A 57,671-nucleotide genomic window follows, 5' to 3' on the forward strand; every position below is an offset into this window, starting at 1 on the left:
ATAACCACAAATCTCCCTGAAAATTTAGTACTTCTACTATTATAGAAGAAAACAGAATAAAATGCTGTAAAAATTTGCAAAATAAAAGACCACTGAATGACAGTGGCCTATCTTATGCAGATAATACTTTTCTACCTCTTTGACGACGACGTGCTAATACTCGACGGCCATTGCTTGTGCTCATACGTTTGCGGAAACCGTGAACGCGTTGACGATGGCGTTTCTTTGGTTGGTATGTTCGTTTCATTGTGGTTCCACCTCCTGGAATCAACTTACCTTAGTTGAAAGTTGTTTCACTAATTATCATTAATCAGTTTTAGTTGTTAAAAACAATTACTCGACTATATTATCATATTTACCCAAAAATTAAAATAAGAAATTCAAAAACGGTTCTAATAAGTTATCCACTTTTTTTAAAGAAATTTTCCAATAACTTGTGGATAACTTCCTAATATTCTTCCAACCATTCACAGAGTTACTCACAATTTTTTTAGAATAAACAGGGTGTTTACAAAGTTATCCACAAGTTCGATTTTTCTGTGTATAACTTCTGAGAATGCTGTCATATCAGTGTCCATTATCAACAACTACATGTGGATAACTAGTGAAGTGGCTTACTTAAATTCACAGTATTTTTAACCTGTGGATAACTTTTTCACACCCTGTTAAAACCTCTCTGTTAGTTTTCCACAACCCTGTGGAAAACTTTTGATTTTCATGCTAAACTTTATTAGCTAATTAAACTTTGGGGGAATGAAAAAAGTGCCAGATTATAATCAACTTTGGGAACAGATTCGATCGGCTTTCGAAAACGATTCAAGCATGTCAAAAGCCAGTTACAATGCTTGGGTTGCCGTGGCTAGTCCTGTCTCTCTAAAAAATAAGATACTTACTATTAAGGTTCCATCCAGTTTACATAAGGATTATTGGGAGAAACATCTCGCTGAAAAGTTTATTGAGTATGCTTATCAATTTGCCGACACAGATATTACTCCCGCTTTTGTAATCAAAGATCCTAATGCGCCAGATCCAGATAAGGCGCAACAGGCTGCCGAAAAAAAAGAAGAGGATGACACTCAATTAAATAGTCGTTATACATTTGATACTTTCGTCACTGGTAGTGGCAATCAAATGGCCCATGCCGCTGCTCTAGCTGTTTCAGAAGATCCCGGAACTTTGTATAATCCCCTTTTCTTTTATGGTGGTGTTGGACTTGGAAAAACTCATTTAATGCACGCGATTGGTCACCAGATTCTCAAAAATAATCCTGATACACGTGTTAAATATGTTACTAGCGAAACTTTTACTAACGATTTTATTAATTCACTTCAAAAAAATCGTCAAGATGAATTTCACTCCAAGTACCGCAATGTTGACCTTTTATTAGTGGATGATGTACAATTTTTTGCTGATAAAGAGGCTACGCAAGAGGAATTTTTCCATACTTTCGAAGCTCTTTATAACGCTGAGAAACAGATCGTCCTAACTTCGGATCGCATTCCCAATGAAATTCCGAAGTTACAAGAACGCCTAGTTTCACGTTTTAAATGGGGGCTATCCGTTGATATCACGCCTCCAAATCTCGAAACAAGAATTGCTATTCTGCGTGAAAAAGCCATCGCGGACAATGTTGACATTCCAGATGAGACTCTCACATTTATTGCAGATCAAGTTGATTCCAATATTCGTGAACTAGAAGGAGCTATGGCGCGGATTCAAGCCTATGCAACTTTGCAAAACGCTACTATAACAACCGAGCTTGCTGGCGAAGCACTACGCAGCCTGAGTTTTGGCTCAAATTTGGCACACGTTTCTATTGCCCTCATTCAGAGTAAGGTTGCTGACTATTTCCATGTTACTGTCTCTGACTTAAAAGGTAAAAAACGAGTAAAATCAATCGTAACACCACGTCAAATCGCGATGTACCTTGCACGCGATCTAACCGATAACTCACTTCCGCAAATTGGAACTGAATTCGGCGGCAAAGATCATACAACGGTAATTCATGCTTACGAAAAAGTAAAAGATGACCTTGAAAATGACGAAGATTTGCAACGTCAAATTGGGGATTTGAAAAGTGAGTTAAAAGCTTAATTTGTGGATAAATGTTAATAACTACTAAAAGTTATCCACAAGTTATCCACAAGGATTTTCCATTAGTATCAAGGGTTCAATAGAGTTTTCCACAGAATCCACAGCCCTTATTACTACTATTATCTTTATATATATAATTAATATAAATAAAAAGCACCTAACACAAAGGAGTTTTCAATAATGAAATTTACAATCTCACGAAATGCATTCATTAAAAAATTAAATGCCGTTCAAAGAGCAATATCATCTAAAACGACAATTCCAATTTTGACTGGATTAAAATTAGTTGCTGAAAATGATCGATTAATTTTGACTGGAAGTAACACAGATATTTCAATCGAAACAACTATACAAACTACAGACGTTGACGCCCATTTGGAAATTGTTGAAACTGGGTCAATTGTGCTAACTGCCCGTTTCTTTGGGGAAATTGTTAAAAAATTACCAAACGATACTTTGATGTTAGAGGTTTCTGATGGATTCCAAACAATTATTACTTCTGGTGCTGCTGAATTTACAATTAATGGATTAGATGCAAATAGTTTCCCTCGACTACCAGAAGTGGATAGCGATACGACCGTTGAATTAGACGCGAAAGTCTTTAGCGAACTAGTAAGTGAAACTGTAATTGCTGTTTCTAACCAGGAAAGTCGCCCAGTGTTAACTGGAATTCATTTCACATTGTCTGGAAATAAACTCTCTGCAGTAGCAACAGACAGCCATCGGTTAAGTCAACGAATCATAACGTTGCCTACTGAAATCAGCTCAAATTATGACATTATTATTCCCGGCAAAAGTTTGGTTGAATTAACTCGTATGTTGGACGATGATATCGCAACAATTTCAATGCAAATTTCAGAAAATCAGGCCTTATTTACATTCGATGAAACTTTGTTCTATTCACGTTTGTTGGAAGGAAACTATCCAGATACATCTCGTTTAATTCCGACTGAATCTTCAACTACATTGGAATTTGAAGCACCTGAGTTACTAGCATCAATCGAACGGGCATCATTGTTATCACATGAAGGACGGAACAACGTAGTTAAATTAACCATTGATGATAACGCGCAAACAGTTGTTATTTCTGGGGATTCGCCAGAGGTTGGTAATGTTGAAGAAGAAGTTCTTACCAAATCAATTGCTGGTGAAAGTTTAGAAATTTCGTTTAATCCTGATTATCTAAAAGACGCTTTACGGTCGTTCGGGCAAACGACAATTAAAGTTGAATTCACGTCAGCGTTACGTCCATTTACATTGGTGCCCACGGAAGATCAAGAAAACTTTGTTCAGTTGATCACTCCGGTTAGAACCTTTTAAAGGTTATTAATTAAATTTATAACTATACTAAAAACCTATAACTAATATTTATTTGCTGATTAATGTTTTAGAAAATATACGTTTATAGCCGAAAACCAGGTAGTTAACACTGCGTGGTTTTTTTGTTTGCATAAATTATTAAAAGTTGTAAATATTAACGCTAAAATTTGTGAAATTTAATATATGCCAGTTTAAGAAAAAATAGCCTTAAATAAATAAAAAACACTCAGAGGGGGTATAAGGGCTAAAAACGCCTTTAAATTGCGTAGAAATTGTATTTTTACTTATAAAAAGGTATAATATTAAGTATTGTGAGGGTGAATTTATGGAAAAAATAATCAAAATTAATACACCGTTCATTACATTAGGACAAATGTTGAAAGAAGAAGCCATAATTGGGTCTGGTGGACAGGCTAAATGGTTCTTGAGAGAAAACATTGTACTGGTAAATAGTGAACATGATGATCGCCGAGGTCGTAAACTATATCCAGATGATGTGATTGAGGTCCCAGGTGAAGGTGTATTTAAGATTGCAGCGAAGAATAGTTAAGTAATGTACTTAGAAACGTTAGAGCTGCATAATTTTAGGAATTATGATGATTTGAACGTTGAATTCGGTTCAGGTGTGAACGTTTTACTGGGTGAAAATGCACAGGGTAAGACGAACTTGCTTGAATCGATTTACTTTCTGGCTTTCTCTAGAAGTCATCGAACTAACAATGATCATGATTTGGTCAATTGGGAGGGACATGACGCCCGCGTATTAGGAACTATTCGCAAGAAACATACTTCGGTTCCGTTAGAAATTGATATAACGGCAAAAGGAAAGAAAGCTAAGGTGAATCATCTTGAGCAGGGCAAGCTTTCACAATACATTGGACAGTTGAATGTAATTTTATTTGCACCGGAAGATCTATCAATTGTTAAGGGTGCGCCATCTGTTAGGCGACGCTTTATTGACATGGAATTTGGGCAAATGAGTCCAAAGTATTTATACAATTCATCACAGTATCGGAGTGTCTTAAAACAACGTAATCAATATCTACGACAATTACAGTTTAAAGAGCACCCGGATTTGGTGTACTTGGATGTTTTGACTGAGCAACTTGCTGCTTTTGGAGCCGAGATTGTTTTTCAGCGGATCGCCTTTTTAAAAAAGTTGGAAAAATGGTCGCAGGTTATTCATAACGAGATTTCCCAAGGACAAGAGATATTACGATTTCAGTATGTAATGCCCTTAAAAGAGAATCAAGCATCTTCAGTGGAGTCAATTTATGATGGGTTGCAGAACTTGTTTAAGCGACAACGTGATAAAGAAGTTCAACAGGGTAAAACAATGATTGGGCCACATTTGGACGATGTTCGTTTTATTGTGAATGATAAGAATGTTTCAACTTTTGGTTCTCAAGGACAACAACGGACGACAGCATTGAGTGTTAAATTAGCTGAGATTGATCTAATGCAAGAGGAAACGGGTGAATATCCAGTGTTGTTACTGGATGACGTTCTTTCAGAGCTGGATGATAGTCGTCAAACACATCTGTTGACGGCAATTCAAAATAAGGTTCAGACCTTCATTACGACAACCAGTTTAAGTGGTGTAGCTCAACAATTAATCAATGAACCACATGTCTTTAATATTAATCATGGGGATTTAAAAGAAACTAAGGAGGAATAGCGCGTGGCAGACGAACAAGAAACCAAAGCAGAATTAGCAAAGGAATATGATGCCAGCCAAATCCAAGTGTTAGAGGGTTTGGAGGCCGTTCGTAAACGACCAGGTATGTACATCGGGTCAACCAGTTCACAAGGATTGCATCATTTGGTCTGGGAGATAATTGATAATGGTATTGATGAAGCCCTAGCTGGATTTGCTGATCGAATTGATGTGATTGTCGAAAAAGATAACAGTATCACAGTTACTGATAACGGTCGTGGAATTCCGGTTGATATTCAAAAGAAAACTGGGAAACCTGCGTTGGAAACTGTTTTTACCGTTTTACATGCTGGTGGTAAATTTGGCGGAGGCGGTTATAAAGTTTCCGGCGGATTGCATGGTGTAGGTGCCTCGGTTGTAAACGCGTTATCAACTGAATTAGATGCTCGTGTTTTACGTAATGGTAAGATTTACTATATTGATTTTGCGTTGGGGAAAGTTAAAACACCAATGCGAATCGAGGGTGATACGGATCCAGAAGCACGTGGAACGATTGTTCATTTTGTACCAGATCCAGATATTTTTCAAGAAACAACAACATTTGATATTAAGGTATTAAGAACTCGAATTAGGGAACTTGCTTTCTTGAATAAGGGATTACGAATCACTTTGAAGGATATGCGTCCCGAAACACCGACGGAAGATAATTTTCACTACGAAGGTGGAATTAAGCACTATGTTGAGTTTTTAAACGAAGGCAAAGATGTTATTTTCCCTGAACCAATCTATGTTGAAGGTGTAACAAAGGGAATTACAGTTGAAGTCGCTTTACAGTATACGGACGGATTCCAAAGTAAATTACTAACTTTTACTAATAATATTCACACATACGAAGGTGGTACTCACGAAGAAGGATTTAAGCGAGCACTTACGAGAGTAATTAATGACTACGCCAAGTCGAGTGGCATCTTGAAAGATAGTGATGACAATTTATCTGGGGATGATGTACGTGAAGGATTGACGGCAGTTGTGAGTGTTAAGCATCCTGATCCTCAATTTGAGGGACAGACTAAAACGAAGCTTGGTAACTCGGACGCTAGAACGGCGGTTAATGAGGTGTTTGCTGAGACATTCAATAAATTTTTGTTGGAAAATCCATCAGTGGCGCATCAAATTGTCGATAAGGGAATTTTAGCTTCAAAAGCACGAATTGCAGCAAAGCGCGCTCGTGAAGTAACTCGTAAGAAGAGTGGATTAGAGCTAAATAATTTACCTGGTAAGCTGGCTGATAACACTTCTAAAGATCCTAAAATCAGTGAATTGTTTATCGTTGAGGGTGATTCTGCTGGTGGTAGCGCTAAGTCAGGGCGTTCGCGTTTAACGCAAGCAATTTTACCAATTCGTGGAAAAATTTTAAATGTTGAAAAAGCTACTTTGGATCGGGTTTTAGCTAATGAAGAGATTCGTTCGTTATTTACAGCGCTAGGTACAGGATTTGGTGAAGAGTTTGATGTATCAAAGGCCAAGTATCATAAACTAATTATTATGACGGATGCTGATGTTGATGGTGCTCATATTAGAACGCTTTTGCTAACCCTCTTTTATCGCTACATGCGCCCAATGATTGATGCCGGTTTCGTGTATATTGCACAACCACCTCTGTATCAAGTACGTCAGGGTAAAATGTCGCGTTATATTGACTCAGATGAAGAGCTTGATGAGGTAATAGGACAATTACCACCATCACCAAAACCAGTTATTCAACGATACAAAGGACTTGGTGAAATGGATGCTGAACAGTTATGGGAAACAACCATGGATCCTGAAAATCGGCGCTTGCTAAGAGTTTCTGCTGAAGATGCAGATTCCGCTAGCGCAGACTTTGAAATGTTGATGGGTGACAAAGTAGAGCCACGTCGTAAATTTATTGAAGATAACGCTGTGTATGTTCAAAATCTGGATATTTAATCAGTTAATTAAAAGTGACCCAAACCGAAGGAGGTAGAACGATTTGCCAGAAGAATTGCCAAGTCGAATTACGGATGTCAATTTAAGTAATCAAATGCGCACATCATTTTTGGATTATGCCATGAGTGTTATTGTTGCGCGAGCCTTACCGGATGTTCGTGATGGGTTAAAACCAGTTCATCGTCGTATTTTATACGGAATGAACGAATTAGGTGTTACACCTGAAAAGCCGTACAAAAAATCAGCTAGAATTGTTGGGGATGTAATGGGTAAGTATCATCCTCATGGTGACTCTGCAATTTATGAGTCAATGGTACGAATGGCACAGGACTTTAGTTATCGCTATATGCTTGTTGATGGTCATGGAAACTTTGGATCAGTTGATGGTGATGGCGCTGCTGCTATGCGTTATACGGAAGCTCGTATGAGTAAGATTACAATGGAAATGTTGCGTGATATTAATAAGAACACGGTTGATTTCCAAGAAAACTATGATGGCTCAGAACGTGAACCAGTTGTTCTACCATCACGATTTCCTAATTTGCTCGTTAATGGGGCAACCGGTATTGCCGTCGGTATGACGACCAATATTCCTCCTCATAATTTGAGTGAAGTAATTAGTGCAATTCACGTTCTAATGAACAATTCTGAAGCGACTGTAGCAGATTTAATGGAAGCCTTACCCGGACCAGATTTTCCAACTGGTGGTATTGTGATGGGTAAGTCTGGGATTCGAAAAGCTTATGAAACTGGGCATGGAACCATTATTTTGCGTGCAAAAGTTGATATTGATACTGAAAAAAGTGGCCGAGAACGAATCATTGTGACTGAACTTCCTTACATGGTTAACAAGGCAAAGTTAATTGAGCGTATTGCAGAATTAGCTAGAGATAAGCGTATCGAAGGAATTACGGATGTGAATGATGAATCCGATCGTGAAGGTTTGCGAGTAGTAGTTGACGTTCGACGTGATACAAGTGCTTCAGTTGTTTTAAATAATTTATATAAAATGACGTTAATGCAGACTACTTTCGGATTTAATATGCTGGCAATCGTAAACGGCGCGCCAAAGATTTTAAGTTTAAAAGAGATTTTGGCTTACTATTTGGAACACCAAGAAGAAGTGGTCCGCCGACGTACCGAGTTTGATCTAAAAAAAGCAGAAGCACGTGCCCACATTCTTGAGGGATTACGAATTGCACTGGACCATATTGATGAAATCATCTCTATTATTCGGAGTTCACAAACAGCTGAAGTTGCTAAAGACCAATTAATGAATAATTATTCATTATCTGATAAACAGGCTCAAGCTATCCTTGATATGCGTCTGGTTCGGTTAACTGGACTAGAACGTGCAAAAGTTGAAGACGAATATAATAAGTTGATGGTGGCAATTGAAGACTATCGCGATATTTTGGCTCATAGAGAGCGAATCAACGAAATTATTTATAACGAGTTACTTGAAATTCAATCTAAGTTTGGTGATGATCGTCGCACTGAACTTATGATTGGTGAGGTATTGAGTCTTGAAGATGAAGACTTGATTGAAGAAGAAGATGTCATGGTTACGTTAACCCATAACGGATATATTAAACGAATGGCAACTTCAGAATTCAAATCGCAAAAACGTGGTGGACGAGGAGTCCAAGGTATGGGGGTTCACGATGATGATTTTATCGAACACCTAGTATCTACTTCAACTCACGATGTTCTTCTATTCTTTACCAATGCTGGAAAAGTTTATCGAATGAAAGGCTATGAGGTTCCAGAATATAGTCGAACAGCTAAGGGAATTCCAGTAATTAATTTACTCGGTATTAGTAGTGATGAAACGGTTCAAGCTGTGATTAACGTTGGACGGGATAATGGGGATGAGGATAACAGTAAACGTTGCCTCTTCTTTACAACCTTGAAAGGTGTCGTTAAGCGAACAGCTGTCAGTGAGTTTTTAAACATTAGAAGTAATGGTCTAAAGGCTATTAACCTTAAGGATAAGGATGAATTGATCAACGTTGCCATTACTACTGGTAGTGAAAATATGATTATTGGAACTCATAAGGGTTACGCTGTCAGTTTCAAAGAAGAAGCAGTACGAACAATGGGACGTTCTGCAACTGGTGTTCGTGGTATCCGTTTGCGTGATGAAGATTACGTGGTTGGTGTTGATGTTTTAAGACCAGATAGCAATGTTTTAGTTATCACTGAAAAAGGTTATGGAAAGCAAACACCTGCTTCTGAATATCCAATAAAGGGTCGTGGTGGTAAAGGAATTAAGACCGCTAATATCACTGAGAAAAATGGACCAATCGCTGGGCTAGCTACGGTTAAGGGTGATGAAGATATCATGCTAATCACTGATCGTGGTGTGATGATTCGTTTTAATATTAATACAGTTTCTCAAACTGGCCGTGCAACATTAGGTGTTCACGTTATCCGTATTGATGATGGTTCAAAGGTTGCCACAATGGCAAAAGTTGCTCCTGAAGTTGATGAAGAAGATTCTGAAAGTGAAGAAATAATTTCAAATCCTGAAAATTAAAAAGCTAAACCTGATTAACGACGTATTTAATTATGTATCGTTAATCAGGTTTTTGTTTATTGCGTCGAGTGGGTCTAAGTGATATAATTTTAATTCGTGAGTGGTCAGTATTGATCAACTCTCCTTGTTCCCTACGTTGTGATAGGGGGCCAATAGACCGTGAGGAGGTGTAGAACACATGGAACCTAAGAACTATGAAATCACATACATCATTGCTCCAAATCTTGATGAAGAAGCAAAAAACGCTCTTGTAGAACGTTTTGACAAGATTTTGACTGATAATGGTGCAGAAGTTGTTGATTCAAAGGACTGGTCAAAGCGCCGTTTTGCATACGAGATTGGTGGATTCAACGAAGGAATCTATCATATCGTCAATGTTAAAGCTAGCGATGACGCAGCACTTAACGAATTTGACCGTATTTCAAAGATTACTGATGGAATTCTCCGTCACATGATCGTTGTACGTTAATAATTAACAATAAAACCAGAATACAATTTTAGGAAGGAGCGGATTTAATATGATTAACCGAACAGTACTCGTTGGACGCTTAACACGAGATCCTGAGTTACGATACACAGGCAGTGGCGCAGCTGTTGTTTCTTTCACACTTGCTGTTAACCGGCAATTCACTAACCAACAAGGTGAACGTGAAGCCGATTTTATTAACTGCGTAATGTGGAGAAAGTCAGCTGAAAACTTTGCTAATTTTACTCGCAAAGGTTCATTAGTGGGAATTGACGGCCGTATTCAAACGCGTAACTACGAAAACCAACAAGGTCAACGTGTTTATGTTACTGAAGTAGTTGCCGATAATTTCTCACTTCTTGAATCTCGTTCACAATCTGAACAACGTCAGAGTAACGAAGGCGGATTTAGTCAGCCTGCCCCTTCTAACAACAATCAATCGTCAGGTAATAACAATCCATTTGACGCGGGTCAGAACAGTAATGGTGCACAACAACCTAGTTCTAATCCGAATGATCCATTTGCGGATGGTGGTCAATCGATTGATATTTCTGATGATGATTTACCATTCTAATTAGAGGAGGTCAATCATTATGGCATTTCAAAAACGTGGTGGCCGTCGTCGTCGTAAAGTCGACTACATTGCTGCAAACCATATCGAATACATCGATTATAAAGACACAGAGTTGTTAAAACGATTCATTTCAGAACGAGGCAAGATTTTACCTCGTCGTGTCAGTGGTACAAGTGCTAAGAACCAACGTCGTTTGACAATTGCAATCAAACGTTCACGTATCATGGGCTTGTTACCATTCGTTGCAGAAGATTAATATTAATATGAAGAAGCTGTTTGAATTTTATATTCAAGTGGCTTTTTTATTTTTAAATATTAATTTTGGAGAGATGTGTAGAACGCGGTTATGATGGTGATTTTGATAATATATTGACGAGCTACCAATCATCATCAAGCTGGAATCTATGGTAAAATGACAGTATCTGTTAGTAATTTTTGAGGAGTAACGTATGAACTTAAGAGATCGAATTCCTAGTTTTATGCAAAATGCCCGATTTAGAATTCTTGCAATTGTAATCGTGGGATTATCGTTACTGGGATTAGGACTAGCATTTTACATTAATCTTATTATTGGATGCATAATGTTTGTGTTGGTACTGATTGCTGGGCTCTTTAGTATGCGCACATTACGTTATTTAGGCGAAGAAACAAGTCGCTACATTAGTGACCTCTCATTTCGGGTTGATCGTGCTGAGCAAGATGCCACGATTGATATGCCACTTGGAATATTGATATATAGTGAGCAAAATCGAATAGAGTGGGTAAACCCATTTTTGCAACAATTTTTAGGTGATAAGCAGGTTTTAGGACGATCGATTGAAGATGTAGACGAAGAACTCGCTACGTTGATTAATGATCATCAAGATGATCAAAAATCGTCTCGCGTTAAATGGGGTAATAACGAATTTGACCTAACAATTTCTAAAGAACAGCGTTCAGTTTACTTGATGGACGTAACTCGCTATGCGGAGATTGAGCATAACTATGCGGAGCATCAGATCGTAATTGGTCAAATTTCACTGGATAACTTCGATGAGATAACCCAGTCAATGAGTGATTCCGAGGTTTCAAATCTTAATAATTTTGTTACCAATCAAATTGCAGATTGGGCACAAGAATTTGGTATTTATTTAAGGCGAATAGATGCAGATCATTTTTTTATTATTATGTATAATGAATCACTCGGACGAATTGAGAAGGATAATTTTAAGTTATTAGACACGATTCGAGAAGCAACCTCCAAACAAAATTCTCCTGTGACACTTAGTGTAGGAATTGCGTATGGGGATAGTGACCTAAATAAGTTGGCCAATGTTTCACAAAGTAATTTGGACTTAGCACTAGGACGTGGTGGAGACCAAGTTGTAGTTCGAGCAGAGGATAAACAAGCTCGTTTCTATGGTGGTAAAACTAATCCAATGGAAAAACGTACTCGAGTTCGAGCGCGAATGATTAGCCATGCCGTTCAAGATTTAATGGGACAAGCTGATCAAGTCTTTGTAATGGGGCACGCCCATATTGACTTAGACTCACTTGGGGCAAGCCTTGGAATTAGGCGAATTGCACAAATGAACAATAAGCAATGTTGGATTGTGTTGGATCAGGGCGGTATGCATTCTGATGTACAACGATTGGTTGAAGCTCTGAATAAAAATGACGAGATTAAAGATTCTATCATTACATCGGAAGAAGCCTTGGAAAAGGTTACGGAGCAAAGTTTGTTGGTAATGGTGGATCATTCTAAAAAATCAATCACGATGGCCCCAGACTTATTTGACAGGCTCAGTGAGCGAGTCATTATTATTGATCATCATCGTCGCGGAACTGAATTCCCAGAAAATCCGGTGTTAGTTTATAATGAATCGTATGCTTCTTCAACATGTGAACTTATTACAGAAATGTTTGAATATCAATCACATGATGGAGAACCAATTCAGCCAATTGAAGCAACCGGAATGTTGGCTGGAATTGAAGTTGATACTAAGTCCTTTACTGAACGTACTGGAACTAGAACATTTGACGCAGCTAGTTATTTACGATCGGTTGGAGCGGATGAAGATCAGATTCGTGCCATGTTGAAAGAAAGTGTTGATAGCTATCTTCAGCGAAATCATTTGATCGAATCAGTTGAATTTATTGATAATAAATATGCTATTTGTGTTGGCGAAGAGGAGCGTGAGTACGATCCAGTAATTGCAGCTCAAGCCGCTGACTCGTTATTACAAATTTCAAATGTTGAAGCTTCATTTGCTATTACCCGTCGATCAGAAGATTCGGTTGGAATTTCCGCCCGTAGTGCTGGAAAAGAGAGCGTTCAGATTCTGATGGAAGAGATGGGTGGTGGTGGCCACTTAGCGATGGCCGCAACACAAATAAAGGATGTTTCAGTTGGACAAGCAAAAGAACAGCTAGTTCAATTATTAACAAAACCAGAAGAACAGGAAGAGGAGTGATTTTCGATGAAGGTAATTTTTCTAGAAGACGTAAAGGGTAAGGGAAAACGAGGGGATATTAAGAACGTTTCCGACGGATATGCTCAGAACTTTCTAATTAAAAATGGAAAAGCTAAAGAGGCAACTAATGCTGCCCTTAGTCAGTTGAAGGGACAACAAAAAGCCGAAGAAAAGCACGAAGAAGCTGTTCTAGAAGAATCACAACAATTAAAGAAACGCCTTGAGGATGAAAAAACGGTCGTTGAAATTAAAGCAAAGGCAGGACAAGATGGTCGCCTATTTGGTTCAATACCAAGTAAACAAATTGCAACGGCACTTGAACAACAATTTAAGATTAAAATTGATAAGAGAAAGATAGAATTAAAGGAGCCAATTCGCACAATGGGATATACTAACGTTCCAGTAAAGTTGCACCAAGAAGTTACTGCTACGATTAGAGTCCATGTTGATGAGCAATAATTGGTTTCGGCTAGGTGATTTAAATGGATAATGGGATTTTAGAAAATCAGGCTCCACCACAAAATATTGAGGCGGAAAAAGCAGTTCTGGGTGCTATCTTTTTAAGTAACGATGCATTGGCGGATGCTATGGAATTTGTAACACCAGATGATTTTTACAAACACGCACATCAAAGCATTTTTAGAATAATGGTCGATTTAAATGACGCTGATGAAGCAATTGATGTTTTGACGGTTAATAATGCTTTAACGTCACATAACTTGATCGAAGACGTTGGTGGGGTTAGTTATATTGCTGAGTTAGCGGGATCGGTTCCTACTGCTGCTAACGTTGTATACTATGCCAAAATTGTTCAAGAAAAGGCAACTTTGCGCCGGTTGATTGATACTGCAACCTCAATTGTTCAAAAGGGTTACGGACAAGATGAAGATATTTCAACTCTGTTAGATGACGCAGAACGCGAAATTATGGAAGTTTCTGAGAATCGTGATAAGGCAGGATTTAAACCAATTGCTGATGTTTTGACAACCTCGATGGAAGAAATAGACCGTTTGTACCAGAGTAATGATGAGATTACAGGATTACCAACGGGTTTTCGAGAACTTGATAAGATTACGACTGGTTTGCATGAAGGAGAATTAATTATCCTTGCGGCTCGACCAGCCGTTGGTAAAACTGCATTTGCGCTGAATATTGCACAAAATGTTGGAACTAAAACTGACAAAACTGTAGCAATCTTTAGTTTGGAAATGGGTGCAGAACAGTTGGTTAATCGTATGTTGTGTTCAGAGGGAAGCATTGATGCTAACCATTTGAGAACGGGTCAACTTAGTGAAGAAGAGTGGCAAAGTTTAGTAATTGCGATGGGCTCACTTGCTAAGGCCAATGTCTTTATTGACGATACACCGGGAAATAAGATGGCTGAAATCAGGGCTAAATGTCGACGATTGGCAAAAGAACAAGGAAATTTAGGTTTAATTGTTGTGGATTATTTGCAGTTGATTGAAGGTTCCGGGCAGGAAAACCGACAACAAGAAGTTTCTGCTATTTCACGTCAATTAAAAAAACTTGCCAATGAGCTTAACGTTCCTGTAATTGCATTATCACAGCTTTCTCGTGGTGTGGAACAACGACAAGATAAGCGACCAGTCATGTCGGATATTCGTGAATCTGGTTCAATTGAACAAGATGCGGATATTGTTGCCTTTCTTTATCGTGACGATTACTATGATCGTGATGATGGTAATGATGATCAGGATCAAGATCAGGATCCGCGTGATGAGGAAGACGCTAACGTGGGTCCAGTAGAAGTTATTATTGAAAAAAATCGTAGTGGTGCACGAGGAACGGTTAATTTATTATTTATTAAGTCGTATAATAAATTTTCATCGCTGGCATACATGCCAGAGGCTTCAAGATAGGCTTTGAATTTAAAATGAGGTTGGAAGTTAAAAACTTCCGCCTCTTTATTTTATAAGTGAGGAGGGAAAATATATGCGCGAATTAAGGTTAAAATGGCTATTGTTAGGTGCGTTAATTGACAGCACTGCTATGAGTTCTGTTTGGCCACTAACAACTATTTATATGAATCAAGAGCTAGGTCATTCTCTTGTTGCGGCTGGTGTGGTTCTATTTTTAAATTCAGTTGCCAGTATTATTGGTTCCTACGTTGCTGGTCGTTTATATGATAAATATGATAGTTATTATCTAATGCTAGGTGCAATCGTATTTACTTGGTTATCAATGTTAATTTTAATCTTTTGGAACGGCTGGCCAATTTATCCAATTATGTTGGTTTTAATCGGATTTGGAACAGGGTGGATTGCTACTATTAGTAACTCGTTGGGTACAACAATTCGCAACCATGATGGTCGTTACGTGTTTAATATGTTGTACTTTGTTCAAAATCTAGGTGTAATGCTGGGAACAGCATTAGTAGGTGTTATTTTTAAACATAGCGTTGCTCCGTTGTTTATGATTGCGGTTGGAATATTTACGATATTCTTTTTTGTTGCTTTATTTACTTATCGTGTTTCAGATGAAGTCCAACATCATCGTGTAGAAAATAAAGATGTTCAACAGGATGGATTTGCAACAAAACAAGGTGTTACAGCAATCCCCAAAGCTAATGTCGTAATTATCATGTCGTTACTCTTTTCATTACTGATAATGTGGGTGTTTTACCAGCAGTGGAACAGTACAATTCCAATTTATATGTTAAAATTACATATTCCACTACGGGAGTATAGTTTCCTATGGACAGTAAATGGTTTCTTCATTTTGGTTGTTCAAGGATTATTGAGTTCTGTTGGAGGACGTATTTTTAAGGATCCTTATCATCAAGTATACTTTGGAATATTTTTCATACTGGCATCCTTTGGAATTTTGGCCGTTGCCAGCGCATATATTCATTTCGTATTGGCAATGATTGTGCTAACGATTGGAGAGGCAATTGCGTTCCCATCAATTCCAGCGATTGTAAATATTTTATCTCCATATGATCAAAAGGGAAAATATCAGGGATTAACTTCATCTTTTCCATCGGCGGGTCGTTCGATTGGTCCGTTGATTGGTAGTGCACTAGTTGAGGCCACATCATTTGTGGCATTGTATGCAGTTGGAATGGTAGCGATTTTAGTTGTCTTAGTTGCAATTATTTTCATTATTGATATGAACAAGCGGCGAACCACCAAATTTGAATAAATATTCAAAAATTAATCGGTTTTTATTCAATTTAAATTCTAACATTTTTCTTATTACTATTATAAGTATTTCCTTGTAATGATATAGTTATCTCGCTGTAAATTTGCTTCAATTTGTCTGTAATTTTTAATTGTTAATATGTATATAATAACTAAAGAAGGAGCGTACAATACTATCAATTTAAAAAAGACAATCATTACAGCAGTTAGTTTACTAGGAATGACATTAGGTTCAGCAAGTGTTGCATCAGCTAATGCAGCTCAAGGCGCTGACTACAACAGTCAACAGCAAGATACAACTGTTCAACCGATGGCATACACTGGTACATCGAATAATACTCAGTCATCATCCGATAATGCCGTAGTTCAGGAAGCCTTACAATTGGCAGGAATGAATATTCCTTATGTTTGGGGTGGAGAATCCCTAAGTGGAATGGATTGCTCAGGATTGACAGAGTACGTATATCAAAAAGTTACTGGGAAAGTTTTGGGACATAATACCGTAGTTCAAGAAGGTAAGGTCACTAAAGAAGCTGTGGCTGATGCACAACCAGGAGACTTATTGTTCTGGGGGGCACAAGGATCAAGTCATCATGTGGCTATATATATTGGTGACGGAAAGTTTGTTGCAGCACCTCAGCCTGGTCAGAACGTAGAAGTAGAGTCTCTAAGTTCAGGGTTTGCACCAAGTTTTGCAGGACACGTAAACTAGGCTAAAAGTAATTAATATTTAAAATGATATCTAAAAGGCGTTGTTCAATTTGAACAACGCCTTTAGTGTAGTTCTCAAAGAAAGAAAATTCCAAGTAAAAACGCAATGATGGCTGGTCCACCCTGAAACAATAGAATCCGCTTATAAACGGTCATTGCACCAAAAATGGCCGCAAATATAACAAATCCAAGAAAACATAGGACGAGAGTCTTCATGATTGTTCCAGTTGGGATGAATAGAGCGAGCATTAGGGCGAGAGCAACAAAACCGTTATAAATGCCTTGGTTGGACAAAGCGGCTCTCATTTCGGGTTTTGATACGACCTCAAGGGGCATATTAAATGATTTTGATATAAATTGATTAGAACCGAGCATTTCTATTCCCATGATACCAATGTGTTCGATGGCTACAAATAATACTAGAATAATTGCTAATATATGCATGTCTATTGCTGTCTCCTAAGGGTTAAGTTATAGTTCGAGTATATCACAGCTAGGGAAGCGTAGTTATACAACGCGAGTATCCTATTTTATTTAATAATTTTTTTAAGTGAATATTTTTATAGTAGATGTAACCAATTATTAATTGGGTTAGTAATTTAGATATATCCTAAACGTTAATTGGTATATCTGCTAGAACTATAAAAATGTTCTTAAGGGTGTACCGATCATAAACATGAATATTTTGGCGCATTGGATTTATAACATATAATGTTTTTAAAATATCGAAGGGAGGGGAAATGATGGCAAGCATTTTAACTAAAAAATTAATTGCACAAATGAGGGAAATAAGCGAATCAAGTACAAAGCTTGAGGGATTAGTGGCAGGGGATGGTTCGCAAAATCCTAAGTTTATTCTAGTGTCAGAGGCGCCTGGGAAAAATGAAGCTAGGGAAGGAATCGGATTTATTGGACCTGCTGGACAGGAATTACAGAATTGGTTGAACTATCTGGGATTAACACGAGATCAGATATATATGACTGGTACGGTGCGTGCTCGTCCATTTAATGAGCGGAATGGCGTCAAGCGAGATCGACCACCAACTAAGCTTGAAATAAAGGAGTTTGCTAAATTCTTAGACTATGAATTACAGCATCTGAATAGTGATCTCATTGTGCCAATGGGCAATACGGGATTACAGCGATTACTTGGAAATGATGCAAGGATTACGCAATTACACGGTCAAATTTTGCATCGTAGAATCCAAGAATATGATGCAGAAAAAGATGCTTTTGTACTTAGTGAAAAAGAATGGACATTAATTCCAACCTTTCACCCGTCATACATTCGAAGATTTCCAAATAAAAATAGAACCTTAGTGATGAATGACTTAAAAACTATCAAGAATTACCTGAATTAAGTTAGGGCTATAGAACAATAAGGTGATTTAATCAATTACTTTAACAGTGTTAACAGAATGTTACAGATGCATTAAACCATTGTTAATGGGCATTAAAGCCCTTGCAAGAAAAAAATTAAGTTGGTATTATGGTGTTAATTTGGTTGAGAGGGGTGTTGATGGGGTTGAAGACTGCTGATTAGTTTTGAAATTATGAGATGACGATTTCATGTTTCAGAGGTAGTCTGTGGTTTTTGGTCACATTAATATACTCTCATCAAAATTGATGTTTTGTAATTTTTGCGTATATTTTTGTACTTTACACTGGGCTGCACTCCCAGTGTTTTTTTATTGTTCAGATTACTTCTGGCATTAGCTAGTGTTAGGAGAATACGCAAATGGGTATAATACAAATAAAAAATTTAACATTCAATTATATAAATCAAAAAGAGCTACTTTTTAATAACGTTAATTTAGACATTGATACGAATTGGAAGTTGGGATTGATCGGCCGCAACGGAAGAGGAAAAACGACGCTTTTGCGCTTGCTACAAAAAAAATTAACTGCGCAAGGAGAGATCCGCGCTAATGTGGATTTTAGCTATTTTCCGATTAGTATAAGTGATCCACAACTGATCACTAGAAATATGATTATGAAAGTCACTAATCGGGATTATTCAAATTTTTGGGAAATAGAACGTGAACTGGACCTGTTAGAGTTAGATGAAGATATTTTAGATAAGGCATTTGATCATTTGAGTCCAGGCCAGCAAACTAAGTTAAGGTTGGCTATCACATTTGCAAACCAAGATAAGTTTCAGTTATTGGATGAACCAACTAATCATTTGGACCAGTTGGGTAGGAAGCAAGTTGCGAATTATTTAAGGAAGAAAAATGGATTTATCGTGGTTAGTCATGATAAACAATTTTTAAATGAAGTTATAGACCATGTTATTTCTATTAATAAAAGCGATATAAGCGTTTTTCAGGGTAACTATGATACTTGGTGGATAGATCACCAGATAACTCAAAAACGCGAGTTACGTGAAAAGGAACGGCTAAAAAAGGGTATTCAGAAATTAGAACAGGCATCTTATCAGAAACAAGAATGGGCGCGCGCAACGGAACGAAAGAAGGTAGGTGCACCTGACAAAGGATTTGTGGGACACAAGGCGGCTAAGTCGATGAAAAGGGCCCTTGATGTAAAGAAACGTGCTAATCAGAAGGTTGATGAGCAGAAAAAACTCTTGAAAAACATTGAAATCGACGAAGAATTAGATATGAAGTATGTTCCCTTGGCAAAGTCAACCAACTTAATTGAAGTTAAAGATCTGATGTTGCAAAGGGGTGGAAAATCAATTAGTGAGCCGATAAACTTTAAGATAGAGACTGGGCAAAGGTTGTTGGTATCAGGTAATAACGGATCTGGCAAGTCAACTATGATACAAGCGCTTATCGATAATCAGAAATTGATTAAAAACGGAGAAATCAAAATAAAGCCAGATTTAAAAGTCAGCTACTTAAATCAAAGATTTGAGGAAATGAAAGGAACAATTCAGCAACTTGCTAATAAACATCAAATTGATCTCCAAAATATATACAGTACCCTTCGCAAATTAGGATTTGAACGGGAATTATTTCAAACTGATATTGATGAGATGAGTTTGGGCCAGAAGAGAAAAATTGCTCTCGCGCATTCACTCTGTGAAGAAGCTAATATTTATGTTTGGGATGAGCCACTGAATTATTTAGATGTAATTTCAAGGGAACAAGTTGAGCAGGTAATTTTAAAATTTCAGCCAACAATGATTGTTATTGATCATGATTTACACTTTACTAATATGATAAAAAGTAATGAAATAAAAATGCGCCCATTACATCGCTGATTAAGGGCATCAAAAGTATATAATGACAAGTTAAAGTTTGGTAGACTAGAGTAGTTATAGAAAAAAACGATAAGGGGAGTGCAATTAATGCTGTATCGTTATTTTATTCAGCCACAAATTAATAAATATACCAATTCAATTATTGGTTATGAGTTACTTATAAAAGGGTATGAAAATGAGGGATGGAGACCACCACGTTATTTTGCAGATATTCCTGCTGAAGTTATTGCGAGTGTTTTAACGAAAACAACGGAGAAACTTGCTTTAAAAATAGGGGCTGTTTCAGTTAATTTAAATAGAACTCAAATGATGAATAGGGACATCGATGAAGCATTGATGCATGCGCAGGATAAGCTAAGACCAGTGCGAATGGTTGTTGAATTGACTGAAGAACCCAATGATGAAGGAACAACGATTGCAGATTTGGTTCCTATTTTAAAAAGTTTTTCTAAACGAGGGATTGAGATTAGTATTGATGATGTTGGAACAGGAGAAAATCAGGTTGATCGGATTTCAGGAATAGTTCCATATGCATCTGAGATTAAATTTGCTTTGCAGAATTTTGATCAGCCATTTTCTGATTCTGAACTTCAAGATAAAGTTAAATTTTGGTACAATTTTGCTGAAAAGAATAAGCTTAGGTTTATTTTAGAAGGGATTGAGGACCAGCAAGATGATTAAATAGCAAATCAATTGGAGATTGCATATCGTCAGGGGTACTTTTATGGGCGACCACATCTATTAAAAGTGAATACGTCGGATCCGAACTAAAAGGGGAATTTATTTATGAAGGTTGTTGTAGTTGGGTGTACACATACGGGGGTCGCTGCAGTAACGCAAATTTTGCAGGAACATCCAGGAACAGAAGTAACGGTTTACGAGCGTCACGATAATGTTTCATTTTTATCATGTGGGATACCACTTTATTTAAATGGTGAAGTAAAACGATTAGAAGATATGTTCTATTCAAATCCAAAAGAATTAGAAAGTTTAGGGGCTAATGTTAAGATTAAGCATGATGTAATCAAAATAGATGCCGAAAAAAAAGAAGTAGTAGTTGAAGATCTCGAAACAACGGAGGTATTTACTGATACTTACGATAAATTAATTATGGCAACAGGTTCCTCTGTTGTTGTTCCACCACTATTTGGGATTGACAACTCACGAGTATTATTATGTAAAGATTATGATCAGGCTCGTGAAATTTATGAAACTGCTAAGCACTACCACCACGTTGCAATTGTAGGTGGTGGGTATGTAGGTGTTGAGCTGGCTGAAAGTTATGCTAATACGGATCATCAGGTCACTTTAATTCAAGGGAACCAACAGCTTTTAAATAACTACGTTGATGAAGAACTCTCTAACCGCGTTGTTAAGCTTTTAGAGGATCATCAGGTTGAAGTTCATTTAAACAAACGAGTGCAGGCCTTTTCAGTTGATAATGAAGAGCAAATAATTATTGAAACCAACGAAAATGATTATAAGGCAGATTTAGTTATCGTTGCTACGGGATTTGTTGCGAATACAGAGTTGTTACGTGGTCAAGTTGATATGACAAAAATTGGGGCCATCAAGATTAATGAATACATGCAATCGTCTGATCCTAATATTTACGCTGGTGGTGATGCTGCAGTTGTTCGTTATAATCCTACGGGACGTGATTTGTATATTCCATTAGCAACGAACGCAATTAGGCAGGGGTTATTAGCTGGGCGAAATATTTTTAGGGATGTACAAAAGAACCTCGGTACGCAAGCCACTTCGGCTTTACAAATTTTTGGAAACACAATAGCATCTTCGGGGATCACCTTAAGGAATGCTTTACATGCTGGAATAAATGCGGATTCAGTATTATTTGAGGACGACTATCGGCCGAATTACATGCCATCAACTGAAAAAATTATCATCATTCTTGTATATGACAGGGATACTAGAAGAGTTTTAGGTGCGCAGTTACTTAGTAAACATGAAGTTGCGCAATCAGCCAATACTGTGTCTGTTTTAATACAGAATAATAATACGATCGATGATATGGCATATATTGACATGCTTTTTCAACCACATTTTGATTTCCCGTATAACTATTTGAATTTGGTAGCCCAGTTAGCAGTTGCAAAAGAATTAAAATTAAAATCTAAAAAATAAGGAAGTGGGAGTGTGATTCTTTCACAATGGTTATTACCACCACTCTTTACCGGTATTTTTTTTGCGCTTGGAATTGTTTTAGGTTTTCAAATGCTTATTAATGCATTTGGCCCGTCTGATTCCGGCTCTGAATGGCGCTTTGAAAGATTAACGGGCGCGCGTTATGCAGTAAGTGTGTTATATTTTGGTGCTTTTTCGTTTATCTTTGAATATGCATCATATCAAACAAATAATGATTTTGCGTTTTTGAACTTCAAATTACTGCTTTTATCATATGTTTTAGTTTTTTTAGGGAAACGAACAGCTGCTATTATAGTTGCAATTTGTGGTGCTTCGTTCATTGTTTTAAGAGGTTTTTCGTGGGAAGCCCTCCAGTATATTGGGTTAATTTTAGTTGTATACTTGCTTGCTAGCATATTAATTACTTTTTTACAGAAAAAAAGGTGGTTATTACTAACTTGGAGTATCTCAATTGATGTATTGACGACTCTGTTTTGGTTTTTTTCTAAGATGATTGGGTTTGGAACCTTTGTCGAAATTTCCGATAAACAGGTTTGGGAATATGTTTTGGGATTTATTGTGACGAATGCTTGTTTATCAATAGGATTGCATCAAATTGTGAAGCAGAATGATCACATGATGATGATTACACAGCAAGCAACAATTGATACAACAACTGGTTTACCCAACCACGAGGTTTTTTTGCAAGAATATCATCAAATTATGAAACAGAAAGTCCAAAACCCACCAATGACGTTGATTGCTTTAGACATTGATCAATTTAAGCATATTAATGATGTTTATGGACATTTAGTTGGTAATAAGGCTTTAGATGCAGTTGGGAAAACAATGATTAATTTAGTAGATACGAATACGAGTGTCAGGGGATATCGAGTTGGTGGTGAAGAATTTGAGTTTATTGTAAAAAAAATGGATGATGCAAAAGTACGAAAACTTGCAAGTGTACTAAAACAACGGATTGCGGATACCGTGGTTATTGATGGTGATAACAATTTAAATATAACTATCTCAATTGGGATTGCGACGCGAACAATAGATGACTCAGAAACTGACTTGTATGAACGGGCAGACCGCATGCTGTACATTTCTAAAGGACGCGGACGTAACCAAATTACAACGGATCGTGATGAGTGAACAGTAGCTTTAGGATAATAAAACCCTACATTCTAAATGATAGTAATAAGTTTGAGATTAAAGATAAGGACTGAAACAAATGTGATTTTGTAACAGTCCTTTTTATTATGAAAACAAATTTATTCGATTTTTGACAAGCTAGACTGAACAATTTTCGTAATTAAACTATAAAGGAGCGGTCTGATGAAAATTGTGCGGCACCTTTTGAAGGTTTTTAATTATAATTTGAATTGGGTTGTGGGTGAGGTGGTTTATAGCGTATCCCTATAACCTTCAATTATGGCTATTTGTCAGTTTTTATCCATAATTTTTGAAATTTGTTTCTGAAGTTCAGGAACAACGGCTTGCTCAAACCAAGGATTCCGCGACAACCAGATGTTATTGCGCGGGGATGGATGTACAATTGGAAAATAGTTGGGCAAGAATTTTTGGTAATTTTTAACAATATCAGTGATTTTTGCTGAAGCCGGCAAGTTTAAATAGAGCTTCTGTGAATATGCACCAATTAAAATAGTTAGTTGGATATTAGGCATAGTAGCAAGTAATTTTGGATGCCACTTTTCTGCAATACCTTTACGAGGTGGAACATCCCCACTTGAAGCTTTTCCAGGATAGTAAAAGTCCATGGGGATCACAGCAATTTCACCAGAGTCATAAAAGATTTCTCGTGAAATTCCCATCCAGTTTCTTAGACGATCCCCACTTTTGTCATTCCACATTATTTCGGTTTCTTGCACTCGTTTTCCGGGTGCTTGACCGATAATTAAAATGCGAGCTTGAGGGTTAATAGAGTATATAGGATGCCAGTTTTGAGCGGTATAGATTTTATTTGCCGGGTCGTCCATTATATCCTTGAAATAAGCACTATTAGGGTTCATTCTAATACCTCCAGTTTTTATCGATGAACAAAAAATAATTAACTGTGACGTGATATACTCATAATAATATTATGACGGGAGGAAGTACAATGTTAGAGGTTAAGGGTCTGAACAAAACTTTTGGTTCCATGGTTGCAGTTCATGACGAAAATTTTAAGTTAAGTGAAGGTGAAATTCTCGGTTTGATTGGACAAAATGGGGCCGGGAAAACAACAACTTTTCGAATGATTTTGGATCTGTTAAAACCAGATTCTGGTGAGGTTTTGTGGGATGGGAAACCATTTACACAAAATAAACATGATATAGTCGGATTTTTGCCGGAAGAACGTGGATTATATTTGAAAATGACAATTGAGCAGCAAGTTGTTTATTTTGCTGAATTGAGGGGACAAAAGCCAGCAGTTACTAAGCAAAAATTGGATAGCTGGATGGAAAAGTTTGACGTTAAAGGTAAGAAAAATGACAAAATAAAAGATCTATCAAAAGGTAATCAGCAAAAGGTTCAACTGATTGCGACATTAATTCATGATCCTAAATTTGTGATTTTGGATGAGCCTTTTAGTGGCCTAGATCCAGTAAATGCTAGCTTATTGGAGCAAGGAATTGAAGATATGCGATCTAACGGCTCAGTTATTATTTATTCGTCTCATGACATGGGTAATGTTGAAAAAATAAGTGATCGACTACTAATGTTGAGGAACGGTGAAACAGTTTTAAATGGACCAACAGAGAGTATTCGGGATAGTTTTGGAGACACACGAATTATTTTGCAGTCTCCGCTAACCAAGGAAGAGCTACTTTTGATTGACGGTGTTGAAAGCGTAGAGGTACATGGTCCACGCCTTGAAATATCTTTACGAGATGGTGAAGTAGGAAAAGAAGTATTTGCTCGTGCAACCAAGAATGGATACATAAAGCAATTTGACCAGCAACCACCAACATTAGACGAAATATTTAGAATGAAAGTGGGAGAAAATAATGAATAAATTTTGGGTAATTGTTAGACAAGTTGTAGTAAAAAATTTTAAAACTCCTACATACATATTATTATTGTTAACTCCAATTATTGCAGTTTTGGGAATAGCATTGTTTACTTTTATTGCTAATCAAACCAGTCAGACCCCCAAGATTGCGATTATATCAAATAATGATTCGTTTAGATCAGCAGTAGTAAATGTGAATACACATGGTAATTATAAAGTTAATTCAAATGTTAAAACGAAAGATGTAGCAGAAAAACAATTAGCAAATGAAAAAATCGATGGGTATTTAACAATTGATGTGGCTGGCGAGTCAGTTAATGCCGTTTATAAAACTCGTACCAATAGTAATGATCTAAATAAAATTGATTTAAGGAATTCCATTAATAGTATAAAAACAGGTGTGGTTGCGAAAACCCTTGGCTTAAGTGACAAACAGATTAAATTACTATTTACACCAGCTAATTTCACCACAAAATCGGTAACATATACTGATGGAAAACAGCGTTCTCAAAAGAATGATCAGCAGTCAACTAATCTTGCACTAGCAAGTGCAGTTACAGTATTAATTTATGTTTTTATGTTGAGCTATGCTGGAATGATTGCACAGGAGATTGCTACTGAAAAAGGTTCTAAAATCATGGAGATTTTGGTAAGTAGTGTCAAGCCACGAGTCCAATTTTTTGCTAAGGTTACAGCGATGTTTTTCTTAATAATAGTTCAAGTTATTGTGACAGGTATCACGGCACTTGTTGGTATTAATTATTTTGGACAATCGATTCAACTACTGAGCAACTTTAATCTGAAGGGACTACAGCCCTCTATTATCTTGATTTTGGCGTTGTTTTTTATACTGGGTGTCTTATTATATACAACAGTCGCTGCCGGACTGGGAGCACTCGTGGCACGTTCTGATCAGGTTGGGCAGGCAATTGCGCCACTTTCAATGCTAGCGCTAGCATCTTATGGTGCATCCTTTGTTGCGATGAATAGTAACTCGTTTTTAATTAAGGTAGGATCATTTGTCCCCTTCGTTTCGCAAAGTATTATGCCAGTTCGTTATGCGATTGGGAATGCAACCATGATGGAAGCTTATATTAGTATCTTATTGCTAGCGATCGCCGTTGGTCTGGCACTATGGGGTGCGGTTAATTTGTATGAACGTCATGTATTAGATTATTCAGATAGAAAGCTATGGCGAATATGCTTTATCAAACGTAAGCGAATCTAATTAATTATTTTACTAATAGTGTAATCAGTGATAGTCTATGCCTAAATAAATAGTACTCTGAAAGAGGGATAATACTATGACTGTTTTTGAAGCATATAGTAAGGAAGATGTGATTGAAGAACTGAAGCATAGTGCAGTAAATGCATATATTTCAACTGAAGCAAATATTTTAGCAGAACATAAGAATGATCCTAATGGTGTTGGTGATGCTGATGGGGATTTATTAGCTTATGTGGAAGTTACTAACAAGGATGATATTAAGGGAGTATTGAAGGTTGCTCGAAAATATCATATTCCGGTTATACCCCAAACCACGGCAACAAGCACAGTTTCAGGATCTGATGCGGAAGCTGGCGGTATTATGTTGTCTATGGTAAGGATGAATCATATTTTAGAAATTGATCAAGAAGACTTGTTAGCTGTTGTTGAACCTGGTGTTATTAACAACGACTTAAATGAAGCCGCTAAAAAAGTTGGCATGTTCTATGCTCCAGATCCAGGGTCTCGTCCGATTTCTGCGATTGGCGGTAACGCTTCAACTAATGCTGGTGGGATGAGTACCGTAAAATACGGTGCAACGCGTGATTCTGTGTTAGGACTAACCGTTATTTTGGCTGATGGACGTGAGTTAAAATTAGGAGGACGAACTTATAAACAGGCTTTTGGATACGATCTTACGCATTTATTTGTTGGTTCAGAAGGAACGCTTGGTATTATTACCGAAATAACGGTTAAGTTGTTCCCAGTTCCGTTAGGACAAGCAGTGATGGGATTAGCATTTTTTGATAGTATGACAGTGCTTTCGAATGCAGTAACAGAAATAAGGGCATCAGGTGTATATCCAGCAATGTTAGAGGCATTAGATGCTCGAACAGTGAATGCGCTTGATCGATATGAGGGAACGCACTATGCCGAGAATAACGAAGCAATGTTGATTTTTAAACTTGATGTTGGCAGTGAAGATGCATTAAAAGTAGTTGAAAAAATACTAGTAAAATTCAATGGTAATAATATAACAGTTACTAGTAATGAAGAAAAAATGGCAGAAATCACGAAACTACGACAGGATATGTTGCCAGCCGTATTTAAGGGACAGAACCATGTTATGGAAGACATGGCAGTGCCGCTTTCCAAGTTAGCACCAATGATGGATTATATTCAAGAAGTCGCTACTAAACTAGATGTTCCAGTATTTACAGCAGGCCATGCTGGTGATGGTAATGTGCATCCTACGCTAACATGGTCGTTGGAAGAAAAAGAAGTACCCGAAAAAATTGTTCAAGCTTTGGAATTGATGTTCAAGAAGACACTTGAACTTGGGGGTACAATTTCTGGAGAACATGCAGTTGGGATGTTAAAGAATCAATGGGTTAATACTGAATTAGGCGATGAGGTTGATATGTTACAGCATCAAATCAAATCACTATTGGACCCAATGAATATTTTGAACCCCAAACGCAAAATCAATTAAATTTTTAACACAAGAAGTGATCTTTGAGATACCCTTAGGAGTCCATGAACTTCGGGAGAGTAGTAAAAAAGAAGACGAATTTATCATAAATAGAAGATAAATGTAATGATTTGTCACGTTGGAATTCTAATGACAAAAGAGAAGTTTAAAATAAAAGATGGTAAATAGTCTGGTCAATTTGATCTAGACATGTCTGCCATCCTTTTTATTCTAAGTGCCTTGCAAATTTAGTTATGGCTTTCCTAGTAAACCTATTAGTTAGCACATTAAATTTTTCAAGCCAAATCAGAAAAATTAATCATAGTTTGTCGTTTCTTAAATGTTACTATTGCAAGATTAATTACAAAAAGTGCCAAAATGAGAAGGCCGAGTTGTGCCCATAAATTTTCAGTTCCAACTCCACCATACATAATGTTGAATCCAGCAGTTACGGTATAGTACATTGGTGCAACGTAATGGACTGCATGGAAAAATGGATTCATGATTGTTGCAGGTATCATGCCACCTCCAGCAACAACTTGGAACATGGTGAAGAAGATATTCAAAGAGGTTCCAATCTGACCTAGAAGTAGGAGAAGGACAGCATTTAAGTTGTATGCGGCAAACATTTCTAAACTCTGGTTGATCCAAAGTTGATTGAATTGTGAACCGTTAAGATGCATCATACCTATTACGCTGCTTGTAACCACACCAGAACCAATAATAGCAACTAGCAACATGGCTATTTCAAGCATGGCAAAGGAAGAAAAACGACCACTGATCTTAGCAAATTTGGCAAAAGTTCCATATAATAGTAAAGTTCCCATCAATGCTCCAATATAGAGTGATAAATTTAGAATAAATGGTGCTAGTGAGTAATTCAAACCAGATCGAACTTTGTTAAAGGGATGTATTTTTACCTCAACAGAGTTAGATACTGGCGTATAGATCTTGCTAACACTTTTTTTAATTTCCCTTTCTTTAGAAGTTACTGTGTCTTTTAGTTTAGCAGTGGCTACATCAGATTTTTGTTGTAATTGGTTTTCCAGTGCAGGGCGCATTTGAGCAGGTGCCTCTGCAATTTTTTCTTTTTGGCTGTCGACTGTTTGTGTCAGTTCATTTTGTTTTGCTTTAACGTCGTTTTGAAGAATAGTAAGCTGGCTTTCGGTAAGCATTGTCTGTCCCTTTTTTATGATAACTTGTTTGCTAATTTTATCTCCGACTTGTTGGGCTACGGTCTTCATACCTGCCGTGACTGAGGATTGGGCAGATTCATTAATATAAAAATTCAATTTTGTTGGTTCGTTATCTTTAATACTTTTATTAAAATTTTTTGGAATATTGATAATCATGTACGTATTTCGCTTGTTTAAATCAGATTTTGCTTTTGAAAGATTCCCAGTTTTCTTTATATGTTTGAAGGGAAGGTCGTCATTTAATTGATTAGCAAGATGCTTACTAGCAGAGTCCTGATTAACAATTGCTATGGGAAGTTCATTCATTTTAGAAGGCATAGCATGATAGCCTGTGAAATAAATAACAAAGACTAAAAACCCATAAAATAGGGATAATACAAGCGCAGATATAACGCCACGGCTGACCAGAAAATTTTTTAACTGCTTCATAAGAAAGCCTCCTGAAAAAATATGATGAACGAAGTGTAACATCATTTTTTATTGCGTGCAAGTACATGCATGCAATAAGCCGTTTTAAAAATCATGAAAGCTAAACTAAAATGCGTGAACCACGCTAGCATGAAGAAAATTAGTTGAAAAAGGCGAAGTTACTTTGCTTAATTCTTGAATTGGACAAATACATTCCAATTGCAGGAAAGCAAAGTAACTTCGCCTTGATGGATGACCATGTTAATGGAGATTTATCAGATAAAGTTAGTAAGAAAGATGCTACGGTACTATGAAGAAAGTTTATTCTAGAGAATTGGGCCCTTGCTTCTACTGTGGTTTCGAATTTGGATCGAAACTAGCATTATTTTTTCTTTCCAAGACGATAACTATTATCAAGTAGTAAAAGAATATTTTCAATTGGCTCATCGTTATTAAGGTAGACTGAAATCCAATGTTTTTTATTCATGTGATAGCCAGGAAAGTAAGTCCGGTTATCAACGACCGATTCAACTTTTTGTGGTTCGACATGCAAGTTGAGGACGGTGATTTCAATGTCACCTATTAGACCAATTTTATTTTGTGGTATTGTTAGCAGGGCTGCGTACCACTTGTTAGTATCCGGTCGTCTCACGATTGCATTTTTAGGAGTTTTTTTCCACAGAAATTCGAGCTGATCACCATATGTTTGCTGAATATATTTTATGATATCTTGGGTTTTAGACTCGGCAAAAACCGCTGATGTAAAAGCATTTTTCTGTATTTTGAGAAGAGCCTCATGATACTCCACCTGAACTTTCCTAGAATAAGCACCTTGTGGATTATGATGAAGAACATATTCTGTACCTGTAATGTTATCGGTTAACTTGGTTTGAACAGGGCTGCCCTCAGTAGTTTGGACTAACAAGGTAAACTGATCTTGCATAATAGGTATTAAATATACAAAGTTACCAATAGAATCAGTTGTAAATCCAAATTCAAGTGCCTTTTGTGGATTGATTTTGGATTCTTTAAATATAGGATCTTCGTACATAACTGTTCCTTTCTAATTGGACAGGTCCAAATATAAATCATATTTTACCGGAGTGCGAAGTTTCAAGTTAACTTTGACGACCGGTTTCTCTTTTCCGTTAACAATTCTGCTCTGTTGTTCAACCGTATTGAAATCAAAGTCGACTTGACCCATGAAGTAAAAATCAGAGCCTTCATCATCACTTTTTTTGACGAATAATAAAAGTTTAATAGTATCATTGTAATTCCCCTCAAATAGTCTAACAACTTCCCCGGAGTCTAACTTGCGGGGGATTTTAGTAAACCAACTTAATGTGGACGAATTGAAGAATACATTATTATGACTTTTTCCAGCGGGGAGATTTTTATCCTTGTGATAAGTTACAAAGATAGGGCAGATACCATCTTTTTCTCGATAACCATAAATTGCTGAAGACTGATCAGTTGGCCAACCGATTAGTCGATTGACATGACGACGGGTGTATTTTTGGTAGAGAGTGAGTGGCACTTGCAAATCAAAATTATGATTTTTTAAGAATCCGATATTAAGTGCATCATCAATTAAATTTTTAAAGTATTCGTGGGTATTATAGAGGTTAACTACCTTCATGTTAAGTTCATAGTTAACTTCATTTAACTTCAAAAACGATGAGTTACCGTATCTTTTGCGATCATTGGGTAAGAAATAAGATAGGTTTAAATGGTTCTGCATCGAAGCAATTGTTTTGGGGTCACTATAAGTTTTTTGATTGTGAAGATCTTTTAAAAACTGATTTTTAGAATAGGTCCCCTCATTGGCAAGCAGTTTTTTAAGTAATAATAATTCGTGAATTCGCATTCCGTTGGAAAATTCACGTGAGATTAAAGTTAGGAATCCATTTTCGGTGGTGGATAGGGATTCAGCATCCTTCATTTTTAATAAGAATTGATGGTAATTATCATATTTATTGATGAAAACATCAGCATCAACGGATCCCAATTTTTGGAAATCTAGTAAATATGGAACTCGTCCGATCTGATTTTTTAACGATGTATAGGAATCCCGCAACATAGTTAATAAAGTTAAATTGCTGTTATTAATAGCATTGAATATCCTTTCACGAGCAATCTCACTAAAATTGATTGAAGAAAGACCAATTGTTTGATTAAAGGCTACTTTGCTGCGTAAATTATTCTTGTTTCGCGTATTATCGCCAGTTAGGGCTATTGGAATGAGGTAGTTGTTTTTGTAATTCCCGATAAAGTCGATAATAGTAACGAAATTCTTATTGGGGGCTTTCCGAAGTCCACGTCCTAACTGCTGAATGAAAATAATACTGGAAGTTGTATTACGAAGCATCACAACTTGGTTAATTTTAGGAATATCAATTCCTTCATTAAAAATGTCTACAGTGACAATGTAGTTGAAAATTCCCTTTTCAAATTGATCAACGACTTGTTCACGTTTTGAAATCGAATCATCACTAGTTAAGGCAACTGTAGGATTTCCCTTTTTGGTCATGATTGATGCAATTTCCTGTGCCTCGTCTTTACGACTACAGAATATTAATCCGTGAATTTTATCCCCGTCATAGCCATAGTAATTTAATTGTTGTTCAACATAGTTCATGCGTTCTTCTGAAATTAAATTTCTTAACGGAGTGTTGTCTTCGATGCTTTGCCCGTTATATTCGTAATCAGTAATACCAATGTAGTGGAATTGACTTAATAAATCAGATTCAATTGCTTCTTGCAGACGGATCTCGTAAGCCACATTATGGTCAAACAGTTCGTAAATATTGAAATCATCGGTTCGCTCGGGTGTTGCTGTCATTCCCAGTAGGAAGTCAGGGTGAAAGTAGTTGATTACGCGTTGATAACTGTTAGCGCCAGTTTTATGTGCTTCATCAATTAGAATATAGTCGAATTCATTTTTTGCAAAATTGCGTAAGTTTTCGTCTCTAGAAATAGACTGAATTGTTGCAAATAAATAACGACTGGTTGTGTTTTTTGAGTTTCCAGAAAGAATGCCAAAATCAGATTCAGCTCCACCGATTACCCGACGAAAACTAGCTAGGGCATTTTTTAAAATTTGTTCGCGATGAACAATGAATAAAAACTTTTTGGGTGCAAAATTACGAACATCGAAGGCACCGAGGTAAGTTTTGCCCGTTCCAGTTGCGGAGATGATTAAACCTCGTTTGCCATGATTTGCGCGCAAACTTTGTAACTCTTTTAAAGCATGTTTCTGCATTTTATTTGGAAGTATTTCAGATTGAGAACGTTGTTGAAATGGAGTTAATGAGTTTGATTTTTGAGTAAGTTCATTTTCAACATAGTACTTACGATATTTTTCTATCCACTCGGAAGTTAAGGATTGGGCATGCTTAAATTGAAGTTCAATTTGGAATTGAATCTGTTGGGTTAATGCACCCTTATCTTTCGAGGAGAGTTGAAGATTCCACTCGTAGTTCTTAATAAGCGCGTTACTAGTAAGATTAGAGCTTCCAATAATAATGCTTGTATGATCGCTTTGTTCAAAAATATAGCCTTTAGCATGAAAATTTGTTGCTTGGTCTAAAATACGTACTTCGACATTTGGAATCTTTAGTAATTCTTCAAACACTTTGGGTTGGTTAAATACGAGGTATGTTGAAGTTAGAATTTTACCAGAGACGTTCCGACTAGCTAGATCGGCAAACTGTACTTTTAGATCCGTCAAAACAGCATTAGAAATAAAAGCAACTGCGAAAGTAAAGCTAGTGCAAGTTCGCAGTTCCTGATCAATATGACTTTTAACGGTTTCTTCTTCCGAGTTAGTTAGTAGTTGTGGTGAATATTCGTCTAGTGACGGAAATGCTGCCTGATTAACGAAACCGGATAAAATTGAATCTGAAAAACTATCATTTGGATTCATAATGTTTAATTGACTTTCTCCCTAATTATTTTGGTGTTCTATTGAAATTCATTGAACGTCAAAGTATTCTCCAGAATTCAAAATTTGAACAGTTCCCTCAGGTAATAATGTAGCAAATTTTTTAGGGTCTTGCTGAATCTCGGGATAAGTATTGTAGTGGATTGGAATGACTTTTGAGGCTTGTAGGCGCCGAGCACAGATTGCAGCTTCAGAAGGGCCCATTGTGTAGCGACCACCAATTGGTAGTAGTGCAACGTCAATGTTGAAGGCCTTGCCAAACAATTCCATATCTCCAAAGTTGGAGGTATCGCCCGCAAAATAAATGGTTTTGTTATCAGCTTTGACTAGAAAACCACAAGCATCGCCAGCATATTGTGGTTGACCATTAATTTCAATACTCGAAGAATGCTGAGCGTGCATAACTTTGACGAAACCGAATGGAAGAGTAGAACTGCCACCAAGGTTCATTGGATGTGTTGTAGCACCTTGAACTTCAGCAAAATGAGCCAATTCTTCAATTGCGATAATTGGAGCATTAAATTTTTTTGAAAGTGCAACCATGTCCCCAACATGATGAGCATGACCATGTGATACGAAAATATAGTCAACGTGATGGTTTAAATCAATATCGGTTTGGGGATTACCAGTAATGAATGGATCGAATATTAATACCATTTTATTATCTAAAGTAACCTCAACGCATGAATGGCCATGATAAATAATTTTCATAGAAAGTACTTCCTGTCTTTTATTTGTATATCTGTATTATATGATGATTGGAAATTTTTTGTTTGGAGAAGTATTGAAGAAACAGAAATATCCCCTAATGAAGTGGATTCTTATTTAGAAAACCGCTAAAAGATAATTGACAAACTGGTACCAACCAGTTAAGATTAAGAAGAGCTGGTAGGTACCAGTTTAAAATGCTTTTTGGAGGTTGATTTGCGATGAAATTATTGTTGATGAGTCATGGAAATATGGCTATTGAAACTCTAGCAAGTGCTCGAATGATTGTTGGAGATATAGCTAATACAGCGGCTATTGGATTACAACCGAATCAAGGACCTGAAGATTTGCAGAAGGCAGCAGAGGATTTTATTAATGATAATCCCAATGATGAAAAGATCATCGTGGCTGTTGATTTGTTAGGAGGAACACCATCAAATGTTGTGGTGAAACTGATTGCTGAATACCCTGAGTTGGAGGTAGTTAGTGGTCTAAATTTACCAATGGTACTTAGCTACGCAAACCAAGTTATGATGGGGATGGAAGTAGAAAAACAGACTTTAATAAGTGAAGCACAAAATGGAATTATTGATGTTAATAAGCGTTTAAACGAATAGTGAGATTAGCCCATGATGAGTAAAAATTATCAATATTCACTCAGATTTGCTCTAGATCCTATTAATTGGGACGCACTGAAGGAAGAAAAGCTTTTAAAATTTTGTGAAGATGCTCACATTGATAACGTTGTATTTTTTATAAATTCTGAGGAAATAAATCAGGGACATCAGACTATTCCTCAGATTCATGAGTGGTTATCCGTTATTAAATCTGTTTCTGAGCACTTAAAAGAAAGATCCATTTGTACCAGTTTGAATCCATGGACAACTTTAATGCATAGCGATAGGGGGCACAAAGTTAACCCGGTGCTTGGATTTGGGACAATGGTTGATTATCAGGGAATAAAAGCTGATTCAATTGCATGTCCAGCTGATCCTCGTTGGAAAAAATATATTGTTGATGCATACCGGGAATTTGCAGAATTGAAGCCAAAGGAACTTTGGTTGGAGGATGATTTTAGGCATTACAAACATACACCGCTTAAGTTAGGTTGCTTCTGCGAACGGCATATGAAGATATATCAAGAACAACTGGGTAAGAAAGAAACCCGTACGGAGTTTGTTGAGGCAATGTTGCAAACTGGTGAACCAACAGTTGAACGAAAAGTTTATTTGAAAGTTGCCCGTCAAGAGATGAAGGAGGTAGCCAAGGAAATTGAGAAGGCTGTTCAGTTTGTTTCTCCTGAAACCCGTTTGGGATTAATGAGTTCTTTTCCAAGGTGGCATTCGGTTGAAGGTAGGGACTGGCAAGGACTTTTCGATAATTTATCAGGACCACATAAACGAGTTAGTCGACCACATTTGCCAGCATACAATGAAGTTTCACCCTTAAAATATGCACGTGATTTTGAAGCGATTACACGGGTAACTGCTCAATTTGTAGGACCAAAGGCTGATGTATTTCCTGAATTAGAAAATTATATGTATTCACCATTTGTAAAATCAAAGCGGTTTACACAATTCCAGCTTGAGAGTACAGCGTTGGTCGGAGCAAACGGAATTTTATTAAATCTATTTGACATGATGGGAAATGGGATTGACGAGACATATGATTATCAAAAAATTCTAAGTGAATCTAAGCAATTTATGGATTTTAGCGCGAAGAATCGTTTAGTTATTGATGATTTGCAAGGTATTAAGGTTTTAATTGATCAAGATTCCAGCAATACAATTCATACAAGTGACGGAAGTGATCCAAGCGAGCTGCTACCAAAGGAAGATAGTTGGTTATCGCTTTTGGGATCACTTGGAATAGCTTGTTATCCTGAGATTCATGTAAAAGGCAGTCGATATATAGATCAAGTAATCGCAATTAGCGGACAATTTTTAAGAAATTTGGATAACGACAGTATTAAGCAATTATTGATAAAGAATACCGTCTTAATGGATGGTGAAAGTGCAGATATACTTTTTGAACGTGGGTTACAGGAACTTATATCGGCTAAAACTGGAAAATGGATGAAAGCAAGAACGGATTATCAATCGTATGAACAAATTGATGGAAAAACGATTGATGGCATTGAGAACCCAAGGATGACGATGTTACAACACATGGGTGATTATTATCAAATCGAATACAACTCTAGAGAAGTAAAAGAAGTATCTAGTGCGCGCAATGAATATGGTAAAAAACTGGGATCGATGTTAACTGAAGTTAAAAATCACATTCTAGTTCTTCCAATTAGTAGTGATTCAAAGTACGGTTGGGAGTCTCAATACTACTCAATCAGAGAAAAGATTTTGAAGGATGAATTAAGAAGAGTTGCAGATCCCTTATATATAGTAGGAATGCCTGGCACTAAAATTGTAAGCGATTCCAAAAAGATGGTAATAAGTAATTTCACAATTGATGATTATGAGGCAATTCAAATTCGTATGCCAAAGGACATGTTGAAAAAGAATTGGACGGCGTACTATCGCGAAGGAAGTAGTGTTTTAAAATACCAAATTACAAAAAATGATATTTTGGGAGAACGAATTCTTCGGATTCCAATAAAATTAGCAGGTTTAGAAACTTTAATAATTAATTCAGAGGAGTGAGTGTTATGGCGATAACAGCAGTTCGTATTGATGGAAGATTAATCCATGGACAAGTTGCTAACTTGTGGAGTACTAAGTTAGGAATTACAAGAATAATGGTAATTGATGACAAGGTAGCCGCGAGTGACATTGAAAAGTCGGGGTTAAAGTTAGCTCGACCGACAGGCGTGGATCTAAGTGTTTTGCCGGAAAAAACGGCCGCAGAACACATTAAACGTGGGGGATATGATTCGCAAAAAGTATTCATAGTTGTAAGAAGACCAGAGATTTTAGTTGATTTAGTTAATGATGGAGTTGAATTAGATACGATTAATGTTGGAAATATGTCACAAAATGAACAAACTACCCAGTTAACTAATTCAATTAATGTTGTTCAAGAAGATGTTGATGCCTTTAATGCGCTACATGATAAAGGAATTAAGATAACTGCACAAATGGTCCCAGGAGATGATGCTAAGGACTTTATGGATATTTTGAAAAAATTCCGTGTAAAAAACTAGAGGAGGTAAGAAATTATGGGTACAGGAATTGCGATTTGGCAGGTTATTATTTTAACAATTTACTCAATGTATCAGATTATGGATGAATTAACCCTTCAAACCAGTTTAAGTCAACCGGTTTGGGCCGGGCTTATTGCAGGTTTGGTCATGGGAGATATCAAGACTGGGCTGATTATTGGTGGTAGTTTGCAACTTACTGTTCTTGGAGTTGGAACCTTTGGTGGAGCATCTAAAATTGATGCAAACTCAGGAACGGTTATGGCAACTGCATTCGCGATTGGGACGGGAATGAGGCCAGAAGTTGCGGTTGCAGCACTTGGTGTTCCCGTTGCCAGCCTAATGATTCAAACGGATATTTTAGCAAGATTTGCTAATACTTTCTTCCAGCATCGAGTAGATAAAATGATCGATAAAGAAGATTACAAGGGAATTGAGCGTAATTATTTATACGGAGTGCTCCCATGGACTTTATCACGTGGTATTCCAGTATTCTTAGCACTTGCATTTGGTGGACCATTTGTTCGTTCAGCAGTTACTTACATGAATGCCAACTTAGATTGGTTAAGTAATGGATTAGCAACCGCAGGAGCATTGCTTCCGGCCGTCGGTTTTGCTATCTTACTTCGTTATTTGCCAGTTAAAAAGCATTGGCCATATTTGATTTTAGGATTTGTAATTACAGCTCTTATGTCAACTGTATACGGTAATATTTCATTGATTGGAACAACGTTGGCAGGAATGAATAAGACATTTACAACAGCATTTGCAAGTTTACCAATGTTAGGAATTGCTTTGATTGGATTTGCCTTAGCAGCTATTGAATATAACAGAGCAAGTAGAGAAATGGCAAAGGCAGAAAACGCGCCAACTAAGACCACAACCACAGATAACAATATTGAAGAACAGGATGGTGAAATTCATGGAGACGAAATCTAAAAAGAACTTTGAAATGACCAAAAAGGATTTTAATCAAATTAATCGACGTAGCTTGTTCTTTAATCAGTGGGGATGGAACTACGAAAGAATGCAAGGATCAGGGTATTTATATATTTTAATGCCACAACTACGTAAGTTGTATGGGGATCATACCCCTGAACTTAAAAGTGCAATGAAGATGCAAAATCAATTTTTCAATACTAGTAACTTCTTTAACACAATCATCCAAGGAATTGATATTGCGATTGAAGAAAAAGAAGGTGCAAGTTCAATTGAAACAGTTGCCGGAATTAAATCTGGTTTGATGGGACCTTTTGCCGCAATTGGTGATTCAATTTTTGCCGCATTAGTACCAGCAATAATGGGTGCAATTGCTGCTAACATGGCAGTCCAAGGTAACGCGGTGGGTGCATTCTTATGGATGGCAGTTAACTTTGTAATTATGTGGTTCCGCTGGATTCAGCTTAGATTTGCATATAATCAAGGAGTTAATTTGGTAACGGCTTTGCAGGGACAGTTAAATGCTTTAACGGATGCTGCGACACTTTTAGGTGTTTATGTCGTTGGAGCACTGGCTGCTACCATGGTTAATACAAAAATTATTTACGTAGCGCATTTAGGGAAAATGGCAGTTAACTTCCAAGACAAAATCGATATGATCATGCCTAAGTTAATACCAGCATTAATTGTGGGTGCTATTTACTGGATGCTTGGACGTAAGCGAATGACTTCGACCCGTGCAATCTTTATTGTAATAATCGTTGCCGTTATTCTTTCAGCACTTGGAGTTTTGGGAAAAGCTGTTTAAAAAAGTGTAATATATACAGGTATATTAGTAACTTATGCATAGTATTTAGCATAAATGATTTTGGAGAAATGATATGACATTTGATTACAATCAAAAACAACCTGTATATGAACAGTTAGTAGATGAACTTCGCAAGTCTATAAAAGAGAATTATCAACCAAATGATAAGTTGTTGTCGGAACGAGAAATAATGAAAAAGTATAGTGTGAGTCGTAATACAGTTCGACAAGCACTGAACGAATTAGAAATAATCGGTTATATATATACAGACAACATGGAAAAGGAACATTTGTGGCCAACTGGGCTACAAATAATTCTAAAATTGGTGATGAATACAGTTTTACTGAACAGATGAAGGCGCTTGGAAAAAAACCAGAAACCAAGATTCTTGAGTATAGCATTTTAAATGCTAATGAGTATTTTGCCAAGCGCTTAAACCTTAGTCCTGGCACGAAGATAATCAAGCTTAAACGTTTGCGAAAGGCAGATGGTCTTCCAATGATGATTGATCGAACGTACATTCCATATGCTAAGTTTTCAACACTGTCAGTTGAAGATTTAGAAGTTAATCAACGCGCACTTTACTCGATTTTTCTTGAAGATTTTAGTGAAAAGGTAAAATTAGCAGACGAAGATATTTATGCTGGAATATGTAGTGAAAAGGATGCTGGAACACTTGGTATTTTAGTAGGATCGCCATGTCTCATGTTACGACGTACAACATATAACCCTAAAAACGAAATTATTGAATATACTATCAGTTGTGCTAGGGGAGACCAATTTGTATATAACATTAAATATCAACACTAGCCTCTGACCAAGTTGGAAGGGGAATTTAAAATGTACAACAAAACAGATGAAGAATTAACTAAATTAGGTGCAGTTATTACTACTAATGAAATTAAACAGGAACCAGAACTATGGCAAGAGGCTTTCGAAAACTATATAGCGAAAAAAAATGAAATTGATAACTTTATTGAGAAGATTACTAATGAAGTAACTGGTCGAATTAGAGTTATTTTTACCGGTGCAGGTTCCTCTGCTTATGTTGGTGATACGGCAGCTCCGTATCTAAGTGAAAATGGAGATAGGAAACATTTTGTCTTTGAAGCAATTGATACAACTAAGATTGTTTCTACTCCGAAGCAGTATTTGGAAGCCAATCAGCCAACCATTCTAGTTTCATTTGCACGAAGTGGAAATAGTCCCGAAAGTGTTGCAACAGTTGATATAGCTGAAAAAATGGTGAAAAAACTTTGGCAGCTAACAATTACATGTGCACCTGAAGGAAAGTTAGCACAACATGCAGAAAGTGATGACCATAATTTAGTTTTGCTTCAACCGGCATTATCAAATGACAAGGGCTTTGCAATGACGGGAAGTTTTAGTTGTATGCTGTTAACCACGTTGCTTGTTTTTGATACTAAACATACGGATGAAGAAAAATCACAGTATGTTAAACAAATCAGTTCCATGGGTCGAGAAGTGATTAAGCGAGAAAATGAAATTCAAAAATTGGTTGATCTAGATTTTGATCGTTTAGTGTACTTGGGATCTGGAGCGCTTGGCGGTTTAACTAGGGAAGCTCAACTCAAAGTTTTGGAATTGACGGCTGGTCAAAAGGCAACAGTCTTTGATACTTCAATGGGATTTAGACACGGTCCTAAGTCATTTATTAATGAAAAGACATTGTTATTCGATTTTATTAGCAATGATGCATATTCACGACAGTATGATATCGATATTTTAGATGAAGTGGCAGGAGACAAAATTGCGCTCTCTACAATGGGAGTTGGAGTGAAATCTAAGCAAAATTTTGAAAATGATAATTTTGTGTTTGAGGAAGGAACTGACAGTATTCCAGATGGATACATGGCATTTCCAGATATAATGTTTGCACAAACCCTAGCATTATTAACTTCAATCAAGGTTAAAAACACACCAGATACACCATCGGCAACAGGAACCGTTAATCGTGTTGTTAAAGGTGTAACAATTCATGACTTTGAATAGGAGGGCGTATTTTGGAATATTTTATCCATGCTAATAAGTTTTTTCTAAGTAGTAATGTTGAAATTGGTGGATATCTACAAGTAGTTAATGGAAAATTTGGAAGATATCAGAAAGATAAACCCGATGGAAAGATTGTGGATTATCAAGATAAATGGATTGCTCCCGGCTTAGTTGATACTCATATTCACGGGTTACTTAACCATGATGTGATGGATAATGATGCTGATGGAATAAATGAAATGGCCAAGGGGTTATTAAAATGTGGAGTAACTTCGTGGTTGCCCACAACCTTAACTGCAAGCTCAGACCAACTTAAAGCAGTGGTTACAACAATTAGCGATAATATAACAAAGTTTGATGGAGCAAAAATTAAGGGAATTCATTTTGAGGGGCCTTATTATACTGAGAAACATAAAGGCGCACAGAATCCAAAATATTTTGAAAATCCTAGTATTGAAGAGTTTCACAAATGGCAAAATGCGGCACATGGGTTGATTAATAAAATCTCTATTGCGCCAGAACGAAAAGGCGCAGTGGAATTTACAAATGTAATTAGTGCTGAAGGAGTGACAGTTGCACTAGGTCATAGTGATGCCACGTTTGAACAAGCAAAGAACTGCGTTGAAGCTGGAGCAACGATGTTTACGCATACTTTTAATGGTATGAGTGGTTTAGATCATAGGAAACCAGGGATGGTTGGGGCTGCGATGAGTCTCAACGATGTTACCGATGAGTTGATATGTGATGGCCATCACGTTAATCCTTACGTGGTAAAAACGTTAATTAATGCAAAGACACCTGAACACATCGCGTTGGTGACTGATTGTATGAAAGCAGGCATGATGCCAGATGGTAATTACATTTTAGGTGAATTTCCTGTTGAAGTAGCCAATGGCACGGCGCGTCTTAAAAGTAACGGTAGTTTAGCGGGAAGTATATTACTGTTAAAAGATGCTGTTAAAAACGTTGTTGACTGGAATGTGGTGACGGCAGAAAAGGCAATTCAGATGGCGTCTGCTAATGCAGCTGATAGTGTAAATGTTGGTAATCAATGTGGAAGAATCTTACCGGGAAGAGATGCTGATTTCATTGTGTTAAATAATGAAATGCAATTAGAAGCTACTTACCTGGATGGAAATCAAGTTTATAGTAAATAATGATACAAGAGGCGGATTTTTAATAAATCGGCTTCTTTTGCATGTAATCAATTTGGAGGTAATTAATTATCAAAGCTTATATATTTGATGTTGACGGAGTACTTATAAACAGTGAAAAGTATTACCACCAGCTTAGAATGGATTTTTTTGATTCAGTAGGAGAAGTTCCGAAGGCTAGTGGGTTAGATGATTTAGTGGGACGTTCATTGGACGATGGCTGGAAAATGATGGTACCTGATAGGAATAAACGAGAAAAATTAATGCCAGAATTTATAAAATATTGGAAGGCAAATAATATCGATTTTCCAAAGTATGTTAATCCGTATGTCTTAGAGGTATTAACAAGGTTGAAAGCTGATGGAAATGTTTTAGCAATAGCTTCTGCAGGAGTAATTGAAGAAATAGATCGCATGGTTTTAGAGTGCGGTTTCAGTGGCTTATTTGATCAGATAATTAGTGGTGAGAGTGTTAAACATAATAAGCCTGCTCCTGATATCTATATTGAAAGTGTAAAGAGATTGAGAATAAACGCTACTAGATGCATTGCTATTGAAGATAGTCAGCACGGAATTGCAGCCGCAAAAGGCGCAGGATTAACTACATGGGCTGTTCATTATCCAGAGTATCATATTGATCAAACCGCAGCCGATATAGTATTTAATGGATTTGAAGATATTAACCGCTATATCACTAAATAGCAAAGAAACCGGATTATAGTAAACATTTAGGTGGTTTTAGATAAAGCAAAGAAGGTCTCTTGACAAAACTGGTACCAACCAGTTAAAATACATTTAGTATCTGATTGGTACCAGTTTTAAAAAGGAGATAATATAATGGAAAGCGGAAAATTAAAGGGTATCAGAGCGTTAGCAACAAAAGATGGTGTAATTAGTGCGTTAGCAATTGATCAGCGTGGTTCGTTGAAAAAAATGATTGGGGCTGCTAGTGGTCATGAAGCAACAAAAAAAGAAATTGAAGATTTTAAAGTTGCTATATCTTCTGAGTTAACCCCTTATGCTAGTGGGATATTATTGGATCCTGAGTTTGGTATTCCTGCAGCAAAAGCAAGGGATAAAGATGCTGGTTTATTGATGGCATACGAGAAAACTGGTTATGATGCAACGGAGCCTGGACGCTTTCCTGATATTTTAGAAGATTGGTCAGTTAGCAGATTGAAGGAACTAGGCGCCGATGCTATTAAATTTTTGCTGTATTATGATGTTGATGAAAGCAGTGAGATTAACGAAAAGAAACACGCCTTCATTGAAAGACTTGGGGATGAGTGCAAGGCAGAAGATATGCCACTCTTCCTTGAACTTGTTTCATACGATGCAAACATTCCTGATGCAAATGGAAAAGAATATGCAAAGGTAAAGCCTCACAAAGTTATTGAAATGGTACGGGAGTTTTCAAAGTCACAGTATGGAGTAGATGTATTAAAGGTTGAAGTGCCAGTAAATCAAAAATATGTCGAAGGATTTGCGGAAAACAGTGATAACGTTGTTTATAGTCGTACCGATGCACTAGAATTCTATAAAGAAGAAAGTGATGCTACTAAGTTACCATTTATTTTCTTGAGTGCTGGAGTTTCAGCAGAACTGTTCCAAGAAGAACTACTCTTTGCTAAAGAAGCAGGATCAACATTTAACGGTGTGCTTTGTGGACGGGCAACCTGGCGCCATTCGGTTGAACCATTTGCAGGTGAAAGTGAAGAAGCCGGAAGAAAGTGGATGCAGACTGAAGGACGCAAGAATATTGAAGATTTGAATAAAGTTCTTGCTGAAACAGCTTCGTCAGTGTTTGATAAAATTGAAGAAGCAAAGATTAATTTATAATTGAAGACGATTTAAGAGATGCTTACTGTAAAGGTGAGCATTTTTTGTAAGGGCAGATTAATGTAAAATTAAAAAAGGGTATCAAATGAATGCTTAATGAGGCATTTATTTAATAACCTTTTCCTATCAATGGATCTGAACGGACTTGAACCGTCGACCCCCTGCATGCGAAGCAGATGCTCTCCCAACTGAGCTACAGACCCAAACCTATATTCATAATATTACCACTTTTTTTCTGAAAACATCTAACATTTGGGGTAAAATTAACGTAATAATTTTTATAAACAAAAGAGGAAGAAAATAATGCGCAGAGAAATGAAATTTATTACTAAGCTGGCTGGTGCAGTTGCTGCTGGCTTAGCAGTGGGAATTAGCCTTGGTGGGTATGCCAGTTTTCTGATTGGAATGAAAAATAGTCCTAAATCTAAACAAAAAGCCATTATTAAATCAGAGGAAACTGATAATAATGAATTTGATTTAGAATGGTTTAACGATAAAAATCCCGAAAAAATTAGTATGATAAGTGAGGATGGACTAGCCTTAGAAGCGTCATTTATCCGTCAACCAGGAGATCAAGATGCTGGTCAAACAGTTATTTTAGCGCATGGATATCATCATGCAAGACGCCAGATGATCCCTTACGCAAAAGTATTTTATAATTTGGGGTACAATGTTTTAATGCCCGATGCTCGTAGTCATGGAGATAGCGAAGGAAATCTGATTGGATTTGGCTGGTTGGATCGGCGCGATTATATTCGCTGGATACAGCGTGCAGTATTATTAACCCAGCCAAACGAAAAAATTATTCTTCTCGGCATTAGTATGGGAGCGGCCACCGTTTTGGCCACAGCTAGTGAACCTGATTTACCACGTAATGTTAAAGCTGTAATTGAAGATAGTAGTTTCAGTCATTTAGACGAACAATTTAAACATCGCATCGCAAATTACTATCATCTACCATCACGTGAGTTGGAACCAATTGTAAGCTTCTTTACCAAACTGCAGGGCGGCTATTCCTTTAAAGAAGTTAATATTGAAAAAAGAGTAGCAAAAATTAAAGTACCAATTATGTTTATTCATGGAACTGACGATAATTACGTTCCAATTGAAATGTTGGATGATTTGGTAGAGGCAGCACGAGTACCTAGTGAAGTATATATTGTTGAAGGGGCTGATCATGTACAGTCTCTACAGACAGATCCACATAGGTATCAAACGGAAGTTGCTAATTTTTTAAATAAATATGTAGGAAAAGTATAGGTTTGTAATGAAATATTTTTTTATTGTAAATAGACATGCTGGTGCAGATCGTTCGGCTAATGTTTGGGACGAGGTGCATCAGCTTTTAGTTCAAAAGAAAATTAACTTTGATGCTGTGGAAACTGAATATCCGCAACATGCAATTCAGTTAGCCAGAGACTTTGCGGACCAAGAAGAACCAGATAGTGTGGTAGTAGCGGTTGGTGGAGACGGGACCCTTTTAGAAGTTTTGAATGGGGTTCGTAATTCAAAAAATCATCTCCCAATTGGTTATATTCCAGCTGGTTCCGGTAACGACTTTGCGCGCCAACTTGAAATTAGCGCTGATCCCACGATGGCAATGCAACGAATGGTTAATACTCGTGAAGCTCGCCCACTTGATATAGGAGCAAGTTTATCACGGCGAGATGGCATGGTACGTTATTTTACTAATAATATTGGGATTGGTTTTGATGCTAAAATCGTCCACAAAGCTAACACAAATGGTAAGTCTTCATTAAGCAAATGGCATTTGGAGTCAATGGCGTATATTTCTGCTATTTTTCAGACCCTGTTTCAGCAAAAGGGATTTGAATTTGATTTAGAAATTGACGATGAAAAATTCCATTTTGAAAACATGTTTTTGGCTTCAATCACGAATATAGAATATTTTGGCGGTGGAGTAGGAATTGCCCCGAAAGCAAGTCTAACCGATGGAAAATTGGATATTGTTTTAGCTGAAAAAATGACAACTCCCAAGTTTGTTCAGCTATTTGCACAGCTTGTAACAAAAGGGACTCATTTGGATCGACCAGAAGTCTTTTTCAGACAAGTCGAAAGACTGAAGTTGGTCACTGGAGAAGCTGAATATATGCAGGTAAATGGCGAAAGCTTTGGACCAAGTAGATATGACTTAGAAGTATGGGTAGAACAACAAGATTTTTGGATGTAATATTAATGTAACATTATTGAAAAAAACTATTAACATTCCTGTTACAAAGTGATAATATTAATTCATCAAGTAATTAGGGGGATTTTTATTATGAAAAAGATTAGCGTAGTAACAATGGCAGCAGCTGTAGCTTTGGGGGTTGCGGCACCAATTTCAACAAACGTGTTCGGACAGAATTCTGAGGTTCACGCAGCAACTAAAACAGCAACTTATTCATACGTTAGTAACACAAGTAATTCTGTAAGTGTTACGGGAATGAAAAAAGGTTCAGTAGTAACCTTAGTTAACAGCAAGGGGCAGGTTATTACTAGTCAGACTGTTAAAAGCAATGGTACTTTGACATTTTATTTGAATGCTGCTCAATTACAAAAAGTAACTGCCAAAGATTCTCTTAATGTCGGTAATATTTATTCAATTAGCTTTAATTTTATTGGCTACAGGAATGCTAATTCTAACACTGTTACGGGTTCAAAGACATCCGTAGTAAACCCTAGTAAAACAACCAATTCAAATCAAACAAAGCGAACTATTAAAACAACAACTAAGAGATCAACAAATAAGAAGGCACCTATTTATAGTTATGTAACTAATACAGCCTCCTCAATTACGGTTACAAATATGAAAAGGGGAGCAATGGTTACACTTTCAAATGGGAAGGGACAACTAATTGCTTCACAAAGCGTGAAGAGCAATGGCTCACTTACTTTTAAATTAACTCGAGCACAGTTGAAAAAAGTTACCAGTAAAGACATGCTGACAGTTGCTACAGGTAACTATTCATACAAGATTAACTTTAACTTTATAAAATAATGTCAGTAATTGTTATTTGTTTCTAAATTTATATGCATAATTGATTGCTTAATAAAATTTATTCAATATTTTGTTTAATTAAAGTTAATTAAATTTGAAATCCTTTTAACGGCAAAGCAGTATAGGATATACTTGTAAATAAACCCGTTGAAAGGATTTTTACTATGAAAAAGATTGCGTTGACTTTATCAACTATATTTATGACGTTAACATTAATGGCTTGCTCTAATCAGTCTAAGCTAAATAAGAGTCATGAAAATGTGTCAAGTACTAGTAGTTCAAAGGCGACCTCAACAGATAAAGAAACCAAAGGGGACAAGAAGCAAAACTCAATCAAAGTTAATCCTAAGCACAATCAGGTATTGTGGAATCAAGATAAAGCACGCCAGCTAGAAAGCTTTATGCAAAGATGGCAGGCTGAAATGAAACAAAACTATACTAGCTACTATCCAGGCAAAGATGTAAATTATTATGGAATTAAGTATCCAACAGCCTTAAATGCTAATAATATTGCAGTAAATAAGATTAAAGCAACACTTAGCTGGTCAACAACTGGTAAAGGAAAAAGTGATTTTAACGTAGTAGCGATTTATTCTGATGCGGAAAATACAAAAATGGGTGCACATCTCTATTTCTTCACGATTGCCTCAAACGGTAAACCGGTAGTGTTATTTACCAATCAAAATCAAGGGACACCTGATATGCTTGTACACTTTGCACCAACCCAGAATGCTGATTTGGAAAAAGGTTTTGATCAGATTGTAGATACAAACATACAGTAGAATGTTATATACTATGCTATTTTCTGGTTTTTGATATGGAGTCGATATACAACAAAGACGGATCTTAAGGATGATGTTTAGTCATCTTTGAGGTGCGTCTTTTAATTAGGACGCTACAGGGAAACCTTTGAGTTAATGATTATTATTGAGAGAAAAATCCAATTCATGGTGGATGTGATTAGATGGGTTGCTGGTTGATTATGATTTGAGGTGTTGTCTTAATAGAGCAGTTTAGGCAGATTGACCTTACCCTTACCTGTGCTTTGTAGTAATATGATAGTATTGAGAATTTTAAATAAGGGATGGGTTGAGATGAACGCGGCGACAATTTTTGTCCACGGTTTCAACGGTGATGCGTATTCGATGCGACACTTGCTGGAGGATGCTGAAGAAAACGGTTGGGCAAATAAAATTATTGATGCAATTGTAAAAAGAAATGGTCGAATCGAACTTAAGGGAACTTGGAATAAGGAAATTGATAATCCAATGATTCAGGTGCTTTTTGAAAACAATCGAGCACCAGAGCGTTGGCAAATTAGATGGGTCAGAAAGTTATTAATTCAATTAAAAGAACAATTTGGAATTGCTGAATTTAATGGTGTGGGGCATTCGCTTGGAAGTAATGTTCTTGTGAATTTAGCGATTAAATATGGCGATGACCTAAGGATGCCACGTTTAAGAAAATTAGTCACGATTGCTGGACCATTTAATGGATTACATGGTTTTGCGGATAATGCAACCGTTGATGAGATTTTGGAAAATGGAAGTGAACCGAATCATAAAACTCGTCATTTGCGAAAGTTATATTCCAAAAGAGATCAGTTTCCAGCAGATGTTAGTTTGTTAAATATTGTTGGACAAAGTAATCGTTTTTTGAATAATGACGTTTATGTGTCGGTTGAATCAGCTCGGTCGGTTGGATATTTATTAAGCGAGGTAGCTCGTGATTATAATGAAATCATGGTTATGGGGCCGGACGGATACCACTGTAGCTTGAATCACAATGAAATTGTTTCACGTGAAATCAATAACTTTTTGTGGAATCGGGGGTTTGTTCCAGAGCGGTTTAAGCTAATTTCTTCCCATTATACAGATAATAGTGCAATGTTAGTTCCTGGGATCAGAATTGCAAACTAAAATGTTGCAATAATTAATATTATTATATATACTTACAAAAAGTAAGATGTTTAATTGGAGGTAATTTCATGGCTCAGTTTTCAAACGAAGAGATTTTTGATGCAATTAAATCTGGAAGAAAGATGTTATTCTTTACAGCAGGTTGGTGCCCAGATTGTGCATTTATTAAGCCTGCAATGCCAGGAATTATGGAAAAATATAACCAGTTTGACTGGATCACAGTGGATCGTGATGATAACTTGGAAGTTGCACAGCATTTTGGTGTAATGGGAATTCCTAGCTTTATTGCTCTTGAAGATGGTAAGGAGTTAGGCCGTTTTGGAAAAGGCGAACGCCGTACACCAAAAGAGGTTGAAGAGTTTATTGAAACGGTAAATGCTTAAAGTTTATATATAGTAAGGACTAAATCGTCTTGTGGTGTGCAATACCATGGCTAACGCACGGGACGGTTTAGTTTTTTTATTCGTATAACTATTAAAAAGCAGTTGTAAAACTTATAATGAAGCAAATAAGTTTTGAATAGAAAGTATAATTATACTTTGATATGCCAAATGGTAAGGAGAGATTAAGAATGAAAGTTTTTGTGATCGGTTCTCATGGACAAATTGGTAAATTGCTGGTGGATCTCTTAGTGGCACGTGGAGATGAAGTTGTAGCAGCAATTCGTGATGAAAAACAAGCTCCTGAAATGGAGGAAAGGGGTGCAGCCGTTCAAATTTTTGATTTAATGAGTCAACCAGATGAAATGGCTAAGGCGATTGGTAATGCAGATGCTGTCGTATTTACAGCCGGTTCTGGCGGTGCAACTGGTTACGATCAAACATTAATGATTGATTTGGATGGCGCTGTAAAGAGCATGTTAGCTAGCAAAATAGCAGGAGTGACACGTTTTGTGTTAGTTAGTGCAATGAACTCTGAAAACCCAGAAAAATGGACAGAGGAAATTAAGCCTTATTACGTTGCCAAATATTTTGCTGATAATTATTTAGAAAATCAAACTGATTTGGATTACACAATTGTAAAGCCTGGAATTCTAACAAATGAGCCTGGTAAGGGTGGAGTTTTGATTGGCGAAGATCATGGTTCTATTTCACGACAAGATGTTGCTGAGGTCGTGGCAGAAACATTACACCATGACAATACAATCAAGAAGAGCTTTTCTGTTGTAGAGGGAGCTCAACCTATTTCAGAGGGAATTTCGGATATACAATAAGTTTATCATTTTCGATAAAAAGGTTTTAGATATTACTAACTAGGTACTGAATAATTTCAGTATTAAGGATAATCTAAAGCCTTTTTTGATATACAGAAAACCATCTTGCATCAAAAAATTATATGAAAAGTTGTGAAATAGTAATGATTACGATAACTCATATGACCTCGATGTGTGAAGGATTCAAGATGGGAAGCTTTGACAATAGAATAAGAAATTAGCCACATCAATAGTGATTAAACTGTGGTTACGAAACTTCGTCGTTATTTCATCCAAGTAAGCGGTTTAATTGTTAATATTACTAATAGTTAGTGGCGTTATCTATAAAGTGTCTTTGCTTGTAATATTTTAAAAAATGACTTACTTTTTATCTATAAAGGAGTGAAAAAACTATGAAAAAGATTTTAGTTTTGGGTGCCAACGGTAAAATCGCTCGTTTGGCAGAAAAAGAATTCTTGGAGCAAACCGATGATCAATTAGTTTTGTTTTTACGAAACTCAAGTCGATTGTCAGTCGCTGATTCAGATCGCGAACAAGTTGTCGAAGGTGATACAACTAACGTGAAGCAACTTGAAGATGTCCTTGACGGTGTTGATGTAGTCTATGCTAACTTGGCTGGTGATAATATTAAAGATCAGGCAGCTGCGGTTACGACTGCAATGAATGAAAAAAATGTAAAACGTTTGATTTGGATTTCAACAATTGGAATTTACGATGAAGTTCCAGGTAAATTTGGAGAATGGAATAATTCGGTTCTTGATGGATATCTTCAAAAATATCGCGCAGCGGCCGATGTGATTGAAGGAACTGACCTTGATTTTACAATCATTCGTCCGGCATGGTTGACTGATAAAGATGAAATTGATTTTGAAATTACACAGAAGGGTGAAGACTTTAAAGGAACCGAAGTTTCACGTAAAAGTATTGCCCATGTTGTAGTTGAAGTTGCTCAAAATAATACCGAGATCCGACATTCAATTGGTGTAAATAAGCCTGGAACAGATGGAGATAAGCCTGCTTGGTATTAACGATAAGTTGTTAGGAGTGAAGGCTATCTATGTTGGAAATGAAAGCTAGATTTTAGTTTTTTTAAATTCTATCCTACGTTTGCTCAGGCGAAAAGTTATAGTTACTCTTTAGTGAGAAGTTTGAAAGCTTGCCATAGTTAAATAATCAAAAAAATAGCCCTTGGCTGCAGTGTACATTACGTCAGCTAAGGGCTATTAAGTTTATTTGTTTCTTAGTGAACTTGTTTAACTGCACGTAAAAGAACTTCGTTAATTCCAACGTTTGCAGGAGTCTCAATCGCGAATGCAACAGCATTAGCAACATCCTCAGGGTTTAATTTATCTACTTCGGCATCCTTATCAATGACGGGATTACCAAATATTTCCGTTGAAACGCCACCTGGTGAAATCATGGTTGCTTTGATATTGAATTCAGATTCTTCTTTGCGCATTGAATCCATGATTGCTTGGACTGCAAATTTTGTTCCGGCGTAAACACCGACATTTGGTAATGAAACGTGCCCTAACACTGAATCAGTTGAAATGATGTGACCAGATTTTTGGTTTTCCATAATAGGAAGTACAACAGCTAATCCGTTTAAAACTCCCATAATATTAACGTTAATCATACGTTCCCACGCTTCAGTATTGCCATCTGCAATACGGCCAGGAGTTGCTGTACCAGCATTGTTATAGAGGACATCAATGCGGCCAAATTTTTTAATAGCTAGATCAACAAGTTTTTGAATATCTTCTTTTTTTGTAACATCTACTTGAGTGTAGATGATTTGTGCTTCTGGTAGCGAGTCGGCTAAATCTTTCAATAAGTCAGTGCGACGAGCACCAATTGCAAGTTTCATGCCTTTAGAAGCTAGTAAACGTACTGTTTCAGCCCCAATTCCGCTTGATGCGCCTGTGATTACGACTACTTTTTCAGTCATTTTTAAAGCCACCTCTTAAAATTTAATGTAAGCAGATTATCTCACTTACTTAATAAAAGTAAATAGTTTGGTCAGATATTTTAGAAAAATTGTTGGTTCCTGTATAATGATGTATAAATAAAAAAATAGGGGTATTAAAGATGGCAATTGACTGGACAGCTGAAGTTGAGAAACGAAAAGAACAAACACTGAACCGTTTGGTGGAATTACTAAAAATTGACAGTTCACGCGATTCAGAACATGGAACTAAAGAGGCTCCCTTGGGTGAAGGACCTAAAAAGGCTTTGGAAACGGTGCTTGGATTTGCTAAAGAAGACGGCTTTGTGATTAAGAACGTTGAAAACGTGGCTGGGCATGTTGAATACGGGGATGGTAAAGAAATTTTGGGGATTCTTGGACATATGGACGAGGTTCCTGCTGGTGAAGGGTGGGAAACTAATCCATTTGAACCGGTTATTAAAGATGGTCGGATCTATGCTCGAGGAGCCAGCGATGATAAAGGGCCTTCAATGGCAGCTTATTTAGGATTACAAATTATCAAGGAATTGGAATTACCTGTTTCTAAGAAGATTCGCTTAATTTTTGGTACAGACGAGGAAAGTGAATGGTATGGAATGGAACGTTACCTTGCCAACGAAGCCACACCGGATTTCGGATTTTCTCCTGATGCTGAATTTCCAATTATCAATGGTGAGAAGGGTATCGCATCGTTCAGAATTGAATTGGCACCAGAAAATGCAAAGGGTAGCATGACATTGGCATCATTCACAAGTGGGATTAAGGAAAATATGATTCCACGAGATGCAACAGCAGTTATTGATTTGAATGATGATATCAATGTTCCGGAACTCAAATCAGCATTTGAAGATTTTCTTACTGAAAATGGTTTGGAAGGCGAGTTGACAACGGATAATAATACCGTTAAATTCTTTTTAATCGGAAAATCTGCGCATGCCTTAGAACCTAAGGCTGGTTTAAATGCGGCAACTTTCTTAGCTCTTTTCTTGAAGGATCGTGTAGAAAGTGAATACTTAAAGTTGATTGCGGATAATCTCCATTTGGATTCACGTGGAAATAAATTAGGCATTAACACGGTTGATGAAAAAATGGGTGACTTAACCGTAACTCCGGATTTGTTTGATTTTGAAGCAGGTAAACCAAGTTCAATCATTATCAATGTCCGTTATCCTAAGTCAACAAACACAGATGAAATTACTCGTTTAACTGCCGACGCTTTAAGTGATTACAAAGTGAAGGTTGTTCTTCATGGTCATGCACAGGAACCGCATTACGTATCGAGTAATGATCCATTAGTTAAGACGTTGTTGAGTATTTACGAGGAACATTCTGGTGAAAAGGGTTCTGAACAGGTTATTGGTGGTGGAACCTATGGTCGTATTTTGGATCGTGGAGTTGCATTTGGAGCACAGTTCCCAGGTCGTGAAAATGTAATGCACCAGGCTAATGAATATATGATGATTGATGACATTTTTAATGCAGCTGTGATCTATGCTCACGCTATCTATGAGTTAGCAAAATAGGGAGTGATAATCATTTCTCAGCTAGAGGAATTAAAAAAAGCGCTAGACGAATACATCAAAGTAAGTGAGTCAAGTACACACCGTGAAGCAAGGTTTTTGCATCGAAAATTGCTTGAACATAATCTACCCAAGGATACTTTGGATGGTGTAAACATATTGGCTCTTCATTTTGTGCAGATGGTTGGAACTGATCAACCTATTCGTGGAGTTGAATTAACCGAAAAAATGGGAGTTACGAAGGGTGCAACTTCTAAAATAACGGCACGTTTGATAAATAAAAGGCTGATTTTTAAGGCGCATCAAGGTGATAATAAAAAGGACATATACTATTCGTTAACTGACCTTGGAAAACAGGTTTATCAGATTCATGAAGAATTACACAAACGAGAAGCAGCGGACATGAAGGATGTTTTGGCTAGTTTTTCACAAAAACAAATTGACGACGCAGTTAAGATATTGTCTGAAATTAATTTTTATCGGAAGGGTTGACTTCCGATTTTTTAATAATATAATGTTTCCATGTAAACTAAATAAAAGGAAGTTAATGAAATGAGTAAAGTATTAGTAATTGATGGACATCCAGAAACAAAGAACGAATCAAAAACAGAATATTTATTGGAATATTTTATTAGCAATTATCAAACTAAGCACCCAGATGATGAAGTTAAAATAATAAATGTTTATTCAGATGGAATTGTACCGCCAATTAATGATCAAACGTTGGATGCATGGGAAAAACAAAAGTTCGGTCATCCCATGACGGACACTGATGTTGCCCTCTTAAAGAAACACAACGAAACTGTTGATCAATTTGTTAGTTACGATAAATATGTGTTTGCAAATCCAATGTATGATCATTTTTTGCCAGCAGAAATGAAAGAATATTTAGATGTTGTTTCTGTACCACATAAAACAATCAAATATACAGCTAATGGGCCAGTAGGATTACTAGAGGGTAAAAAAGCACTTCATATTCAGGCGGCTGGTGGATTCTATCATACCAATAATGGCGAGATTGAAAGAGATTTTGGGGATGCGTATTTACGTGATATGATGCATTTTTATGGAATCAGTGATGTTTCTGGTGCATACATTGAAGGCGCTGATTTTGATCCAGAACATGCGGAAGATTTTAAGGCTGTTGCACGTCAGCAAGTTGATGATGTCTTAACTGATTTTTAGTTGACAGGTAACATGTTTACCCGTAAAATTGGTCGTAATAAAGAAGCTTAGAAGTGGCACAGTAGTGGATGACTTGGACATTAGGAATTCAGTGGGACTGCAAACTGAACAAGAGTTGTTTGAACGAATTACACCATGGAGCTTGATGATCGGATCACCTCGTTATCGGTGTTGAGTGGAACAACGCTGTTCAAGTCAAGGTGGTAACGCGGATAATTTCGTCCCTGATTCTCTTAGGAGGATTGGGGGCTTTTTATTTTTCATGATTCGGTATTAAAAAAAGGAGGGACTATTAATGAATATTATTGATGAGTTAGACTGGCGTGGCGCGATCAATCAGCAAACGGACGCTGAAGGTCTTAAAAAATTAACAGAGGAAAAGTCCATAGGTTTATATGCAGGAATTGACCCAACCGGGGATAGCATGCATATTGGGCATCTGATCCCTTTCATGATTTTGAAAAGATTCCAAGAAATGGGACATAAGCCAGTGATTGTTATCGGTGGTGGAACAGGCTCAATTGGAGATCCATCCGGTAAAAAGGCCGAACGTGTTTTGCAAACGATGGATCAGGTTAAGCATAACGAAGAGGCATTAACGAAACAAATGTTAAAGTTTTTTGGCAATGAAAATTTTCGTATTGTAAATAACCGTGATTGGCTTTCAAAAATTTCACTGTTAGATTTTTTACGTGACTATGGTAAGTTGTTTAATGTCAATAATATGCTGGCAAAGGAAGTCGTTGCTAGTAGGCTAGAAGTAGGGATTTCATTTACCGAATTTACTTACCAAATTTTACAATCTGTTGATTTCTTACATTTGTACAAAAATGAAGATGTTCAATTACAAATTGGTGGTGGAGACCAGTGGGGAAACATTACGGCTGGTACGGATTTGATTCACCGTATGGAAGGACAAGAGGCGAAGGTATTCGGTCTCACAATCCCGTTGTTACTTAAAGCCGATGGTACTAAATTTGGTAAATCAGAGGGTGGTAACATCTGGTTAGATCCTGAAAAGACATCTCCATACGAATTCTATCAATTTTGGTTTAACCAGGATGACCGGGATGTCTTGAAATTTTTGAAGTATTTTACATTTTTGGATCAGGATGAAATTAATGAATTAGCCGATAAGATTCAAACTGCACCCGAAAAGCGTGAAGCACAGCGTCGATTGGCACAGGAAGTAACCAAATTTGTTCACGGCGAAAAAGCAGTCCAAGAGGCTGAAAATATTTCAGCAGCGCTTTTCTCGGGAGACGTGCAAAATCTAACTGCAAGCGAAATCGAACAAGGCTTCAAAAATATGCCAAGTGTTGATATTACCAACCAAAAAGAAAATATCGTTCTTTGGTTAGTTGATACAACCAAGATTGAACCGTCAAGACGTCAAGCACGCGAAGATGTTCAAAACGGGGCTATTCGTATTAATGGTGAAAAAATAACGGATCTTGAAGCTGAGATTGATCCTAATGAACGGTTTGACGGTAAGTTTGTGATTGTACGTCGTGGAAAGAAAAAATATTTCTTAGCAAGAGTGAAATAATAAAAAGCTTTCATAGAAACCAAACGTGGATTGGTAATTAAGTTACCCACATTGGTCGAATATGAAAGCTTTTTAATTTTAAAATTACGTATTTTGTCTGTCTTTAATCATTAATGCTAGTATAAGGGCAATAACTTCTAGTATAAGGAAAAAGATAAAAACAGAGTGAAAGTTTGATTGCCCCAGGAGGACTGTAGCAATTACAATCGCTGTTGATCCTAGAATTTGGCGGATAGTAGCGATTATCGAGGAACCATGTGGAATTTGACTGTTTGGTAGTGAGTTTGCTCCCAGTGTGGTTGCAGGCATCATAACAAATGCGTTCCCTGCTTCTACAATAGCACTGGATATGATAGCAACCCATAGATTATTAACGGTAAGATTAATTAATAGTAGGGACCAACCAACTATAAATAAAATGAAGCCAATTAACATAACACGCTTAAAACCGGTTCGATCTGCCAACTTGCCACTTTTTCTATTGAGCCATGATAAAAGAGCGGCAGCGGGAACTAAAGCTAGTCCTGACCAAAGGGGTGACAATCCGATGACCTGTTGGTAATAGAGGGGCATAATTACGGTGATTGTAATTAGCGACATATAGGAAGCAGCCGTTAGAAGAACAGCAATATCGAAGTTCAGGATAGTCAAGATTTGCAAATGTAACAACGGTTCTTTTATATGTAACTGGCGGTAGACGAAACCGGCCAGCATAATTATGGATCCCAGTAAAATTATAACTAGGGAAAAGGTTGCACCTTTTTTTGGAAGTTCATTGATAAAGTATAGTACCCCAATTATTCCGATGGAAAGGATTACGGATAGAACGTCTAGCTGTGATTTTTTTTGTTGTAACGGATTAACAATAGTTTGCGTGGCCAAAATGAAAACCAATAATAGAAGTAAAGTGAAAAATACAAAGATAGCTTGCCAATTTATTAATTGTAGTAGGACGCCAGAGACAATGGGACCAACAGCCAAGGCGGAACCCATTACTAAACCGACGGTACCCATAACAGCACCACGATTCTTAATGGGTGTAATTTCTAAAATGACCGATTGATATGAAGGGAAAAGAACACCAACGCTAAAACCTTCCATTAAGCGTCCAAGCATAACGATTTGAAAAGTGGGTGCCCATATAATAAT

Annotated in this window: 53 protein-coding genes, 1 tRNA gene and 1 pseudogene (1 of these 55 running past the window's edge); 45 read left to right on the plus strand and 10 right to left on the minus strand. The window is 36.9% G+C overall.

Annotated elements, in window-relative coordinates:
- Positions 1-112: 112 nt before the first annotated feature.
- Positions 113-247, minus strand: a complete 135-nt coding sequence (gene rpmH, locus PECL_RS00005; RefSeq protein ID WP_014214537.1) for a 50S ribosomal protein L34 — start codon at positions 245-247, stop codon at positions 113-115.
- A gap of 515 nt (positions 248-762) precedes the next feature.
- Between rpmH and dnaA the strand changes: the two genes are divergently transcribed.
- The 14 genes from dnaA to PECL_RS00075 all read left to right on the plus strand — a co-directional run bounded on the left by dnaA (position 763) and on the right by PECL_RS00075 (position 16,944).
- Positions 763-2,094 carry a chromosomal replication initiator protein DnaA gene (dnaA, locus tag PECL_RS00010; RefSeq protein ID WP_014214538.1) on the plus strand — a complete coding sequence of 444 codons (1,332 nt, stop codon included), beginning with the start codon at positions 763-765 and terminating at the stop codon, positions 2,092-2,094.
- Positions 2,095-2,274: 180 nt separating this feature from the next.
- Positions 2,275-3,414 carry a DNA polymerase III subunit beta gene (gene dnaN, locus PECL_RS00015; protein WP_014214539.1) on the plus strand — a complete coding sequence of 380 codons (1,140 nt, stop codon included), beginning with the start codon at positions 2,275-2,277 and terminating at the stop codon, positions 3,412-3,414.
- 325 nt (positions 3,415-3,739) lie between these two features.
- Positions 3,740-3,964, plus strand: a complete 225-nt coding sequence (yaaA, locus tag PECL_RS00020) for a S4 domain-containing protein YaaA (protein ID WP_014214540.1) — start codon at positions 3,740-3,742, stop codon at positions 3,962-3,964.
- Positions 3,965-3,967: 3 nt separating this feature from the next.
- The gene (recF, locus tag PECL_RS00025) at positions 3,968-5,092 is read left to right on the plus strand and encodes a DNA replication/repair protein RecF (RefSeq protein WP_014214541.1); all 1,125 of its coding nucleotides are present in this window, start codon (positions 3,968-3,970) and stop codon (positions 5,090-5,092) included.
- A gap of 3 nt (positions 5,093-5,095) precedes the next feature.
- Entirely contained in the window at positions 5,096-7,039 is a 1,944-nt protein-coding gene (gene gyrB / locus PECL_RS00030; RefSeq protein WP_014214542.1) for a DNA topoisomerase (ATP-hydrolyzing) subunit B, read from the plus strand.
- A 43-nt stretch (positions 7,040-7,082) separates the two neighbouring features.
- A complete protein-coding gene (gene gyrA / locus PECL_RS00035) occupies positions 7,083-9,578 on the plus strand; it encodes a DNA gyrase subunit A (RefSeq protein WP_014214543.1) in 2,496 nt (831 codons plus the stop codon).
- A gap of 178 nt (positions 9,579-9,756) precedes the next feature.
- Positions 9,757-10,047 (plus strand): 30S ribosomal protein S6, encoded by a 291-nt coding sequence (rpsF, locus tag PECL_RS00040; RefSeq protein ID WP_014214544.1) that lies wholly within the window; start codon positions 9,757-9,759, stop codon positions 10,045-10,047.
- Between the two features lie 49 nt (positions 10,048-10,096).
- Entirely contained in the window at positions 10,097-10,618 is a 522-nt protein-coding gene (gene ssb, locus PECL_RS00045) for a single-stranded DNA-binding protein (RefSeq protein ID WP_014214545.1), read from the plus strand.
- Between the two features lie 19 nt (positions 10,619-10,637).
- Positions 10,638-10,874: a 30S ribosomal protein S18 gene (gene rpsR / locus PECL_RS00050; RefSeq protein WP_014214546.1), complete on the plus strand. Its 237-nt coding sequence runs from the start codon at positions 10,638-10,640 to the stop codon at positions 10,872-10,874.
- A gap of 193 nt (positions 10,875-11,067) precedes the next feature.
- Positions 11,068-13,071, plus strand: coding sequence for a DHH family phosphoesterase (locus PECL_RS00055; RefSeq protein ID WP_014214547.1), 2,004 nt, complete (start codon positions 11,068-11,070; stop codon positions 13,069-13,071).
- A 6-nt stretch (positions 13,072-13,077) separates the two neighbouring features.
- Complete coding sequence (gene rplI, locus PECL_RS00060) at positions 13,078-13,530, plus strand: 50S ribosomal protein L9 (protein WP_014214548.1); 453 nt, start codon at positions 13,078-13,080, stop codon at positions 13,528-13,530.
- A 23-nt stretch (positions 13,531-13,553) separates the two neighbouring features.
- On the plus strand, positions 13,554-14,951 hold the full coding sequence (gene dnaB, locus PECL_RS00065) for a replicative DNA helicase (RefSeq protein ID WP_014214549.1): 1,398 nt from the start codon (positions 13,554-13,556) through the stop codon (positions 14,949-14,951).
- A 73-nt stretch (positions 14,952-15,024) separates the two neighbouring features.
- Positions 15,025-16,233, plus strand: coding sequence for an MDR family MFS transporter (locus PECL_RS00070; RefSeq protein ID WP_014214550.1), 1,209 nt, complete (start codon positions 15,025-15,027; stop codon positions 16,231-16,233).
- Between the two features lie 219 nt (positions 16,234-16,452).
- Positions 16,453-16,944, plus strand: coding sequence for a C40 family peptidase (locus tag PECL_RS00075; protein WP_231952059.1), 492 nt, complete (start codon positions 16,453-16,455; stop codon positions 16,942-16,944).
- 74 nt (positions 16,945-17,018) lie between these two features.
- Here the strand turns inward: PECL_RS00075 and PECL_RS00080 are convergent, their stop codons facing one another.
- Positions 17,019-17,387: a DUF1304 domain-containing protein gene (locus tag PECL_RS00080; RefSeq protein WP_014214552.1), complete on the minus strand. Its 369-nt coding sequence runs from the start codon at positions 17,385-17,387 to the stop codon at positions 17,019-17,021.
- A gap of 299 nt (positions 17,388-17,686) precedes the next feature.
- Between PECL_RS00080 and PECL_RS00085 the strand changes: the two genes are divergently transcribed.
- The 5 genes from PECL_RS00085 to PECL_RS00105 all read left to right on the plus strand — a co-directional run bounded on the left by PECL_RS00085 (position 17,687) and on the right by PECL_RS00105 (position 23,469).
- On the plus strand, positions 17,687-18,304 hold the full coding sequence (locus PECL_RS00085) for a uracil-DNA glycosylase (protein ID WP_148265529.1): 618 nt from the start codon (positions 17,687-17,689) through the stop codon (positions 18,302-18,304).
- A 377-nt stretch (positions 18,305-18,681) separates the two neighbouring features.
- Positions 18,682-20,169: a ribosomal protection-like ABC-F family protein gene (gene abc-f / locus PECL_RS00090; RefSeq protein WP_014214555.1), complete on the plus strand. Its 1,488-nt coding sequence runs from the start codon at positions 18,682-18,684 to the stop codon at positions 20,167-20,169.
- An 87-nt stretch (positions 20,170-20,256) separates the two neighbouring features.
- Complete coding sequence (locus PECL_RS00095) at positions 20,257-20,850, plus strand: EAL domain-containing protein (protein ID WP_014214556.1); 594 nt, start codon at positions 20,257-20,259, stop codon at positions 20,848-20,850.
- A gap of 105 nt (positions 20,851-20,955) precedes the next feature.
- A complete protein-coding gene (locus PECL_RS00100; RefSeq protein ID WP_014214557.1) occupies positions 20,956-22,314 on the plus strand; it encodes an FAD-dependent oxidoreductase in 1,359 nt (452 codons plus the stop codon).
- A 12-nt stretch (positions 22,315-22,326) separates the two neighbouring features.
- Positions 22,327-23,469, plus strand: coding sequence for a GGDEF domain-containing protein (locus PECL_RS00105; protein WP_014214558.1), 1,143 nt, complete (start codon positions 22,327-22,329; stop codon positions 23,467-23,469).
- A gap of 290 nt (positions 23,470-23,759) precedes the next feature.
- Here the strand turns inward: PECL_RS00105 and PECL_RS00110 are convergent, their stop codons facing one another.
- Positions 23,760-24,347 carry a uracil-DNA glycosylase family protein gene (locus tag PECL_RS00110; RefSeq protein WP_014214559.1) on the minus strand — a complete coding sequence of 196 codons (588 nt, stop codon included), beginning with the start codon at positions 24,345-24,347 and terminating at the stop codon, positions 23,760-23,762.
- An 89-nt stretch (positions 24,348-24,436) separates the two neighbouring features.
- On the opposite strand from PECL_RS00110, the gene PECL_RS00115 reads away from it, so the two are divergent.
- The 3 genes from PECL_RS00115 (at position 24,437) to PECL_RS00125 (ending at position 28,029) form a co-directional block, all read left to right on the plus strand.
- Positions 24,437-25,333 (plus strand): ABC transporter ATP-binding protein, encoded by an 897-nt coding sequence (locus PECL_RS00115; RefSeq protein WP_014214560.1) that lies wholly within the window; start codon positions 24,437-24,439, stop codon positions 25,331-25,333.
- Positions 25,326-26,558, plus strand: coding sequence for an ABC transporter permease (locus PECL_RS00120; protein WP_014214561.1), 1,233 nt, complete (start codon positions 25,326-25,328; stop codon positions 26,556-26,558). Before PECL_RS00115 ends, PECL_RS00120 begins: the two co-directional genes overlap by 8 nt.
- 76 nt (positions 26,559-26,634) lie before the next feature.
- Complete coding sequence (locus tag PECL_RS00125) at positions 26,635-28,029, plus strand: FAD-binding oxidoreductase (protein WP_014214562.1); 1,395 nt, start codon at positions 26,635-26,637, stop codon at positions 28,027-28,029.
- 275 nt (positions 28,030-28,304) lie between these two features.
- Here PECL_RS00125 and PECL_RS00130 read toward each other — a convergent pair whose 3' ends face one another.
- Complete coding sequence (locus PECL_RS00130; RefSeq protein WP_014214563.1) at positions 28,305-29,633, minus strand: YhgE/Pip domain-containing protein; 1,329 nt, start codon at positions 29,631-29,633, stop codon at positions 28,305-28,307.
- Between the two features lie 143 nt (positions 29,634-29,776).
- Here PECL_RS00130 and PECL_RS10110 point away from each other — a divergent pair, with 143 nt between their 5' ends.
- Complete coding sequence (locus PECL_RS10110) at positions 29,777-29,926, plus strand: hypothetical protein (RefSeq protein WP_014214564.1); 150 nt, start codon at positions 29,777-29,779, stop codon at positions 29,924-29,926.
- 68 nt (positions 29,927-29,994) lie between these two features.
- On the opposite strand, the gene PECL_RS00135 is transcribed toward PECL_RS10110, so the two are convergent.
- The 3 genes from PECL_RS00135 to PECL_RS00145 are packed head-to-tail and all read right to left on the minus strand — an operon-like array spanning position 29,995 to position 34,266.
- Positions 29,995-30,663 carry an MmcQ/YjbR family DNA-binding protein gene (locus tag PECL_RS00135; protein ID WP_014214565.1) on the minus strand — a complete coding sequence of 223 codons (669 nt, stop codon included), beginning with the start codon at positions 30,661-30,663 and terminating at the stop codon, positions 29,995-29,997.
- A 12-nt stretch (positions 30,664-30,675) separates the two neighbouring features.
- Positions 30,676-33,537: a DUF3427 domain-containing protein gene (locus PECL_RS00140; protein ID WP_014214566.1), complete on the minus strand. Its 2,862-nt coding sequence runs from the start codon at positions 33,535-33,537 to the stop codon at positions 30,676-30,678.
- A 48-nt stretch (positions 33,538-33,585) separates the two neighbouring features.
- Positions 33,586-34,266, minus strand: a complete 681-nt coding sequence (locus PECL_RS00145; RefSeq protein WP_014214567.1) for a metal-dependent hydrolase — start codon at positions 34,264-34,266, stop codon at positions 33,586-33,588.
- Between the two features lie 218 nt (positions 34,267-34,484).
- On the opposite strand from PECL_RS00145, the gene PECL_RS00150 reads away from it, so the two are divergent.
- The 10 genes and pseudogenes from PECL_RS00150 (at position 34,485) to lacD (ending at position 44,169) form a co-directional block, all read left to right on the plus strand.
- Positions 34,485-34,880: a PTS sugar transporter subunit IIA gene (locus tag PECL_RS00150; protein WP_014214568.1), complete on the plus strand. Its 396-nt coding sequence runs from the start codon at positions 34,485-34,487 to the stop codon at positions 34,878-34,880.
- Between the two features lie 12 nt (positions 34,881-34,892).
- On the plus strand, positions 34,893-36,920 hold the full coding sequence (locus tag PECL_RS00155; RefSeq protein ID WP_014214569.1) for a hypothetical protein: 2,028 nt from the start codon (positions 34,893-34,895) through the stop codon (positions 36,918-36,920).
- Positions 36,921-36,925: 5 nt separating this feature from the next.
- Positions 36,926-37,420, plus strand: a complete 495-nt coding sequence (locus tag PECL_RS00160; protein WP_014214570.1) for a PTS system mannose/fructose/N-acetylgalactosamine-transporter subunit IIB — start codon at positions 36,926-36,928, stop codon at positions 37,418-37,420.
- 15 nt (positions 37,421-37,435) lie between these two features.
- Positions 37,436-38,356 (plus strand): PTS mannose/fructose/sorbose/N-acetylgalactosamine transporter subunit IIC, encoded by a 921-nt coding sequence (locus PECL_RS00165; RefSeq protein WP_014214571.1) that lies wholly within the window; start codon positions 37,436-37,438, stop codon positions 38,354-38,356.
- Positions 38,340-39,164, plus strand: a complete 825-nt coding sequence (locus tag PECL_RS00170; RefSeq protein ID WP_014214572.1) for a PTS system mannose/fructose/sorbose family transporter subunit IID — start codon at positions 38,340-38,342, stop codon at positions 39,162-39,164. Before PECL_RS00165 ends, PECL_RS00170 begins: the two co-directional genes overlap by 17 nt.
- A 73-nt stretch (positions 39,165-39,237) precedes the next feature.
- Positions 39,238-39,974: pseudogene (locus PECL_RS00175) on the plus strand (GntR family transcriptional regulator).
- A 30-nt stretch (positions 39,975-40,004) separates the two neighbouring features.
- Positions 40,005-41,177 (plus strand): SIS domain-containing protein, encoded by a 1,173-nt coding sequence (locus PECL_RS00180; protein ID WP_014214573.1) that lies wholly within the window; start codon positions 40,005-40,007, stop codon positions 41,175-41,177.
- 11 nt (positions 41,178-41,188) lie between these two features.
- Positions 41,189-42,334: an N-acetylglucosamine-6-phosphate deacetylase gene (nagA, locus tag PECL_RS00185; RefSeq protein WP_014214574.1), complete on the plus strand. Its 1,146-nt coding sequence runs from the start codon at positions 41,189-41,191 to the stop codon at positions 42,332-42,334.
- A gap of 80 nt (positions 42,335-42,414) precedes the next feature.
- Positions 42,415-43,032: an HAD family hydrolase gene (locus PECL_RS00190; RefSeq protein WP_267878801.1), complete on the plus strand. Its 618-nt coding sequence runs from the start codon at positions 42,415-42,417 to the stop codon at positions 43,030-43,032.
- A gap of 135 nt (positions 43,033-43,167) precedes the next feature.
- Positions 43,168-44,169, plus strand: coding sequence for a tagatose-bisphosphate aldolase (gene lacD, locus PECL_RS00195; RefSeq protein ID WP_014214576.1), 1,002 nt, complete (start codon positions 43,168-43,170; stop codon positions 44,167-44,169).
- 130 nt (positions 44,170-44,299) lie between these two features.
- Here the strand turns inward: lacD and PECL_RS00200 are convergent.
- A tRNA-Ala gene (locus PECL_RS00200) sits at positions 44,300-44,372 on the minus strand.
- 100 nt (positions 44,373-44,472) lie between these two features.
- On the opposite strand from PECL_RS00200, the gene PECL_RS00205 reads away from it, so the two are divergent.
- The 8 genes from PECL_RS00205 to PECL_RS00240 all read left to right on the plus strand — a co-directional run bounded on the left by PECL_RS00205 (position 44,473) and on the right by PECL_RS00240 (position 51,330).
- Positions 44,473-45,429 (plus strand): alpha/beta hydrolase, encoded by a 957-nt coding sequence (locus PECL_RS00205; protein WP_014214577.1) that lies wholly within the window; start codon positions 44,473-44,475, stop codon positions 45,427-45,429.
- A 7-nt stretch (positions 45,430-45,436) separates the two neighbouring features.
- The gene (locus PECL_RS00210; protein WP_014214578.1) at positions 45,437-46,360 is read left to right on the plus strand and encodes a diacylglycerol/lipid kinase family protein; all 924 of its coding nucleotides are present in this window, start codon (positions 45,437-45,439) and stop codon (positions 46,358-46,360) included.
- 90 nt (positions 46,361-46,450) lie between these two features.
- The gene (locus PECL_RS00215) at positions 46,451-47,170 is read left to right on the plus strand and encodes a hypothetical protein (RefSeq protein ID WP_014214579.1); all 720 of its coding nucleotides are present in this window, start codon (positions 46,451-46,453) and stop codon (positions 47,168-47,170) included.
- A 164-nt stretch (positions 47,171-47,334) separates the two neighbouring features.
- The gene (locus tag PECL_RS00220) at positions 47,335-47,952 is read left to right on the plus strand and encodes a DUF4767 domain-containing protein (protein WP_050899543.1); all 618 of its coding nucleotides are present in this window, start codon (positions 47,335-47,337) and stop codon (positions 47,950-47,952) included.
- Positions 47,953-48,264: 312 nt separating this feature from the next.
- Positions 48,265-49,089, plus strand: a complete 825-nt coding sequence (locus PECL_RS00225; protein ID WP_050899544.1) for an alpha/beta hydrolase — start codon at positions 48,265-48,267, stop codon at positions 49,087-49,089.
- Between the two features lie 68 nt (positions 49,090-49,157).
- Positions 49,158-49,472 carry a thioredoxin family protein gene (locus tag PECL_RS00230; protein WP_014214582.1) on the plus strand — a complete coding sequence of 105 codons (315 nt, stop codon included), beginning with the start codon at positions 49,158-49,160 and terminating at the stop codon, positions 49,470-49,472.
- A 188-nt stretch (positions 49,473-49,660) separates the two neighbouring features.
- A complete protein-coding gene (locus PECL_RS00235) occupies positions 49,661-50,302 on the plus strand; it encodes an SDR family oxidoreductase (protein WP_014214583.1) in 642 nt (213 codons plus the stop codon).
- A gap of 392 nt (positions 50,303-50,694) precedes the next feature.
- Positions 50,695-51,330, plus strand: coding sequence for an NAD(P)H-binding protein (locus tag PECL_RS00240; protein ID WP_014214584.1), 636 nt, complete (start codon positions 50,695-50,697; stop codon positions 51,328-51,330).
- A 212-nt stretch (positions 51,331-51,542) separates the two neighbouring features.
- Here the strand turns inward: PECL_RS00240 and PECL_RS00245 are convergent, their stop codons facing one another.
- Entirely contained in the window at positions 51,543-52,250 is a 708-nt protein-coding gene (locus PECL_RS00245; protein WP_041534526.1) for an SDR family oxidoreductase, read from the minus strand.
- 140 nt (positions 52,251-52,390) lie between these two features.
- On the opposite strand from PECL_RS00245, the gene pepV reads away from it, so the two are divergent.
- The 4 genes from pepV (at position 52,391) to tyrS (ending at position 56,522) form a co-directional block, all read left to right on the plus strand.
- Complete coding sequence (pepV, locus tag PECL_RS00250; protein ID WP_014214586.1) at positions 52,391-53,791, plus strand: dipeptidase PepV; 1,401 nt, start codon at positions 52,391-52,393, stop codon at positions 53,789-53,791.
- A 3-nt stretch (positions 53,792-53,794) separates the two neighbouring features.
- Positions 53,795-54,280, plus strand: coding sequence for a winged helix DNA-binding protein (locus PECL_RS09660; RefSeq protein ID WP_014214587.1), 486 nt, complete (start codon positions 53,795-53,797; stop codon positions 54,278-54,280).
- Positions 54,281-54,340: 60 nt separating this feature from the next.
- Complete coding sequence (locus PECL_RS00260; RefSeq protein ID WP_014214588.1) at positions 54,341-54,973, plus strand: FMN-dependent NADH-azoreductase; 633 nt, start codon at positions 54,341-54,343, stop codon at positions 54,971-54,973.
- A gap of 295 nt (positions 54,974-55,268) precedes the next feature.
- Positions 55,269-56,522: a tyrosine--tRNA ligase gene (gene tyrS, locus PECL_RS00265; protein ID WP_014214589.1), complete on the plus strand. Its 1,254-nt coding sequence runs from the start codon at positions 55,269-55,271 to the stop codon at positions 56,520-56,522.
- Positions 56,523-56,606: 84 nt separating this feature from the next.
- On the opposite strand, the gene PECL_RS00270 is transcribed toward tyrS, so the two are convergent.
- Positions 56,607-57,671 carry the 3' portion of an MFS transporter gene (locus PECL_RS00270; RefSeq protein ID WP_014214590.1) on the minus strand. 270 nt of this gene lie beyond the right edge of the window, so only the last 1,065 of its 1,335 coding nucleotides appear in the window; its start codon lies beyond the right edge, outside the window; the stop codon is at positions 56,607-56,609.

Source organism: Pediococcus claussenii ATCC BAA-344 (assembly GCF_000237995.1).
GTDB classification, from domain to species: Bacteria; Bacillota; Bacilli; order Lactobacillales; family Lactobacillaceae; genus Pediococcus; species Pediococcus claussenii.

Coding starts and splice junctions, on each gene's coding strand:
- rpsR (WP_014214546.1), top strand. CDS start 10,638: ATGGCATTTCAAAAACGTGGTGGCCGTCGTCGTCGTAAAGTCGACTAC.
- PECL_RS00055 (WP_014214547.1), top strand. CDS start 11,068: ATGAACTTAAGAGATCGAATTCCTAGTTTTATGCAAAATGCCCGATTT.
- PECL_RS00085 (WP_148265529.1), top strand. CDS start 17,687: ATGGCAAGCATTTTAACTAAAAAATTAATTGCACAAATGAGGGAAATA.
- PECL_RS00080 (WP_014214552.1), bottom strand. CDS start 17,387: ATGCATATATTAGCAATTATTCTAGTATTATTTGTAGCCATCGAACAC.
- PECL_RS00070 (WP_014214550.1), top strand. CDS start 15,025: ATGCGCGAATTAAGGTTAAAATGGCTATTGTTAGGTGCGTTAATTGAC.
- PECL_RS00230 (WP_014214582.1), top strand. CDS start 49,158: ATGGCTCAGTTTTCAAACGAAGAGATTTTTGATGCAATTAAATCTGGA.
- PECL_RS00220 (WP_050899543.1), top strand. CDS start 47,335: ATGAAAAAGATTGCGTTGACTTTATCAACTATATTTATGACGTTAACA.
- pepV (WP_014214586.1), top strand. CDS start 52,391: ATGGCAATTGACTGGACAGCTGAAGTTGAGAAACGAAAAGAACAAACA.
- PECL_RS00180 (WP_014214573.1), top strand. CDS start 40,005: ATGTACAACAAAACAGATGAAGAATTAACTAAATTAGGTGCAGTTATT.
- PECL_RS00210 (WP_014214578.1), top strand. CDS start 45,437: ATGAAATATTTTTTTATTGTAAATAGACATGCTGGTGCAGATCGTTCG.
- PECL_RS00225 (WP_050899544.1), top strand. CDS start 48,265: ATGAACGCGGCGACAATTTTTGTCCACGGTTTCAACGGTGATGCGTAT.
- PECL_RS00170 (WP_014214572.1), top strand. CDS start 38,340: ATGGAGACGAAATCTAAAAAGAACTTTGAAATGACCAAAAAGGATTTT.
- PECL_RS00245 (WP_041534526.1), bottom strand. CDS start 52,250: ATGACTGAAAAAGTAGTCGTAATCACAGGCGCATCAAGCGGAATTGGG.
- tyrS (WP_014214589.1), top strand. CDS start 55,269: ATGAATATTATTGATGAGTTAGACTGGCGTGGCGCGATCAATCAGCAA.
- PECL_RS00100 (WP_014214557.1), top strand. CDS start 20,956: ATGAAGGTTGTTGTAGTTGGGTGTACACATACGGGGGTCGCTGCAGTA.
- ssb (WP_014214545.1), top strand. CDS start 10,097: ATGATTAACCGAACAGTACTCGTTGGACGCTTAACACGAGATCCTGAG.
- PECL_RS00135 (WP_014214565.1), bottom strand. CDS start 30,663: ATGTACGAAGATCCTATATTTAAAGAATCCAAAATCAATCCACAAAAG.
- dnaB (WP_014214549.1), top strand. CDS start 13,554: ATGGATAATGGGATTTTAGAAAATCAGGCTCCACCACAAAATATTGAG.
- rplI (WP_014214548.1), top strand. CDS start 13,078: ATGAAGGTAATTTTTCTAGAAGACGTAAAGGGTAAGGGAAAACGAGGG.
- lacD (WP_014214576.1), top strand. CDS start 43,168: ATGGAAAGCGGAAAATTAAAGGGTATCAGAGCGTTAGCAACAAAAGAT.
- PECL_RS00130 (WP_014214563.1), bottom strand. CDS start 29,633: ATGAAGCAGTTAAAAAATTTTCTGGTCAGCCGTGGCGTTATATCTGCG.
- abc-f (WP_014214555.1), top strand. CDS start 18,682: ATGGGTATAATACAAATAAAAAATTTAACATTCAATTATATAAATCAA.
- PECL_RS00075 (WP_231952059.1), top strand. CDS start 16,453: ATGACATTAGGTTCAGCAAGTGTTGCATCAGCTAATGCAGCTCAAGGC.
- PECL_RS00235 (WP_014214583.1), top strand. CDS start 49,661: ATGAAAGTTTTTGTGATCGGTTCTCATGGACAAATTGGTAAATTGCTG.
- PECL_RS00120 (WP_014214561.1), top strand. CDS start 25,326: ATGAATAAATTTTGGGTAATTGTTAGACAAGTTGTAGTAAAAAATTTT.
- dnaN (WP_014214539.1), top strand. CDS start 2,275: ATGAAATTTACAATCTCACGAAATGCATTCATTAAAAAATTAAATGCC.
- PECL_RS00150 (WP_014214568.1), top strand. CDS start 34,485: ATGAAATTATTGTTGATGAGTCATGGAAATATGGCTATTGAAACTCTA.
- recF (WP_014214541.1), top strand. CDS start 3,968: ATGTACTTAGAAACGTTAGAGCTGCATAATTTTAGGAATTATGATGAT.
- PECL_RS00140 (WP_014214566.1), bottom strand. CDS start 33,537: ATGAATCCAAATGATAGTTTTTCAGATTCAATTTTATCCGGTTTCGTT.
- rpsF (WP_014214544.1), top strand. CDS start 9,757: ATGGAACCTAAGAACTATGAAATCACATACATCATTGCTCCAAATCTT.
- PECL_RS00125 (WP_014214562.1), top strand. CDS start 26,635: ATGACTGTTTTTGAAGCATATAGTAAGGAAGATGTGATTGAAGAACTG.
- PECL_RS00160 (WP_014214570.1), top strand. CDS start 36,926: ATGGCGATAACAGCAGTTCGTATTGATGGAAGATTAATCCATGGACAA.
- yaaA (WP_014214540.1), top strand. CDS start 3,740: ATGGAAAAAATAATCAAAATTAATACACCGTTCATTACATTAGGACAA.
- PECL_RS00155 (WP_014214569.1), top strand. CDS start 34,893: ATGATGAGTAAAAATTATCAATATTCACTCAGATTTGCTCTAGATCCT.
- PECL_RS00240 (WP_014214584.1), top strand. CDS start 50,695: ATGAAAAAGATTTTAGTTTTGGGTGCCAACGGTAAAATCGCTCGTTTG.
- PECL_RS00095 (WP_014214556.1), top strand. CDS start 20,257: ATGCTGTATCGTTATTTTATTCAGCCACAAATTAATAAATATACCAAT.
- PECL_RS00115 (WP_014214560.1), top strand. CDS start 24,437: ATGTTAGAGGTTAAGGGTCTGAACAAAACTTTTGGTTCCATGGTTGCA.
- PECL_RS00215 (WP_014214579.1), top strand. CDS start 46,451: ATGAAAAAGATTAGCGTAGTAACAATGGCAGCAGCTGTAGCTTTGGGG.
- PECL_RS00260 (WP_014214588.1), top strand. CDS start 54,341: ATGAGTAAAGTATTAGTAATTGATGGACATCCAGAAACAAAGAACGAA.
- PECL_RS00145 (WP_014214567.1), bottom strand. CDS start 34,266: ATGAAAATTATTTATCATGGCCATTCATGCGTTGAGGTTACTTTAGAT.
- rpmH (WP_014214537.1), bottom strand. CDS start 247: ATGAAACGAACATACCAACCAAAGAAACGCCATCGTCAACGCGTTCAC.
- PECL_RS00165 (WP_014214571.1), top strand. CDS start 37,436: ATGGGTACAGGAATTGCGATTTGGCAGGTTATTATTTTAACAATTTAC.
- PECL_RS00205 (WP_014214577.1), top strand. CDS start 44,473: ATGCGCAGAGAAATGAAATTTATTACTAAGCTGGCTGGTGCAGTTGCT.
- PECL_RS00110 (WP_014214559.1), bottom strand. CDS start 24,347: ATGAACCCTAATAGTGCTTATTTCAAGGATATAATGGACGACCCGGCA.